Here is a 57,671-nt window from a genome sequence, read left to right as displayed (position 1 = left end):
TTGGCTGATGAAGAGCAGATGACCAGTTATATCAATCAACAAGGCAGCATGATCTTATTGGCTGCGGTGGATGAGAATACGTGGTTACGCGTCGAGGACAATATTTCCTACCAAACCCAATTAAAGCTCACTACGGCTATCGGCGGTTTCTTTTTTTTAGCCATTTCTGTGGCCTTAGTTATGTGGATTTATCCTTTATGGCGAGATCTGAAACGTCTGGTAAAAACGGCGAATGAATTTGGCCAAGGAGTATTATCTCGTAGAGCGACGACATCTCGGCTGTCCGTGGTCTCACAGCTCAGTCATTCTTTTAATAACATGGCGAATAACATCGAAAAGCTGATTGCCAGCCAAAGAACCTTAACCAACGCCGTGGCGCATGATTTACGAACACCGCTCTACCGTTTACGCTTTGCATTTGAAATGCTTGAGGATGAAGACATTGCCTTAAGCCAGAAAGAAAAATACCGCCAAGTGATTCACTCTAGTATTGAAGATCTCGATCATTTGATTAACCAGACACTTGTTTTGTCGCGCTATAACCGCATCACGGATATTCGCCATTTTTCTTATTGCCACTTTGCCGACAATTTGGTTGCAGAAGCGGAGCATTTCCAGCTTGAAAACCCGCAACTCACATTGCGTGTCAGCGTGTTGGATTCGTTGCGACAGCAAACGATATTTGTCGATAATCGAGCTTTATTGCGGGCCGTTAAAAACTTGCTGAGTAATGCCGCGCGATTTGCGCAGCAAGAGATCCATCTCTCGTTGAACGAATCTGATGGGCAACTTTTTTTGGTGGTCGAAGACGATGGCCCCGGTATTGCGCCAGATGATATTGAACGTATTTTTGAGCCCTTTACTCAAGTGAATAATCAAGAGCGTAATAGTGAAAAAGGTCATGGTCTTGGGCTGGCGATTGTTAAACAGATCACTCGTTGGCATCAAGGCAAGGTTAGAGTAAAAGTAAATGGTTCAGCATTAGGGGGCGCATGTTTTGAACTGCAATGGCCGAAACAGATTTCTTTACCTAATGTGACCAAACTGGATACAAATGGTCAATAAACTGCTGACGATTTATTTGTATTGAGAATGCTACCTTGAATGGGTCGGTGAATCAGACCGCTCACAAGGAGTAAGTATGAATACCAAATTATTAGCGCTGTTTTTAAGCGGCGTATTTTTCTCATCTACCAGTGCCACTAAACCGATGGAATGGATCTCAGCCTTCAGCGATGGGGTCCGCTTAAATGACCAGCTCAGCCAAACCAATACGCAATCGAATGTGATGATGGATTACGCGCAACAAGATGCTGCATTGTATTTGGACGGTAGTGAAGTCGCCTTTCTTTCCATCAGTACCAGTTACCTCTTCTAATGCTTAACCACAGGAAAATATTATGTTTAAGTTAAACCAGTTGTTCGTGATCCTGAGTGTGCTCGCACTTATTGTGGGATGTAAAGCCGATGATTTGAAAGATGCGGATAAGCTGACTAAGCCTACGGTTAATGCTGGTGCTGATCAGATGTTAATACTGCCAGTAAATAGTATTACGTTGAGCGGAACGGCGAAATCTGAGTTATCAATATATGAAATTAAAACGAAGTCTTGGCGTCAAGTTTCTGGGCCTCAATCGCTTACCTTAATCAATGCAGATTCTCTGAAAGCAACGGCGTTTTATCCTACGATTGCTGGCACGTATATTTTTGAATTATCAGTCAAAGACAGTGGTGGAAGAAGCAACAGTGACCAAATGCAGGTGATCATTCAGGCGGCCGCGCAAAGCATGCAGCGAGCCTATATGCAGCAGGTTGATGTCGTTGCTTGGCAGTATGCTGATAGGAACCAAGGCATGCTGAGCTTTAGTGATTTAGATTCGGTTTCTTTAACCGAAGTGGGCGCTCAATTAGAGCATGCGCTGGCCTCACTCAATAGCGCTGCTGAGTTTGAGCTGAATTTTGCCGCCAATGCTGGGGGAAATATACAAACGGCTCTGTTGTTATTAAATGCCCTTTCTGCTCAAGGAATTCCGATTTGTTTAAGTGAAAGTTCATCTTCCCACTCTTTGGAACAAGGGTTTTTATTGCAGACTGAACTGCCAGAGAGTATCAATTGCAGTGATGCACAAAGCTGTGTTACCGCTCTACTTCAGTATATTGAGGGTTAACTAGACTACTTAGTGACGTCAGTTTATAGAGCTATGATGTAAAGAAACGAAAAAGCCAGCTCGAAAGCTGGCTTCTTATCGTTCTCAATCGAGAAAATATGGTGGAGGGGGACGGATTCGAACCATCGAAGGCGGAGCCGGCAGATTTACAGTCTGCTCCCTTTGGCCACTCGGGAACCCCTCCGGGTGTTTTCCTATTCTAAAAATAGGCTTGAATGATGTTTTCCCAACGTATCAATCAAGGTTTCTCTTACGAGAGAATATGGTGGAGGGGGACGGATTCGAACCATCGAAGGCGGAGCCGGCAGATTTACAGTCTGCTCCCTTTGGCCACTCGGGAACCCCTCCAGAGGGTTTTCATACAATGTGATTTATAGTGCTTCTAAGGACACTATTGGCTCACAGTATGCTTAAACAACGTTTTCCCAACGCATTGCTCAAGTGCGGAGCGCATGATAGCAAACTCGCTCTCTCTGTAAAGCCTTTTTCTTATGATTTTGAATTGAATGCTGCCTTTTTGGGCAAAGGGGGGAGGAATGGATAGTTTTGCTCTATTTATACCCTTCCCACTTGAAGCTGCAGCGGTGTTGGCTACGTTCGCTCACCCCAATCACATAGTTTATCTATGCTCATGGGGATGAACTTACTTGCCGCCTACCTGTAACTTCAGGTTGTTTGGGTATAGCCTGTGTGTGACGCCTAAAAAGCTGCCGGAGGAGGCTAAGTTATGACGCACGTTACAGATATTTAATAAGATTTACACTCCTTGACGTTCGAGCGTCGTATAAGCAGTTACAATTCAATCAGTCTATTTATTGTTGAATAAAAACTATGAAAAACACGTCTATTCTTTCGTTAATGATGGTTACCTTGCTTACCACACCGTTAAGTGCGTTCGCTGCGCAAGCACCACAAGCCGTTGCGGTGGTCGCAGAGCGTGTGGCAACTCATCAAGTGTCTCAGTCTCTTTCACTGATTGGTAAATTAGAAGCTGAACGAGCAGTGGAGATCTCATCTGAAGTTTCGGGAAAGGTCAGCCATATTGCGATTAAAGCCAATCAAGAGGTCAAGAAAGGTCAGCTCTTAATTCAGCTTAATGATGATAAAGCCAAAGCCGCACTTTCAGAGGCTCAAGCCTATTTGAACGATGAACAGCGTAAGTTGAAAGAGTTTGAACGTTTGGTCAAACGGAATGCCATTACCCAAACGGAAATCGATGCGCAAAAAGCGAGTGTTGATATTGCTCAAGCACGTTTAGATGCAGCAAACGCAAATTTAAACGATCTGCGCATTAGCGCGCCATTTAATGGCACCGTTGGTTTTATTGATTTTAGTTTGGGCAAAATGGTCAGTGCAGGGACGGAATTGCTGACTTTAGATGACCTATCGGTGATGCAACTCGATATCCAAGTGCCAGAGCGTTACCTTTCGTTAATCAGTAAAGGTATGACGGTGACGGCGAAGAGTAATGCTTGGGCAAAAAACGAGTTTACCGGCAAAGTTGTGGGTATTGATTCACGCATTAACCGTGAAACCTTGAATTTGCGTGTCCGTATTCATTTCGATAACCAAGATGGCAAGCTAAAACCCGGAATGTTGCTTTCTACTAAGTTGAATTTCCCAGCGATTGAAGCGCCCATTATCCCTGTTCAAGCACTCGAATATTCAGGCACTAAACGCTATGTCTATGTGATTGATAGCAATAATAAAGTAATACGCACGGAAGTTTGGCTTGGCGCGCGGATCGACAATCAAGTGGTGATTGATAAAGGTTTAGCCATTGGCGATAAGATTGTGGTGCAAGGTATCGTGAATATGAGAAACGGCATTGTCGTTACTGAAGTCAATGTGGATGGCTCACCGATACAAAAGGATGACAAATAATGTGGTTATCCGATGTTTCAGTGAAGCGCCCTGTGGCGGCGGTGGTATTAAGCTTACTGTTGTGCGTTTTTGGTCTAGTGTCATTTTCTAAGCTTTCGGTCCGGGAAATGCCCGATATTGAAAGCCCGGTGGTTTCAATCAGTACTCGCTATGCAGGGGCTTCAGCTACCATCATTGAAAGCCAAATCACTTCTGTATTGGAAGATCAACTGGCAGGCATTAGCGGGATTGATGAAATTGAATCCACCACGCGTAATGGCATGTCACGGATTACCGTTACATTTGAACTGGGTTACGATCTCAATACTGGTGTGAGCGATATCCGCGACGCCGTTGCGAGAGCGCAGCGCTCATTACCGGATGAAGCAGATGATCCAACCGTATTCAAAAATAATGGCTCTGGTGAAGCTTCTTTGTACATTAATCTCAGTTCTTCAGAGATGGATCGAACCCAACTGACCGATTATATCGAACGAGCTTTGATTGACCGCTTTAGTTTAATCTCTGGCGTCAGTTCTGTGGATGTGTCTGGTGGTCTTTATAAGGTGATGTATGTCAAGCTCAAGCCGAATCTGATGGCTGGGCGTGGTGTCACGACTTCTGATATATCAAGTGCATTGCGCAGTGAAAATATTGAAAGCCCGGGCGGGGAAGTGCGTAACGATTCGACAGTAATGTCGGTGCGTACCGACCGAGCGTACAAAACGGCTCAAGATTTTGACTATTTGGTGGTTAAGCGCGCAAGTGACAATTCGCCGATTTACTTAAAAGATGTCGCGGATGTCTTCATCGGCGCTGAGAACGAAAACTCAACCTTCAAAAGCGACGGTGTGGTTAATGTGAGCATGGGCATTGTGCCACAGTCAGATGCTAACCCCTTGGATGTGGCGCAGCGTGTCCATCAAGAAGTCGATAATATTCAGCAGTTTCTACCCAAAGGAACGCGCTTGGCCATTGACTACGACTCGACCGTTTTTATTGATCGCTCAATTTCGGAAGTGTATAGCACACTGTTTATCACGGGTGGTTTAGTGATTTTGGTACTGTACATTTTTATCGGCCAAGTTCGGGCAACGCTAATCCCAGCCGTTACTGTGCCAGTATCATTGATCTCTTCTTTTATTGCCGCTTACTATTTCGGATTCTCCATTAACCTTATCACCTTGATGGCGCTGATTCTTTCCATCGGTTTGGTTGTTGATGACGCGATTGTGGTGGTGGAAAATATATTTCATCACATAGAACAGGGAGAGAAGCCACTGCTGGCGGCTTATAAAGGGACGCGCGAAGTCGGCTTTGCCGTGATTGCCACCACATTGGTATTAGTGATGGTCTTTTTACCGATCTCTTTTATGGACGGTATGGTCGGCCTGTTGTTCACCGAGTTCTCTGTACTTTTGGCCATGTCGGTTCTCTTTTCATCGCTAATAGCGTTAACTTTAACGCCCGTTCTCGGTAGCAAGATTTTAAAGGTCAATGTCAAACCAAACCGTTTTAATCGTTTTGTTGATCGTGTTTTTGGCCGTTTAGAAGCGGGTTACAAATCCTCTTTACGTTTTGCTATCAGTTGGAAATGGGCTGCACCGCTCGTCATCCTTGCATGCGTTGGTGGCAGTTATTTTCTGATGCAGAAAGTGCCTTCTCAGCTCACGCCTTCAGAAGATCGCGGCGTTATTTTTGCCTTTGTGCGCGGAGCGGATGCGACCAGTTATAATCGGATGTCGGCCAATATGGATCTTGTTGAGCAGCGGTTAATGCCCTTGGTTGGCAAAGGTTTTCTCAAGTCGTTTAGTATTCAATCGCCCGCGTTCGGTGGGCAAGCGGGTGATCAGACGGGGTTTGTTATCATGATTTTGGATGACTGGAACGAACGAAGCATCACCGCTCAACAAGCATTAGGGCAGGTCAAAAAAACGCTAACGGGAATTCCCGATGTACGAGTTATGCCCTTTATGCCCGGCTTTCGTGGTGGCTCTAACGAGCCTGTTCAGTTTGTGTTAGGTGGGTCAGACTATCCTGAACTCAAAAAATGGGCTGAATTGTTAAAAACGGAAGCTGAAAATTCCCCCTTTATGGAAGGAGCTGACACCAATTATTCCGAAAAGACACCTGAACTGGTGGTGACGATTGATAGGCAGCGTGCCGCGGAATTGGGGATCAGTGTCGCGGATATTTCAGATACGTTAGAAGTGATGCTCGGCGGGAAGAGTGAAACCAGCTTTGTTGAGCGTGGCGAAGAGTATGATGTTTATCTCCGTGGGGACGAAAATAGCTTCAATAACGCCTCCGATTTAAGCCAGATCTACATGAGAACCGCATCCGGTGAGCTTGTTACACTGGATGCACTTGCGAAAGTGGAAGAAGTGGCATCATCAATCCGCTTGTCTCATTACAATAAGCAAAAGGCGATCACGGTTACTGCAAATTTATCAGCTGGTTACACGTTGGGCGAAGCGCTTGATTTTCTGGATCAGAAAGCCATTGAAACGCTACCTAGTGATATTTCCATTAGTTACTCAGGTGAGTCAAAAGATTTTAAAGAAAACCAATCGAGTGTAGCCATTGTATTTGCGTTAGCGCTGCTTGTCGCTTATTTGGTACTAGCCGCCCAATTTGAAAGTTTTATCAACCCGTTAGTGGTGATGTTGACGGTGCCGATGGGTGTGTTTGGCGGCTTTCTTGGTCTATCAATTATGGGACAAGGTATCAACATCTATAGCCAAATTGGGATGATTATGCTGATCGGTATGGTGACCAAAAATGGCATTTTGATCGTTGAATTTGCCAACCAGCTGCGTGACCGAGGGGTTGAGTTTGAAAAAGCAATTATTGATGCTTCAGCGAGGCGCTTACGGCCAATCATGATGACCGCATTTACTACTTTAGCAGGTTCAATCCCATTAATTATCTCGACAGGAGCAGGCTATGAAAGCCGAGTTGCGGTGGGTACGGTGATTTTCTTCGGTATGGGTTTTGCCACTTTAGTCACTCTGTTTGTTATCCCTGCTATGTATCGTTTGGTCTCGGCATCAACACGCTCTCCAGGTCATGTTGAAGCTGAACTTAATCAAGAACTGCTGCATGATGTTAAAACCAGAAGTGTTCACTGATTAACGTATCAAGAGCCTGCGCCCTGCAGGCTCTTCTTTGTTCACCGTTCACACCTATTCCATTCACCGTTATCTATCCCCATTAGATGAAATCACATGCGGCCGGCTTATCACATCAAGTTATTTGAACATACAAGCGAGATATCAAATGGTTAATGCCATTTTCGATAATCCATCAAAATAGCCAGTTCATTTTTCCTATTTAAATCTTAGGTATTAATTATAGATAGACTCAATTTTGAGACACCCATTGCAATGCGCCTTGCGATACTCTATCCACCTCTTTAATACAGAGACAAAATGAAGTGAATGCATCAGTAATGGCCATGGAAAATAAAAAACTCTCTATCCTCATCGTATGCATGGGAAATATATGCCGTTCACCGCTTTCTGAAGCTGTTTTGAGCCAAAAAGCGCAACAACATGGAATTAATTTATTTGTTGAAAGCGCTGGTACTGTGAATTATCAAGTGGGCCGAAAACCAGATCCCAAAGCAATATCTGTCGCTGAGCAGCGTGGCTATTCAATGTCAAATTTAAGAGCAAGGCAGGTTTGTTCTGAGGATTTCGAAAAATTTGATCTTATTTTTGCCTTAGATAAAGCTAACTTAGCAGATCTGATTGACATTTGCCCTGCTAAACATAAAGAGAAACTTTCACTGTTTCTATCGCATAGTCACATCGGTGTCACGGAAGTCCCTGATCCTTACAAAGGAAATATTCATATGTTTGAACGGGTTTTGGAACTGATAGAGAGCGGGGCCCAAGGGATCATCGAACATATATCTAAACAATATCAATTAAAGGAAAGTGCAATGAAACTTTGTGTGTAACACATAGAAAGTTTTATATGACTTTTTGATTACCCACCCCAAAAAACAAAGCAACAGTTTGGCAATTAATTTCTACTCATAGTTTGTAGGTAGGTGATTAAATGTGGGTGGTTAATAAGTTTTCTCTTATATACATAAAGCAAAAAAATGTGAAGAAAATGCGCATTCTAGAGGCGACATCTAGTGGCGGTAGCGTATTTAACCGTTGCTATTCACCATTTTTATCTACTTTTTGAAGAAATAGCGTTGAACAGTTTGTTCTTAACAGTCGTTTAGTTTAGCCCAAGGAAATAAATAAAGTGAAAAAAATACTCATTGCGTTTGGTACACGACCTGAAGCAATAAAAATGGCGCCTCTAGTTCATCAGCTTAAACAAGATAACCGTTTCGACACAAAAGTATGCGTCACTGGCCAGCACAGGGAAATGCTTGACCAGGTTTTAGAGTTGTTTGAAGTGGTGCCTGATTTTGATCTTAATATCATGGAACCAGGGCAAACACTAACGACAGTAACGACTAAAATCTTGAACGGTATGGAAACGGTTCTAAAAGACTTTCAACCAAACATCGTCTTAGTTCATGGCGATACCGCTACAACGTTTGCGACTTCACTTGCTTGTTATTATCAGCAAATTGCAGTCGGCCATGTTGAGGCTGGATTACGCACCGGCAATATTTATTCCCCTTGGCCTGAAGAAGCGAACCGCAAGCTTACGGGTGCATTGACTCAATACCATTTCGCACCAACGGCAACATCTCAACAAAATTTATTGGATGAAAATTATTGCCTCGAGAACATCCATATTACGGGGAATACCGTCATTGACGCCTTGTTTATGATCCGTAACAAGATTCATAACGAGCAAGATCTCAATGCTACGCTGGCACACCAGTTTCCGATGCTTGATAACAATAAAAAACTCATTCTTGTTACAGGCCACCGTCGTGAAAGTTTTGGTGATGGATTTGAGCGTATTTGTGAAGCCTTATCCATCACAGCAAAGCGCCACCCTGACTGTCAAATTCTTTATCCGGTACATCTTAATCCGAATGTTCAAGAGCCCGTCAATCGTCTTTTAAAAGGCATTGAAAACATTTTCTTAGTGGATCCACAACAGTATTTGCCCTTTGTCTATTTGATGGACAGAGCACACATCATTTTAACCGATTCCGGTGGTATTCAAGAAGAGGCACCGTCGCTAGGGAAGCCTGTATTAGTGATGAGAGACACCACCGAACGACCTGAAGCGGTAAGCGCGGGTACGGTCAAACTAGTTGGGACTAACACACAGCTGATTTGTGAAGAGTTAGACCGGTTGCTTAGTGATGAGCGCGCTTACCAACTCATGAGTCAAGCACACAATCCATACGGTGATGGCAAAGCCTGTCAACGTATCGCCGACATTCTAGCAAGATAAGATTTAAGGAAAATAAGATGTTTAATAAAGTTTCTGTGATTGGTTTAGGGTATATCGGCCTGCCAACGGCTGCCGTTATTGCTTCGCGTGGTATTGAAGTGATTGGCGTAGATGTCAATCAACACGCTGTCGATACAATCAACAAAGGTGAAATTCACATTGTCGAACCGGATTTAGATATCGTAGTTCGAAGTGCAGTGATGACTGGCAAACTAAAAGCAACCGTGACAGCTGAACCAGCTGATGCTTTCTTAGTGGCGGTACCCACACCATTTAAAGGTGATAATCACGAGCCTGATCTTAGCTATATAGAAGCCGCGGCCAAAGCGATTGCACCAGTTCTGGAAAAAGGCAACTTGGTGGTATTGGAAAGTACTTCCCCTGTCGGTGCGACAGAAAAGCTTTCCGCATGGCTAGCAGAGGCTCGTCCTGATTTAACTTTCCCACAGCACAAAGGTGACACGGCTGACATTAAGGTAGCGCATTGCCCAGAGCGAGTTTTACCGGGTTATGTACTACAAGAATTAGTCAGTAATGACCGAGTGATTGGTGGCATGAGTAAATCGTGTAGCGAGAAAGCGATGGCTCTGTATAAAACCTTTGTTAAAGGCGAATGCATCATCAGCAACTCTCGTACGGCGGAGATGGCGAAATTAACAGAAAACTCCTTTCGCGACGTCAATATTGCATTCGCGAACGAACTTTCCCTTATTTGTGAGAAATTAAAAATCAATGTTTGGGAATTAATTAAATTGGCCAACCGCCACCCTCGGGTCAACATATTAAATCCAGGACCAGGTGTTGGCGGGCACTGTATTGCAGTTGATCCTTGGTTTATTGTTAACAGCTGCCCAGAAGAAGCAAAACTGATTGCTGCTGCTCGTCATGTTAATGATGGTAAACCACACTGGGTCGTTGATCAGGTAAAACAAGCCGCAGATCAGTTCAAAAAGCCTGTTATTGCCTGCTTAGGTTTGGCCTTTAAAGCCGATATTGATGATTTACGTGAAAGCCCAGCTTTAGACATCACTTTGCATTTAGCACAAGACAATATTGGACAAATTCTAGCGGTAGAGCCAAATATCCACCAATTACCGGGTAAGTTAACAGAACATGATGTTGAGCTAGTCTCGCTAGAGCGTGCTTTAGAGTTAGCCAATATCGTTGTGGTGCTGGTTGATCACCGAGATTTTAAAGAAGCAGATAAAACGGCGTTTGCCAAGAAAGTAGTGATTGATACTCGTGGTGTTGTATAAAAGGAATTAAGATGAAAGTAACATTTTACGGTATTGGATATGTAGGCTTGGTGCAAGCGGCTGTCCTTGCCGATGCTGGCCATGACATTTGCTGCGTTGATATAGACGAAAGCCGCGTTGAAAATCTTAAAAAGGGCATTATTCCTATTTACGAGCCAGGTTTAACCGCATTGGTTGAGAAAAACTACCAAGAGGGACGCCTTAGCTTTACGACCGATCCCAAAGTTGGCGTGGATTTTGGCGATTTGCAGTTTATTGCGGTTGGCACTCCTCCAGATGAAGATGGCTCTGCGGATTTAAAGTATGTCCTTAAAGTCGCTGAAACGATTGCGACATATATGCAATCACCAAAAATTATTATTGATAAGTCAACCGTGCCAGTAGGCACTGCAGATAAAGTTAGGAATACTATCCAAGCTATACTGGATAATAAAGGGTCTAAATTAACGTTCTCCGTCGTCTCTAATCCAGAGTTTTTAAAAGAAGGTGCGGCGGTTGATGATTGTAAGCGTCCTGACCGAATAGTGATTGGTACAGACTCAAGAGAAGCCGAAGAGTTAATGCGAGAGCTTTATGCTCCTTTTAATAGAAATCATGAAAAAGTTATTGTGATGGATATTAAAAGTGCTGAACTTACTAAATATGCTGCGAATTGTATGCTTGCCACAAAAATTAGTTTCATGAATGAAATGGCAAATATTGCTGAGCGGGTGGGTGCAAACATAGAGCAAGTTCGTCAAGGGATCGGTTCTGATTCCAGAATTGGTTTTCAATTTATTTATCCTGGCTGTGGCTATGGCGGATCGTGTTTTCCTAAAGATGTACAAGCGCTAGTTCGCACTGCCGATGAAATAGGATATGAGTCTCAAATTCTCAAAGCCGTAGAAGCGGTGAATTATGCGCAGAAACATAAACTATTTGAATATATTACAAAAGAGTTTGGCCCTGATCTGTCGGGAAAAACATTCGCCATTTGGGGATTAAGTTTTAAACCAAATACGGATGATATGCGTGAAGCACCGAGTCGAGTATTGATGCAGCAGTTATGGGAGGCAGGAGCAAGAGTACAAGCCTATGACCCAAAATCGATGGAGGAAACTCAGCGCATTTATGGGAGCCGAGAGGATTTAATGCTTATGGGCACAAAAGAAGCTGCACTAACAAACGCCGATGCATTGATTATTTGTACTGAATGGCAAAGCTTTAAAGCTCCAGATTTTGTCAAAATTAAAGAGCAATTAAAACAAGCCGTATTGTTCGATGGCCGAAATCTATTTGATCCGATACGGATGACCAAAAAAGGTTTTGTTTACTATAGTATCGGTAGGAATAAGTTGTCATAAATACAACTTAAAAACCTTCTCGAACAGAGATTTTAGGTCATAGGAATGACAAATAATAAAAAAAAGGTAACGATAGGGATCTGTACCTATCGTCGCCCTGAACAATTAAAGGAATTATTGGTTTCAATATTTGAAGCAAATGATACCAGTGAATTTATCTTAACTATAGCCATAGTTGATAATGATGAAAACCGAAGTGCAAATGAAGTTGCAAGTCTATTTTATAATGAAAATATAAATGTAATTTATCATTGTGAGTTTTCAAGGAATATATCTGATGTGCGTAATAAATGCATTGGAATCGCAAATGATAATGAATCAGACTACATTCTTTTTTTAGATGATGATGAAACTATCTCACCTAATTACTTCATTAGTTTAGCCAAGATGCTTAATCAGTATGATACAGATGTTGTGATTGGTCCTGTGATAACTTGCTATTATCCACAGACATCTCAATGGGTAATTGTTTCTAAACTCTTTGAAAGAGTTAGAAAAAAAACAGGTACTATACTTTCTACTGGTAATACAGGGAATGCTCTTGTATCTATGGCATTAATAGAAAAAGTCGGACTATTCAATAGAGCATTTGGACAGTCTGGAGGAGAGGATTCTGAGTTTTTCTATCGGTGTAAACAACATGGGGCAAAACTGACTTGGTGCGATGAAACTGAAGTCTTCGAATATTTGTCTCTTGATAGAGCTAATTTACAGTATGCTATAAAAAGAGGCAGGAGGGGAGGGCAAACCTTTTCTAAAATAAGAAAAAATCATTATTCTCTAGATAAAAAAGCAATTATAATTACCACTAGATCAATAGTTGGACTATTTGGGGTGTTAGCTTCACTTCCACTTATTGCTTTCACTGGGAAAAGAAAGGGAACTATTTTATTGGTAAATTCCATTGCTAGGCTCGGTCAAATTGAGGGATTGTTTGGCAGAGAGACTAAAATGTATGGTGAGTAAATTAATAAAATTATTTTATCAATTGTGTGGCGTGATTGATGTAGCAACAATAAGTGCGGCTAATTTTTTAATATCTTTTTTTATTATTAGAGAGTTAGGACCTAAAGACTATGCAGTATACATGAATTTTTTTTCAGGATTAATGCTGATCTCTACGCTTCAAAATGCATTTTTCCATACAACCTTATCCGTAAAATATGCAAAAATCTCTGAATATGAAATAAAAATCAGGAAGAGTAATGCACTGTGTGTATTTGCTAATATTATTCATATGGCTCTTATTGTACCTGCATTCTTTTTGGTCAAATATTTTGAATTTGAAAATTCATTGTTTTTTTTGGTGTACTGCTCTTTTTTTCTATATTTAAGTAGAGATTTGTATCGAGTATATAACTATGTATTCGAGCTTCGTGGCACGATAGTGTTGTCTGCTATTGTTTCACTTTTTACTACTATGTTAGGTTTATTGTATTTGTTCTTTAATGAAAGTGATGTGACTCTTAATTATATATATTTAGTGTCTATAATATCGGGTGTTATATCAATAGTAATTATTACTTATAAACTTAAATTTAGGCTACCAACAATAAGTGAAATGAAAGTATCTTATTATGACTTATGGAGTGTAGGCCGTTGGTCTTCTGTTGGTTCGTTAGCGACTTGGGCACAAAATAATAGTTATACCTATTTAGCTACACTCATTATTGGCGTTGAAGCAACAGCGGTTTTAGCTATAGCTCGATTAATTGTTATGCCAATAAATCTAGTAGCTTCTGGTATCTATATGTCTGAAAAGCCTAGATGGGCTAAATTATATAAAAATGACAAAAATACACTTAAAAATGTCAGTGTAAAGATTATATTATCAATGTTTCTATTTATAACTGTTTATTCGATATTGGTATTAAGTAATTTTAACTATATAGAAATGATATTTGAAACTAAAGTTAGATTTGATCTATTATGCTGTTGGCTTTCTGTCTGCATGGTCCAAGTCTTTAAATTTTCAAACAGTAATATATTAAATGTAGCTGAGGAATTTAAATATTTAGCGGTTATGGGTGTTATTGTTTCTACTTTAGGCGTAGCCGCTTCAACAATATTAGGAACATATTATGGAGCCATTGGAATTATTGTTGGATACTTAATAGGTGAGCTTCTTCATTTCTGTTGTTCACAATATAAAATTATAAGTAAAAGGCTATTCTATGCAAATTAGCTATAAGAATTTCATATCTGGTCTGCTATTCGTATTCTTATTAAATTCTGCAGGAGTGTTTTCTCCATCATTGGCTGTTCGTGACAGTGATTTTGTGTCTGAAATTGAAATATCATCTAATATGGTTAATAGACTTATTATGTTGTCTTCATTCATGATTTCTATTGTTTTTTTGTTTAAAAATAATAAGGATTTTTTTAAAATTATTATTATAAAAGCTTGGCCTCTGTGGATATTGGTTCTGTATTCAATTATATCATGCCTTTGGTCTGAAATACCTTTGACTTCATTTACTAGATTATTACAACAAATATTTTTAATCACATTCATTTTGATGGTGATAAGATATTTAGATTTTAATGATATCTTCAATGTGCTAAAGTTTTTTGCTATCGCTATTGTTATTATTGGAGTGTTAAGTATTCCATTCTCTTTTGCTTGGCAAGATATTGGATTTAGAGCGATACATGGACACAAAAATACTGCAGGGTATATTTATGCTCTATCTTTATTGATAGTTATGTATGATATTTTCATTAATAAAAATAAGAATAAATTAAATTTATATTTGTTATTTACTGTTTTTGTTTTGCTTATAATATCAAAATCCAAGACATCGTTAGCGCTAGTGATATCATCTTCAATCTTCATATATATGCTGATTAATTACCAGTGGTTAAAAGCGAAAAATGTCATTTTATCTATATTTTTTACTTCTGGTTTTGTTTTTTTAGCCCTCCTTTTAGTTGATACGAGTATATTGTCTGATTATGGGCTTGATTTTACTGGTAGAGCTATAATATGGGACTTTGTGATATTCGAGATGAATGATTATAAATGGCTAGGTTTTGGTTATCGTTCTTTTTGGGGAGTTGGTGATGCTGGACTTAGCGTGTTATATGGTGGGGATTTTGATTTCTTTATTACAAAGTTAAATCAATCACATAATACTTACTTAGATATTTGGATAATGTTAGGTTATATTGGTGTGCCAATATTTATTGCATTTGTCATTCATTCCATATTTGAAATAACTCGATCTAATTATTTATTCATAGCAATATTGTTTTTTTTGATCATTCATTCTTTTATGGAAACAGATTTCTTTAGAAGTAATAATTTATTATGGGTGCTTTATGTTCTTATCTATCTTTCTTCAATATGCCATAGGAAAATAATTAATGAATAGAAATGTTTTGTTTTTATCAAAAGATGCAAGTTGGCAAAGATATAGAAATGAAGTTCTCACTAAATTGACGCTTAACTATTACTGTAAAATTGATGTAATAACTGACGGTGAAATTAAAGATTATATAAAGCCATGTGCAAACTTAAACTATATATGCAGCACAGATATATTAAAATGGTCTAAACGTATTAATCTATTGCCTTATGCTTATAAATATATAATCCAATATAAACCGGATGTGATTCTAGCTCTTCCTAATAGTTCAAACCTAACCGAGCTAAGCTTATCTCTATTTTGTAAAATAACAAAAACAAAGCTTGTTTATTGGACGCATGGATACGACCATTGCCGCAGACCAGATAGTGGATTAAATGGTTTTTTAAATAAGATTAGAGTCTCTGTGATAAATAAATGTTTAAAGCAAGCAAATGCCATTATCGTGTTTTCTGAACCAGGGAAAGAATACCTTGTCGATAAAGGAATTGATAAGGAAAAGATATTTGTTGCTCCAAATACGCTTAATACAGAAAAGTTAATCAATAGCTATCTTCCTATAAAAGAAGAAGACATTAATAAATTCAAATCGGACAATAACATAGAAAATAAAACTGTATATCTTTTTTCAGGTCGTTTTAGATCTGGCAAACGGTTAGAAAACTTTATTAATGCTTTGGGAAAAGCAAAGAATAAAGATTCAGTAGCACTGGTTGTTGTCGGTGATGGAGAGATGAGAGAAAGCTGGCAAGAATTATGTAAATGTTTTGGTATACATGCATTGTTTTTAGGTGAGGTTTTTGATGAAGATCGGCTTGCAATAATATTTAAAAGTGCTGATTGGTTTGTAATGCCTGGTTATGTAGGATTAGCCATTGTACATGCATTTAGCGCTGGTTTACCACTGCTAAGTGAGGACATTTCGTTCCACAGTCCTGAAATAAATTTTTTGAAGCAAAATGTTAATGGAGTATTATTCAAAGAGAAAGATTTAAGTGCTTGGACTGCGTTTATTGAAGAGAAAGGGAATGATTTTCAGCTTAAAAATAGAATGTCTAAAGAGGCGTTAAATACAGTTCATAATGAAGCTAGTATAAATAATCAGATTCTTGCAATGTCTTTAGCCTTAGGTTTAGATAGAAATGTATAAAAGCTCACTTTATAAAAAGTCACCTATTTTTCTGCAAGAACTGATGATTAACATTAAATCGATTATATTTAAATTATTGAGAGAAAATTGGTTGTTTAAAAAAAGAATAAAAGAATTACATAGTAACCAATATATCTCTAGAGAGAAATTGCTTGAGCAACAAAGAAGCCTATTAAAGATAACATTAGATCAGGCTAAGGAACACGTTTCCTTTTATAAAAATGTAAAATCATCTAATATTGATGATTTTCCGCTCATTGGTAAGGAAGATATTCGTATCGCTCCCTGTGCATTTCTAAATGATTCTAAAAAAATTTCTTATACTTTTAAGTCTCAGACTGGAGGTACGACAGGTAAGCCACTAAACCTCTATTCTGGATTATCCGCGATTATAGAAGATCATGCTCAAAGTCATCGACAATTGACATGGGCTGGTTATCTTCCAGGTGATAAGCGAGTCTGGTTACGAGCTGATCTTATTGTTCCTCTAGAGCAAAATACCTCACCTTATTGGCGTCACAACAGTATTGATAAAATGTTAATGATGTCTGTATATCATCTGAGCGAGGAAACAGTTCGACAATATTTAGAGCAATTACATAATTATAAACCAAAAATAATTCAAGCTTATCCATCTGCAATATTTCTGTTTGCTAATTTAATTGAGTCATTAGGGTTAGCAGTAAACCTAAAAATTAAAGGGATTATCCTTTCATCGGAATCTTGTTCTGATAATCAGAAACTAGTAATCGAACGCGTTTTTAATTGTAAGGTTTTTAGTTGGTATGGATTGAGTGAAAGGGTGGCAACGGCAGGTACGTGTAAATACGGTAAGATGCATTTAATTGAAGACTATGGCTATTATGAGTTTTCTGATGATAAATTAATTGCGACGGGATTCCATAACTCTAAAATGCCATTAATTAGGTATAACACAGAAGACATATTCTCTGGTGTTAGTTCCGAATTCAATCAATGTGAATGTGGTCTTCCATTTTTAACAATTAAAAGTATTCAAGGTAGAGAAGGTGAGTTTCTACTGTCAACTTCAGGGCGTAAGGTGCTTATTTTTAACCATATCCCAAAAAATGTGTGTGGTTTGGTTGAGCTTCAGCTTAAGCAAAAAAGAATAGATGAAATAATAGCTTTAGTTGTTGTTGATCGTCGATATGATCAACAATCAGAAAAAATTCTAGAAAAAAATATTAAAACATATTTTGGAGAAGATATGCGTGTTCTTGTTAAGAAAGTTTCATCCATTCCAAGAACAAAAAATGGAAAATTTAGGCAAGCGATTTTAGAGTTGGAACCTTAAAATGTTTAAAAGACAAATTCTTATAAGTGACGCATCGAATGTTGAAGTTTCTGTCCCCAGTACATTCAGATGTATTGATTTTACTAATTATTCAATTTATTTTGATAGTCATAATAAAGTATACCAGTACATAGGTAGATTTTTCTCCCTATTAATTGTAGGTGAGATAGTACATCCACAGTTTGATTCATTTGACTTAAGGATTATTGTTAATGAACTTGACAATTCAGATATAAGTTTTCCAATCATCAATAAATCTCTATCGAGATGCTGTGGAAGATACTATTTATTTTATAGTGATAGTAAAGTTGATATGTTAAGAGCTGATGCAACATCACTTGCGCAAATTAATTTTTCTAGTAGTTACGGTTTGATAGCGACAGACATTAGTCTCTTGCAATATCAAAGTATTAAGCTTACACATAATGAAGAAGCCTATAAATTTTATAAGGAAGTCTTTCCAAAAAAAGGAAATGGTAATGCTTGGATCGGGCATGAAACTATTTTTAATGAGATAGAAAAAGTACTTCCTAACCATGCTTTAAGTATTAGAGATATGAAAGTTGTTCGTTATTGGCCTCAAGTTGAATTTAAGTACCATGATATTAATCAGGTTGTGACAGAAGTTGCAGAAGAACTTAAAGCCATTTTAAAATCTTTTTCTGAAGTATCACCATTATCAATCGCTGTTACAGCAGGTAATGATTCTAGGGTGATGGCCGCTGCTACAAAAGAAATTAAACATAGATGCTATTACTTTATTGATAAGTTGAAAAATTTAAATGACGATCATCCGGATATTGTCATCGGTAAGAGGATTTGTGATACACTTGGAGTGAAATATACGATCCATACTGATTTTTTAGATGTGGATAAAATACCTGATTCATTTAAAAATGAATATTCCAATTCTGTTTTTTACGCTACTGAAAAACGGCTCCCAGAAGTCTATAACTATTCTCTAATGTTGTCTGATTATATCAATATTTGTGGAGTCGGTGAGTTTGGGCGATCTCCTTTTGGAACACCAAAATCTGATGTGTCTGTTAACTATTTATGCTATAAATATCATTGTATTAATTCATTCTATGGCAATAAGATAAGCAAGGAATGGTTGGATGACTTTGAAAGTTATAAGTATTTAACTAATTATCCAATTAACACTTTGTATTATATAGAGCAACGTATCGGAAATTGGGGAGCTGTCGGTAATGCAGAGTCTGATATATCCTTCGAAGAAGTCAATCCTTTCGCATCGCATTATATTATCGAAAGGATGATATGCTTGCCGAATAAATATACTAACTATAGTAATAATTATTTATTTGAAAATATTATTCACTACCTAGCTCCAGAGATTAGTTGTATACCCGTTAACCCCGTTTATACTATTAAAGATAAATTTTTTAGATATATTAGAGGGAGGTTTTTTTTCTCAATGATAGAACGGTCTAAATATACGATAAAAAATATTTTTGGCAAAAAGGTAGCATAATGAATCTTATCCATTTTTATCGGATCGCTCATTGGGCATACGTGAATCGAATTCCATTAATCACAAATGTTATGAAATTTATTTCTTTTTTACTATTTAATTCCGTTGTCCCAGCTTCTGTGAAAATAGGGAAAAATTCCCGTTTTATGTATGGAGGGATAGGATGTGTCATTCATAAAAAATCGATTATTGGTAATAATGTTTGCTTAGGCCAGGGTATTACAATAGGAAGAAAGCTAAAAGAGTCATGTCCAGAGATAGGAAATGATGTATATATTGGTGCTGGCGCAAGGATTTTGGGTGACATAAAAGTTGGAAATAATATAATAATTGGAGCAAACGCTGTTGTTATTAATAGCATTCCAGATAACTCAATAGTTGCGGGTTCTCCGGCTAAGGTTGTGAAGATGATTGAACATTCTATTTGGCAAGAATTAGGTGACCTACTTTGATTAGTGTGGAATATATCGTCTCTTCTTTATTAAGAGATGCAAAAATTAATGATTATGCTGGAAAGGATCCTTTTGATGGGTTAAATAGTAAATTTTTTATTTTTTTTCCTAGAGCCAAAACGGGCTTACTTGGTTTATTTTGGACTCAACTTCATAAGCGCTCTGCCATTAATTTTAGAACAGTATTCTTTGTTCCTGACAAGCGAAATCCTAAAGGGATTGGGTTATTTATTTTAGGCTTATTAGAAAACTATCAGTCAACAAATGAGCAGAGTTACCTAGATGAAGCGGTAGAGTTGGCTAATTGGTTGTTAACACAGCAGAGTGATAGAACTTTGTGGGGGCACAGCTGCTGGGGTTATCATTTTGATTGGAATGCACGCGCATTCTTTGTGCCAAAAGGTAAACCTAATGTAATCACGACTGTCTATGTTGCACAAGCACTTTGGGCGTTGGGGGAGATTATTAATAGTGATAAATATCGTGAGCCAGCAATTGATTCTGCGAATTTTATAGTTAAACATCTCTACACAGAACTAGATGGTGAATGTTTTTTCTCTTACATCCCAGGAGAGACCGCACTAGTATACAACGCCAGTTTATGGGGTGCCGCTTGGGTCGCAAAAATTGCTAGTATTACAGGTAATAGCCAGTATAAGAAATTGTCCTTAGCTGTTGCAAGACAATCAGTTTTAGCTCAAAGTTATGACGGTTCTTGGGTCTATGGTACAAGACACCACCATCAGTTTATCGACTCTTTCCATACGGGGTACAACTTAGAAGCCCTAACTCTATTGGCTGATTCTTTAAGTACGGATGAGTTTAAATCAAGTATTGAACTTGGCTTTAAATTTTATAAAACCCAATTTTTTGAAGCAGATGGTACTGCTAAGTATTACCATAATAACCGCTATCCTCTTGATATGCATAGTGTATCTCAGGCTGTGCTTACTCTGCTTAAAGTTGGTGGTACGCCTGATGACTTAATTATGGCCGATAGAATAATAAGTAATGCTATTGAAATATTATACTTAAAGAATAAGCGGAGATTTGTTTATCAGAAGAATCAATATTATACAAATAAAATTGATTATATTCGCTGGACAAAAGCATGGGTTTATTATTCGTTCTCATATTATCAACGTTATATTTTTTTGAATAAAAATTGAATTGATAATTTTATTACACATGGCGGTCATTGATTAGATGAAACGTATAGAATTTTTGGGATCTCCTATGGATATTGCTACAATGTCCGAGACAGTATCATTCATTGAGAATAAGATAAGCGAAGGTGTTTTTTTACAACATGTTGTAGTTAATGTGGCTAAGCTAGTAAATATGCAGACCGATCCTACGTTATCTGATTCAGTCAAGGGATGCGACTTAATTAATATTGATGGAATGGGAGTCGTTTTTGGTGCTCGATTTATGGGGCATAATGTTCCTGAGCGAGTAGCTGGTGTTGATCTATTTTACAATTTATTAGAAATGAGTGCTGGACGAGACTTCCCAGTGTTTTTACTTGGAGCAACATCTGACGTGGTCACTCAGACTGCGGATAAGGTTAAAAGACTTTATCCAGAATTGATTATTGCTGGTTACCATGACGGATATTTTTGGGATAATGAAGAGTTTGTTGTAAATAAAGTTAAGGAATCGGGAGCTAAGCTTTTATTCGTAGCAATTACTTCACCAAAAAAGGAAAATTTTATTAATAAATGGAAAGATGAACTAGGTGTTAACTTCGTTATGGGAGTCGGTGGGACATTTGATGTTGTTGCTGGCAAAGTAAATCGAGCCCCAGTTTGGATGCAAAATTCTGGTTTGGAATGGTTATACCGTATCATTCAAGAGCCTAGAAGAATGTGGAAGAGATATCTTGTTACTAATAGCAAATTTTTATTTTTATTATTGAAAGAAAAATTTTTATAGGATGAATTTGTATTTGTTTCTATTTTAACTATGGTTGATTTTTGTAAAGTTTTTTACTAGCGCTTTTCTAGTTGTGACTAATAGAGTGGCATTTCTTAAAATGAAATTTTATAAGAGAAATTTGTCTCATATTTGATTCGTCTCATATTTGAGTCTGTATCTCATCGAAGTGTCGTTGTAATAAGATGCACGTCTACTGATAATTATGTCACCTTATCCATGTTCGCAAGGTATCTGCATTATGCTGGCCTTGCTAACCGTACTTTTAGCCTATCGAACGCAGTTTGGTTGGGAAGGTATGCATATTTAGTAGAGGGAAACTTTTTCATGACAATAAAATATTTGGTTTTCGCTGTAGGAATGATCTCATTGGGTGGCTCAATGGTTCAAGCTGCAGATCAGGAAGGTTGCATTATTAGCCGGAAAACCGGAGATAAGTACTGCCTAAATATAGGGCAGCGTTCAGAATATTCGCTACCATCTTGGATTTATAATCATCAAGTTGATGTTTTAGCACCTAGTGGTGTTTCAGTGATGCTCAGTGACTGGGATAATTTATCTTACAATCGCTTGGCAGTTTTTGACCATTATACTGATAACAGTGAGTTAAAAAATGTTAAAGCATTGAACGGGCAGGCTTTAGATTTTTCTCATCCTCGTTCCATGCGTGTCCTTGCATCGGAACTTTATCCTGAAGCTTGTATCGTGAGCCGTGAAAATGGTGAGCGTTTTTGTCTTAAAGAAGGTGAGCGTTCTGGTTATTCGCTCCCTTCCTATATCTATGGACATGCTGTCGATATAGTCGCTCCAGAAGGTCTTGGAGTGATACTTAGTGATTGGGATAATTTGTCCTATAACCGTTTAGCTGTTTTCGGTGGTAATACATCTAATGCACAACTGAAATCAGTGAAAGCTTACAATGGTGAACTCCTTGATTTTTCACACCCTCGTTCTATGCGAGTTGTGTCATTTGATGTACCTTCTGACACCATTAGCACGCAGTTGAAATGGTCATGGCAAGGCGGTGGCTTTAAGCCATTATCGAATCAAGTGATGGCGACTCCAGTTGTTGCTCAACTGAATGATGATAATGGCGATGGTAATATTGATGAAAAAGACATTGCTGACCTTATCGTTGTGACGTTTGAAGGGAACAAGTATGTTAACGGAGGCCTAGTTCGAGCCTTAAGCGGTGTTGATGGCTCGGAGTTGTGGTCTTATGAGCAAGGTGAAGCCATTGCTGACGCAAGATATTCACCAGCTGTCGCTGATTTAGATGGTGATGGTGTAGTTGAAATCGTTACAACCAATACATCTAGCCCCTATTTAAATATTTTGGATAACAACGGTCATGTAAAGAAACAGATTCTCAAAGCACAAACTGGAGGCCGTTCAGTTGGCTCTATAACCCTCGCAGATCTTGATGGGGACGGTAGTGTCGAGATTCTATCTTCAGATGGCGTTTATAATTACGAGTCAGGTCTTGTATTTAGTCATCCTTGGGCCCCATCTTCTATTAATGTGGATATCGATGGCGATAATTCGCAAGAGGTCTTTTCTGGTGGTGTAATGTACCAAAACAGTGGTGCCGTCAATTGGCAGTATCTAGCCAATGATATGGTGTGGTTTTCATCGCTCGTTAATTTGGATAACGATGAGCGTCCAGAAATTGTGGCTTCGGTCCCTGCAACTTTCGCAACAGGTGAAAATGCACGATTTGCTGTTTTAGAACACGACGGTACCGTAAAGTGGGAAGTGAATAACAGTACAAATCCAGGTGGTGGCGTACAAGCTGTTTCTAATTTCTTAGGTAAAGCCAAAGTTATCGAAAACAATGAATGGTCAAAAGTCTATGGATATCGTTCTCATACTAATCCATCGACGATTACTATCACATCGGATGCTAAATTATCAGTACGCTCTGGTTTAGCGATTGATGCGGTGGGGAGCTCAGCTCAATCACTTATTGGTGGCCGTGGTGGTAACCTTAGCCAACCAGTCAATATCAAAGACGTCAAATCTGTTGATGTTACTTGGGGTAAGTATTATTGGGGTGGTTATCATGTCGTTGCGCTCGATTTCAGAATGAGTAATAGCAGTATTATTAGGATGGGGTCGAAAAAGTACGCGTATTCTAAGCAGACCGAGAGTTTTAATGTGCCAGCCGATAGCCAAATTAAGAGTATCAAAGTGTGGACTGAGGGGTGGCTAGTTGATGGTTTGCAATTTGAATTGGCTTCTCGTAGTGGCTCTAATGATATTGATGTGAAAGGCATTGTTTACGCTGGATATACTGCTGTGGATATGTACAACAGTAAAGGTGATCGCGTCTGGTCTGCTGCTAACGATGATACTGGCAGTGGTAAAATTGGTGTTTCTGCTTACGATTTTGATGGCGATGGTATTGATGAAGTTATTGTTCAGGATCATGCCAGAGTGCGAATTCTTGATGGACGAACGGGCCAGGAAAGAGCCTCTTTCGCGCATTCGACCTCAACCTTGTGGGAGTACCCGATTGTTGTTGATCTTGCGGGGGATAACAACGCAGAGCTGATTGTTGTTGCGAATGATTTTGATAAAAACTATGTCGTTAACCATGGTGTGTTTGTTTATGAATCTGCGGACAGTGCAAAACCTTGGAAGAATGCAACTCGCATCTGGAACCAGCATGCTTTCCATCTGACGAATGTTACTCAAGATGGTGTAGTGCCTACAAATGCGACACCGAGTTGGTTGAGCCATAATACATACCGTTCGAGTACATTACGTGCAACGGTGGGTGGTGAGTCTCCAATTTTTGGTTACTCAAATACTCAGCAATCACAACGTGTAGTGACGGCGGATAACCAGATGTATCTGCGTTCTGGTTTTGCGATCGATGCGATCGGCACGACGGCCAACAACTTGGTGGGCGGCCCGGTACAAGGTACTAACGGTGGTGTGCTAAGAGCACCGATTGCTCTTGATCAATTGCAATCCGTGGAAGTTACCTCTGGTCTTTATAACTGGGGTGGTTACCACATAGTGGCGATTAAGTTCACGATGAAGGATGGCTCTAGCGTGTTATTGGGCTCAACCAACTATGCGAGCAACAAAAAAGTTGAAACGTACACTGTGCCGCAAGGTAAACGCATCAAGCAGATCAATGTTTGGACTGGTGGCTGGTTAGTTGAAGGCTTGCAGTTTGTATTCGATTAATTGATATCGTTTTAATTCAATAATTGAAAATCCCTCGAGGCAATCGAGGGATTTTTTATTAACCAGATATGGAGTAGGAATTGTTTTGGACGTATACCATTCCTGCTTGAAGCTGCGCAGTGTTGGAAACATTCGTTTACTTGCAACTTCAAGTCGTTTTTATATATCAGGAATATTTTGAACGAGTGACCAGACTCGGCATTGAATTTGACCAGTGTCCCATCAATAAACACAGCAAGAAATAAAGTGTTGTTGCGGGAGCTTGAAGTGGGAAATCAACACTCATGTGTATCAACATACCAATAATAGCCATCATGGATGATAATCCGATCCCTTTCATCAATCTATTTCTGCGGTTTTTAAACGCATAAAATGCGCGTTGGGCGGCGACTAAGATCATTACACCTAATATCGAAACCATGACAAGGCCTGATTCTAAGGTGAATTGGATGTAGTCATTATGAGCATGATCGTAAAACAGTTTTACTTTTCCTTGATTGTAGGAAGGAAAAGTGGAGTAGAAAGTACCAGCCCCAAAGCCAGTCAGAGGCCTTTCTTGTATTGCAACTAGGGAATATCTGACAACATCATCTCTTGATTCACTTTCCAAGCTAGTTTCAATAAGACGTTGTTTGACTTTCTCCAATCCAAACCATTGGCTCACGATGAATGTATCAATGATGAATAAACTGATTATAAGCACATAAACACTTTTGGGTTTCGGTTTGTAAAACAATAGTAACAGCACACAACCTACGGTTAGGGCGATAAAGAAAGCCATATTTCCCATTCTTGAGCGTGTTAAGACTAATGCAATCACCATGATCACGAGCCCTAAACGTACAAAGGCTTTATCAGACAGCAACACGGCTAAAAACTGTTTAGTGATATTTCTAAATCCGGTTTTGTGTGAGCTATCGAGTTTTGCAATTAATAAGCCAAATCCAATGCAGAGATTCAGCATCAAGAAGTTTGCCAGATGATTATGATAGACAAAGCTTCCGGAGGCTCTATTTCCTAGTGGCAGCTTGAAAATTATCGAATGATCTAGGTTGAGTAGCAAAATCACGCCAGCGTAAAAGCCTTGGCAAATTCCACTGCTAACCATGACTATTGCGAGAAGTTTTAATTTTTTAGGTGTATCGATGAGGACAAGAGCAATAAGACAAAACTGGAAATAGTGGAGCGATTTGATTGCAGAGACAAAGACTAAACTAGGATCCTGAGTTATACCAAGTTGTGGAATACTTTGGATGAATGACCAGCAAGTGATAAGTGCGATGGGAATGATGACTAATTTTCCCCTTATCAGACAGTTTTTCCAATGCTCAAAAGAGTAGTTGAATAAACAGGCAATAAGCAGCAATGCAATCCAGATTTCATTGAATGACCATGCTAATGGGCGATTACTACCTAAAGGTATGGGCAGCCAAAATACAAAAATGAGAAATATTGGGAAAATGGATTTTTCTATTAGACGCATACTATTAATATCAATTAAGAAGGGCAGGAATATACCTGCCCTAAACTGGATGAAAGCATCGAATTAAACGATCAGTTTGGTGAAGCGGTACCACCACCACTGCCATTGCCAGTTCCAAGTGTTGTGGTGTTACCTGGCACCGTTGCGACTGGAGGTAAGCCACCAGGTAAAGCCGATGGAGTACCTGCCGCTGTCGGTTCAGTAATGGTCGCTGGGTCAGCGCCACCGGAGATTGCAGCAACAATCACATCAGTTGAGTCCATTAAATCCATTGCAATAACAGCATCAACGATAGCTTGAGCTGACTCTGGTGATTTAGTGACAGCAAGCTGAATGACTTCAGAACGCATCTCTTGAGGTGCATTTTTAACGAGTATTGCAGTCAAAGCTGCGACTTGGTCACTCGATATATGGTCAAATACTGTATTGAAGATATCGAGTGCTAGTTGTGGGTGTAGAGTAGACGCTAGGTCCGCCATTTCCAGAGCCATGCTTGGGCATAGTTTCATTAAAGCTTGCAGAGAAATAATGGCATCGTCTGCTTGTTCTAGGCTGGCTCTTATTGTGTCTGTGGCCACTTTATGGTTTTTATAAAGTGAACAAGTAATTTCTGTTTCGGCATATAACCTTGAACTAGCCAGCAAAGCTGAAATAGCAATCCAAAATATCCATAGTGATTTTTTCATTGGTAAGTCCTAAAAGCCTACGATTTACTGTTGCGATGATTATAAGTGAAGTAGTACATCCAGTGATATCGTACTTCTGTTAATAAGGGTTCGATTCTCATTCTTAAGGCGTTTTTATGCGCGAGGTTGTCTTAGTTTGGAGCATAAGTTTGAAGATTGAAGTCTGCTAGTAACGTAATAGATTATTGAGGCCATTGTTATACCAAGTAAGCTTGCCCCTAAATCGAGCAAAGAGAATGATCGTGAACGCGATAACATTTGTAAACTTTCATCAATTACGCAACAGGTCGAGACGATAACTATGGCGAGAAAGATGCTCTGTATAGGGGAAAGAGTGGCGGAAATTACTCGGATAAAAACCAAGGTAATGAATAGCGCAAGTGTAAAGTGGAGATAAATATCACCGCCGAGTGACTTTTCCAAAAATATCGGTATCTCAGCATGAATATTCAGTGTTTTTGCCAGTGATAGCGAAGCCGTACCAAGAGAAAGCAAGGCTAACATGAACAAGGCGATAGGCCGGTTTATTGAATAATGTTTTATCATCGAGATCACTCTAGCGCTCTCTTGCAGAGATTATTTTTCTCAGTATAACGTTGAGGGTTATAAATAATAGCTGCACAGGTAAATTTTAAGAGACCGTTTGATTTTAGATACTGGTAGGCTTCTCCTCGGCTTTGAGGATGAGCTAATGCTCTTGCGGCGTGATCAATAATGATAGTTCGCTGCGGCGCTGAAAAAATAGACCAATGGTTAAGGCCAATCTGGGAAAGTGTGTTGTTCACTTTGGGTGTAAAAGGCCCATATCTGTCGGCTTGCGCAAAATAGAGATCAATATTTTCCCCTTTCAACTGAGTTTCAATCACCAATAAATCAGCCCATGTATCTGACCAAGTGGGTCTCAATAATGCACTTTCCAAGTAGGCCTTTTTTGCATTGAGCAAGCGGCTCTCTTTATCTACATCATCGCCCAAATAGGCTTCCCACTCATAGACCTTACCCAGTAAATTGTGGTAATGAGGATGGTCTCTGTGGTGTTGTAGGGCCTTTAGTATCATGAGTTTTGTCTCATTCACTTGCTCTAAAGTTACACCATCACTGTGCTTTGTCCAATAGTCGATATTTCTTTCTGTTGCTAGCGCGTAAATGGACGCCGTCAAAAAATGAAATGCAAAATAGAGAGTAACGAGTGCAGTTAGCCCAATGCTCAAACGCAAAGCATGGGCTAAAAAAGGGTGATTCACGACCTTCATGGTTATTTTTCTGGGCCGTAATAGGATTGATATTGATGATAACCGCTATAATTAGAGGCTTTTTTGGTGTTCAGTTTGTTCAATATGACACCATCAATTCTCGCTCCTTGCTGCGTTAAGCGTCCAACCACATCTCTAGCTACTTTAGTGCGTGTGTGTGGAGCATTGATCACGAGTATGGTCGAGTCCACGTACTGCGACAGCATAAATGCATCACTCACGGCTAAACATGGAGGTGTATCAATCACAATTCTGCTATAGCGTGTCTTTAGCTCTTCGAGTAGTGAGGCAAACTTAGGCGAGGAGATAAGTTCAAGAGGATTGTCTGTCACGACTCCTGCAGCCAAAACATCAAGCCCTGATTCTTCATCGGTATAGAGACACTCTTCTATGGTATGCGTACCTATGAGCAAGTTGCTCATTCCTGGCTGTGAACCAGAGATGCCAAAACGGTGTGCAACCGATGGTTTTCTCAAATCGCAGTCAATCAGTAGTGTTTTTTCCATTTGTGCCAGTGAAAAAGCCAAATTGATACTCGAGGTTGTTTTTCCTTCCTCAGGTAGTGAAGAAGTAACCATTACAACATGATGATCTTTGTTGGTGTTGGCAAGTAAATAACCAGTCCGAACGGTTCTAATCGCTTCTGTTAGCTCTCGGTGTTTCGAATCAAAATAGGTTTTGAGCGTCAGGGGACCTCGAGTTTTAATTGCCGGTATAATACCGAGCAAGCTTAGTGATAACTGTTTTTCGACCTGTTTTACATCGAGGAATGTATCATTTACCGCATCAGCAATGAAAGCAACAACGCACGCCAAACCAAACGAAGCGACAAACGCTAACAATACAATCAGTTTACGATTCGGTTTACTTGGGGCGAGGGGCGGATTGGCAAAATCGGTAAAACGAGCAATCGTAGCATTAAAGTCGCTCGATGCACTGGTCTCTTTTTGACGACTTAAAAAGAGATCAAACAGCTCTCGGTTTGTTTGGACTTCGCGCTTTAGCTCTGAATATCGTGCATTTTTTACGGAGAGGCTTTGAAACTCTGATTTGCGTTTCTCAAGTTCCCGGTGTAAAGAACTCTCTGCTTGCTTAGCAGCCTGTAACTCATTGTTGATCCCGTTTAATAGCTGTTTTAGTTCGGAATTTAAATTGCGTTTAACAGAGGCTAGTTCGGCTTGAGCTGATTTTAGCTTTGGGTGTTTGTCACCATAACGTTTTGATAGTTCCGAGACTTTCTTTTCAGCTTGCACTTCAGCCAATTTGACATCTCGTATCGTCGGGTGGTTAGAGATCTCTGGGATAGATGCAAGGGCAGAGAGGTCACCATCTTGACGGCTGTACGTTTGAGCGACCAAATAAAGAGTTTCAGCTGCAACGCGTCTGTCTCTCGTTTTATTCAATTGAGAGGTCAGTTCTTCAAGTTCTTGAGATGCTAGGCTTTCAACGCCTTGGATATCAACTAGTCCTTCAGATTTTAAAAATGCTTGTAGTTGAGCTTCTGACTTTTTTAGTTGTTCGCGCAAATCACCCATGCGGTTGTTGAGCCAGCTATTCGCCTTCAGTTCAACTTGAAGTTTGTCTTCGATATGACTATCCATAAAGACGTTACCAATCTCATTGGCAATTTGAGCCGATAATTTAGGGTCTTTACTGGTGTAGAAAATATTCACTAGTTGAGTTTTTCTTATTGGGCTAACTTCTAGCCCACGCTTAAACTTAGCCAGAACCAATCGGCTAGTCCGATAGTTTTGGTCTTCCTGTGATATTTCCGCTGGCTCTTTCTTGAACGATTTTAGAACAGGAAACCATTCCAATACATCGAATTTAAACTCAGTTTTTTGATTATTTTCTACAGTAGGGTCAAATTCTGGGTGGCTGGCAAGGTTAAGGCGTTTAATGACTTCCTCTGCGACTCGGTCTGATTTCAAGATCTCTATTTGAGTCAAATAGTATTCTTGGCTTTTGGTATCTAAACCATAGATGTCTTCAATCGAAACAGCTTTTGCTTGTTTTGATTCGATGATCAGTGAGGCGCGAGCGGTATATTGCGAAGGAATCGATAATGCAATCAATACGGCAATGGCGGTGACCATTGTAGAAAAAAGTAGAATACGCCATTTATAGTTGAGAAGAACATGAAAATACTGACGAATATCAATAACTTCATCTGAGTTCAAGTGATTTTTAATTAAAGAGTTTTCCATACAACTAAGTTACCTAAAAAAAGCTTTCTTCTACGGTGAGAATGTCACCAGGCTGAATTTTATGAAGCAATGTTACTTTTACTGGCTTGGCCTCAGGAGCATCACTTGATGATATATAGATCTTAGTTTTAGACGCTCGCTCAGTGAATCCACCCGCAATCGTAATGGCTTTGTTTACGGTTAACCCCGGATGATACGGGTAACTCCCGGATATTTTCACTTGTCCGTTGATAAAATAGGGACGATATTCGACTATGCTGACAAAAACATTGGGGTTAACCAGATACCCATCGATTAAACCATTGTGGATAACAGTTTTTACTTCCTCAATCGTTTTTCCTTTCAGTTTAATTCGTCCCAAAAAAGGGTAATCAATGTTACCACTGTCACCCACACGCGTTTCAATAGATAACTCTGGTTCATCATAAACTTGAATCCGAATTTGATCCCCAACGCCTAACTTATAAAAACTCTCATTGGCCAATGTTGACCAGGAAAGACAACTCAATAGAATGACTAAGAAGTACTTCATCGTAAGTTACATCACACCTTCAATAGCAAAGTAATAAACATTTTGATCGTAGCTTAACGAATTGATGCTGGAATCTCTCGATTCAAGTTGGTAGCCGACTTTGAATGTTAGCCAACGACGAAAATCGTAGCTTAATGAAAGTGTTACCTTATTGGTGTCATCGTCGCGAGCAGTGCTGGTGTAATTCTCGCTTAATAGAGAATAATCGACGTTAGAAGAGATGATGTCACTCCAATTGTGTGTCCAATTTGCGTTATACACTTTGGTATCGATTGAATCACCTGTACCGTCAGTATCGGTTGATTTACGATTTGTTTTCAACTGCACTGCAGAGTATGTGCGGATGAGATAAGTGACATCAATATCCCATGAAAAAGAGTCGAAATCTTCCCTAGAAGAGGATTCAAAATCTTTATGTTGCATACCGACCTTGGCATTTCCCTGCAGTTTCCCTGTTGCGTCCCACGAGGTACCAACATATCCCATATAATGGGTGCTGTCTTTGAGAGTTGAGCCTGGGGCTATATCACTATAATGCCTATCATTAACGATAATTTGGAAAACCAACGATGTTTTTGGCAGCGCTTTATAGTATAGAGAGCTGTTGAATCGTAATTCATCCCAATTTTGGTATTGAGTAATATTTTGGTTGTTTTTATAGTCCAAATTGCCCCAACCAAGGTTGGTTTCTATTCGACCTTTGGCGTCTTCACCACCAAAACCGTAACCGAGGTTGACGTTATTGGTGTTGTATTCGTTGTACGACAAATTGAGTGTCGTATCGTTATCACCACGCTGTTCATGAGTTAATGCAAGAGCATAGCTGAAGTCAAATCGATGCTTGGAATTGAGCTCCCAGTCACTGGCTAAATCAAAGAAATGGTCAGTGTAGTTATCTTTGCTAGAGCTGAAAAAATCGCCTCTTTGTAGTCGATAACCTACGCGATGTTTCTGGCCACTTGTCGGCTCTATTGCTAAACCGATACCTGGTTCGAACACTGAATATTGGGAATGTTCGAGATCTTGTGACGCTTTTGCTAAGTTGTCGTTATAACCCGTTGATAAGTTTAAAAACGGTACAATAGCAATCCCTGACTCAGTCATAATTGGGTTGGGTTGCGGTTTTGCTTGTACGGCTGATAACGCAAAAAAAGCCAAACCAAAGGACGCGATTCTATTTAAATTAGTTGTTTTCATATGAGTATGCTTTATCCATTCTAGTAAGCATTCTTGCCTACAAATCCTTTAAATACGGTGAGAAATACGATTTTGATGTCGAACCACAACGACCATCTGTGTATATAGTCCAAATCAAATTGGACACGTTTTTCCATTTTATCTAGCGTATCGGTTTCACCACGCCAGCCATTAATTTGTGCCCAGCCAGTAATTCCTGGTTTTACTTTATGTCTCAGCATGTAGCGGTTAACGATCGTTCGATACTCTTCGTTGTGCGCTACGGCATGAGGGCGAGGGCCGACAATAGACATTCGACCTTGTAGCACATTAATAAACTGTGGTAGCTCATCTAATGATGTCTTCCGAATAAACGCACCAAAAGGAGTCACTCGGGGATCATTTTTTGTTGCTTGTGTCACTTTGTTCCCATTGTCCATGGCACGCATGCTTCTGAATTTCCATACTTTGATAGACTTTCCATCCAGCCCATAACGCATCTGTTTGAAAATAATGGGACCTGGTGAGCTGAGTTTCACGCCTACTGCAACTGCAATAAGGACAGGACTGATTAAAATCAAGATAAGACTACTTAAGACTAAATCTTCAAAACGTTTTAGCCACGTACCTAACCCATTGAACGGTGTATCAAAAATACTAAAAGCATTAACATCGCCGATGGTATACCAACGCGAATGCAGTAAATTGAAGGTGAAAAAATCCGGCACAATATAGGTATTCACTGTGCTATCCGAAAAGGCCTCTAGAATCTTGCTGATTCGATGCTGGGCTTGCATTGGTAGTGCTATGTACACACTTTTTACTTGACCGTTTTTGGCAAGTGTTAATGCATCATTAACTTTACCGAGCACTGGAATATGGCTTGCGATACGTTCATCACCCCTATCATCGTAAAAGCCAGTCAGTTTAATACCTAACTCAGGGTTATTGATGAGATTTTTCGATAGTTCCAGGCCCTGCGGTGTCATGCCGATAATGACAGCTTTAGTGGTGTGATAACCTTTTTTATGTAGATAGTAAATGACTGTAAATGCGACGAAGCGCCAAAGCAGTAATAAAATAAATGATCCGACAAACCAAAAACCTAAAATTAAACGTGAGAAATCGCTTCCAGTTTTTGTGAAATAACCAACTAAAGTTAAGCAGCCAACAGTTGAAGCCCAACAAAAAGCAGTATGTAGAGTTAAAACTCTAAGTTTTGTGGTTCGCCAACCGCTGTATATATCAAGGCTTTCAGCAATAAATGAATAAAAAATAACCCCTAAAAGTCCCACAGATATATAAGACATCGTAACGATATGTGAGTGAAACTTTAGTGTAATATACATTGTGATCAGTATTACTAAGCAATCTATCAGGCGGTAGAAAAATTTACCTTGATAGTTAGAAATACGGATCCTTCCTCTTTCACCCATTGTAGAAGCTCCTAACCGCTCAATTATTAAGGTAACGAATAATAATTATTTTTTAGCAGTGCATTCTCATATTAAGCTCCGACGACTTCAACTGATCAGGTGCATCAAAAATAAGACGCGATGTGTGATATATGGAATGGGTGACTGTATTTTGGGTTTTTCAATTTGAGATAGAGTACGGAGAGTCGGATAAGGTGATGTAATCACTTGCTATTACTGCATTAACTTAATGCGGTCACCTTGTTAGACGACCGTTATATAAGAGCTAGCTAATGTTTAAATAAAAATAATGGGGGGCATTTACGGTGTAAGAATTAAGGCTAAATTTGGTTGTATTTTTATCTCTTCTTAATCTTATGGGTATTGCGACAGCTTAAGGGTAAGTCACGCTATATCGTGTGGGTTTATGATTCATTGCTAACACAAGGTTAAGTGAGACAGCCCCGAGCACAGACAGTGTGGCAATGGAAAACGAAACAAAAAAGGCAGAAGCAGCTAAAATTGAGCAATCTATAACCAACTGACTTTTGCCAACAGGGATCCCAAATTTATCTTGAATAAACAAACACAAGACATTAAAGCCACCCAAGCTGGAACGGTGACGAAAGAGAATTAACATGCCAAGACCCATTAATAATCCCCCGGCAATGGCGCAGTAAATTTCATTGACCATTTCCAAAGAAATTACCAAATAAAGATGGTCCGCAAAAATAGAGACTAGTGCGCCGGATAGCGCGCTGTTGATGGCAAAGCGATGACCAAATCGTTTCCAAGCCAAAATGTAAAAAGGGGTGTTAGCCAAAAAATAAATGCTACCAAATGAGGCTGGGACTAACTGGCTGATCAGCAGTGCTAAACCAGCGGTTCCACCTGTCAGTAAATGAGCGGACTGGAGAAAGAAGACGCCTTGTGCGACCAAAAAGGTTCCCGTTAAAATGGCAACCCAATCTTCTTTACGTGTGTGTGTTCGCATCGATAAATAATTTTAATAGCTAAGAATGGCGAGCATAGTAAAGAAAAAGTAATATTTTCGGTAGATAGAGAGTGAAAATTGAGGTAAACCTATGTAATTGCAGCTTTACAAGGTGTAAAGCAGAATGGTTGACATACTAACTCATCATTATCCAACTTACTGTTTAGCATGAGTTACCTCACTATCCATTATGAAAAAACTGCATGATAATTTCTGTAATTTGTTCTTTATGACCCAGATCAAATTATGTAGAATGTGCGCCATATTACGGTGACGAAAACGTTTGCTTTTGGTCGTTGTGTGGTTTTTTTGAAACTTTCAGTAAAATCTGAGTCAGGAGATACAGATGCTTAAGCGTGATATGAACATCGCAGATTACGATGCGGACCTGTTCGCAGCTATTCAAGAAGAGACTCTTCGTCAGGAAGAACACATTGAACTTATCGCTTCGGAAAACTACACAAGTCCACGTGTAATGGAAGCGCAAGGTTCACAGCTCACCAATAAATACGCTGAAGGTTACCCAGGTAAACGCTATTACGGTGGTTGTGAGTTTGTCGATAAAGTAGAAACACTGGCGATTGAACGTGCGTGTGAACTGTTTGGCGCAGACTATGCGAACGTGCAGCCGCATTCTGGCTCACAAGCAAACAACGCGGTTTATATGGCGTTGCTTAACGCAGGTGATACCGTATTAGGAATGAGCTTGGCACACGGTGGTCATTTGACTCACGGTTCTCCTGTCAACTTTTCCGGTAAGCTGTACAACATCATTCCTTATGGCATTGATGCAAAAGGTCAAATTAACTACGAAGAGATGGAAGCATTAGCGGTTGAGCATCAGCCAAAAATGATCATCGGTGGCTTCTCTGCTTATTCACAAGTTTGCGACTGGAAAAGAATGCGTGAAATTGCTGATAAAGTGGGCGCTTACTTGTTCGTTGATATGGCGCATGTAGCTGGTTTGATTGCGGCGGGTGTTTACCCTAACCCTGTTCCTCATGCCCACGTAGTGACGACCACTACCCACAAAACATTGGCAGGTCCTCGTGGTGGCCTTATTCTTTCGAATGCAGGTGAAGACTTATATAAGAAGCTTAACTCAGCCGTATTCCCTGGTGGTCAAGGTGGTCCTTTAATGCACGTTATCGCAGGTAAAGCGGTTGCGTTCAAAGAAGCTCTAGAACCAGAGTTCAAAGAGTATCAAAAACGGGTAGTCGCCAATGCGAAAGCGATGGTGGCCGAGTTTTTGGCTCGTGGTTACAACATTGTTTCAGGTTCCACAGAAAATCACCTGTTCCTTGTCGATTTGATCGATAAAAATATTACAGGTAAAGATGCTGATGCGGCATTGGGTGCGGCTAACATTACAGTGAACAAAAACTCTGTACCGAATGATCCGCGTAGCCCATTTGTGACTTCTGGCATCCGTGTGGGTTCTCCATCAATTACTCGCCGTGGTTTTACTGAAGCTGATGCGAAAGCACTAGCTGGATGGATGTGTGATATTTTGGACAACATGGGTGATGAATCTGTTATTCAAGCAACGAAGGCAAAAGTGTTAGAAATTTGTAAGCGTTTGCCTGTATACGCGTAGTTTTACGCACAATAAAATAAAGCTCCTAATATTCAGGAGCTTTTTTATTTGATCATTATTTATTTTATTGAGCACCAATAAGAAGTGTGGTCTCTTGCTGTTGAATGTGTTCTGCAGAACTATTTTGCAATGCTGAGCAATGTGCCTGACTTACATTGAAAAGAGTAATATTTAGTGCTCTCGTTAAATTTGCCTAAACCTTCACCATCACAATACTCAATATTAATATTGCGCATAGTATCAAGTGTCTTTTCGCTATTTAAGGCAAACTTAGAGCCGTCAGCGCAGACAATACGAACGCGGCCATCATCACTCACAGAGTAAATGTTGACTTCAGTATTACAAAGCTCAAAGGAGGCTTCACGATAGTTATCTTGCTGAGTATTAGACGCGCAACCGGCCATTAAAGTGGCTGTAACAAGTGCTAATGTACTGATCGTTTTCATATTAATAAATCCCTAGCTTTGTTATCTATTTTCTATGCCGTTAGCCTATAGAACATAGAATCAATATTCAAGCTTCAATCATTAACCGAGCAGAGTCTCAAAAACCGATGAGTGAACATCGGCTTGATTGAACTTGTGCTGTGTGGTTATTTCACTTCTAGCCCTTTGGCTTGCATATCCGCATGATAGGAGGAACGTACGAACGGGCCACAGGCGGCGTGAGTAAATCCAAGCTCTAGTGCGATCTCTTTAAGTTCGTCAAATTCAGACGGTGGAACGTAGCGTTCAACTGGCAGGTGATGGCGACTCGGTGCTAAATATTGACCAAGAGTCAGCATTGTGACGTCGTGAGCTCGAAGATCTTTCAATACTTCCACGATCTCTTCTTTTGTTTCACCAAGCCCCATCATGATGCCTGATTTGGTAGGGATACTTGGATGTTGTTGCTTGAATTTCTTCAACAGTTCCAGTGACCATTTATAGTTTGCCCCAGGACGCGCCTTACGATATAGACGTGGTGCGGTTTCTAAGTTGTGGTTAAACACATCCGGTGGGTTATCTTTGAGTAGTTCAAGGGCGATATCCATTCGGCCACGAAAATCCGGTACTAACGTTTCGATACGGATCTCTGGGTTTAATGCTCGAATTTCACGGTTACAGTCGGCAAAATGTTGGGCACCACCATCACGTAGGTCATCACGGTCAACTGAGGTGATAACCACGTATTTCAACTTCATATCCTTAATGGTTTGCGCCAGTTTTTGTGGTTCGTTTGTCTCTGGGGCATTTGGCCGTCCGTGAGCAACGTCACAAAATGGGCACCGTCTTGTGCAGATGGCGCCTAAAATCATAAAGGTGGCGGTTCCGTGGTTAAAGCATTCTGCTAGGTTAGGGCAAGACGCTTCTTCACACACCGAATGGAGATTATTTTTACGCATTGCCGATTTGATCTCTTGGATGCGTTGGCTATCACTCGGCAGCTTAATTTTCATCCACTCGGGCTTACGCAAAACTTCTTTTTGTTCGGCGGCTGGCATATTTTTTACAGGAATTAATGCCATTTTATCAGCGTCGCGGTATTTAACGCCTTTTTCCATTTGGATCGGTTTGCTCATGCTTTTTACCTTTGAAGAGGTGCTTCTGTGCTGAATTCTACTTGCTCGTAAGCCAATATGTTAACGAGTTCTATTATAAGTTGTTTTTCTACGGTTTGTAGTTCTGTCGGGCCGCCCAGTTCACTGACTTGGGCCATTTCTAAACCCTGATAGCCACAAGGGTTAATGCGTAGGAAAGGGGAGAGATCCATGTTGACGTTTAGCGCTAAACCATGAAACGAACAACCTTTACGGATCCGTAACCCAAGAGAGCAGATTTTTTTCCCTTTGACATAGACACCAGGGGCATCTGGTCTTGCGGCTGAGTCAATACGGTATGCTTGCAAGGTATTGATCACGATCTGTTCAATTTTGGTCACTAACTCTCTTACACCTAATTTTTTGCGGCGTAAATCGATCAAGAAATAAGCCACCAGTTGGCCTGGACCATGGTAGGTAACTTGGCCGCCTCGGTCACTTTGTACCACTGGAATATCGCCAGTATTGAGAAGATGCTCAGCTTTACCTGCTTGGCCTTGGGTAAAAACTGGTTGATGCTCGACAAGCCAAACCTGATCCTGTGTGCTTTCGATTCTTGTATCGGTAAATTCATGCATAGCTTCCCATACAGGAAGGTATTCTTGGCGACCCAGACGTTTTACAACAAGCGAATTTAACATCAGCGTGACTCATCTACCGTATAAATAAAGTTTTTGGATTATAAACTTCTTCCAGCGAATGGACTACTAATGAGGACGATAAATTTGTCCTTAGTGTGATGGGGCATATGCTATCTATATGATTTATATTAAAAAAGCAGCCTAAGCTGCTTTCAAAAAAATTGAATAAATCAAAAAATGAGAGGCTAGGCATCTCAATCACGGTTTTTGGGCTACAGAACCATACGTACGATATCGATCTCACCTAGCTCTTTGTACAGTATTTCAACTTGTTCGATAGAGGTGGCGGTAATGTTAATCGATAAGGAGTGGTAAGTCCCTTTTGCACTGGGTTTAACTCGTGGGCTGTAATCACCTGGAGCGTGACGTTGGATAACTTCAAGAACCTTCTCTGGAAGTTCGGGCTTTGCGTGGCCCATCACCTTGTAGGTAAATGAACAAGGAAACTCGAGTAAGTCTTTGAGTTTTGCATCAGAGTTGATAGTCAGCATAATGGAAACTCCCGTTGATAATTCGATTAGCGGTGGCGAATACTACAGCGAATGTTGATGGAACTCAATAATCACAAAGCCGCGGTAAGGCGGCTTTGTTTTATCTTCTACAAGGGATATCAGAATAACCCTTTGAAAAGCAATATAATGTAGTCCCAAAGACGGCTAAATATGCTGCCTTCATCAACATTTTCTAATGCCAAAAGAGGGTATTCAGCCACGTCTTTGCCATCAAGCTGGTAGTAAAGCTTACCGACCACATCACCTTGGCTTATTGGTGCTCTGAGTTCTTTTTCAAGAACAAAGCTTGCGCTGAGATCTTTCGCTTGACCGCGAGGGAGTGTAACGTAAGTATCTTCATTGACACCAAGCGCCACTTTATCTTTGTCACCCATCCAGATTTTTTCTTCGACGAATGTTTCACCTGCTTTGTGTGGCGCAACGGTTTCGAAGAATCTAAAGCCATAGCTCAGAAGTTTTTTGCTTTCTGATTTACGAGCATTTTCATCTTTGGTACCCATAACCACAGCAACGAGGCGCATTTTCCCTTCCGTTGCAGAGCTAACTAAACTGTACCCAGCATTACTCGTATGACCGGTTTTAATACCATCTACGTTCATACTTTTATCCCACAGCAAACCATTTCGGTTGTACTGGGTAATCCCGTTATAGGTATATTTCTGCTCTGAATAAATACGGTACTCGTTTGGTACATCACGAATCAACGCTTGACCTAGTAGCGCCATGTCATATGGAGTTGAATAGAGATTTGGGTTATCCAGACCGTGTACGTTAGCAAAGTGCGTATTGCTCATTTTTAGTGAACTTGCCCACGCATTCATTAGGTCAACAAAAGCGTCTTCTGAGCCAGCAATGTGTTCAGCCATCGCCACGCAAGCGTCATTACCAGACTGAATGATGATACCTTTGTTCAGTTCTTCTACGGTAACTGTAGTGCCGACTTCAATAAACATTTTAGAAGAGTCAGGGAAGTTTTTAGCCCACGCATTTTTACTGACCACCACTTTATCTTGTGGAGAGATATTGCCACGTTTAAGTTCTTGGCCAATCACGTAGCTAGTCATCATTTTCGTCAAACTTGCAGGTGAAAGTTTGGTGTTCATCTCTTTTTCTGCCAGCACTTTACCTGAATGGTAGTCCATCAACACATAGCCTTTAGCGGCAATCTGAGGAGCATCAGGTATCACGATAGGCGCAGAAAATACTGAGCTAGTAAAGGTTGCAGAAAGCGCAATAGAAGACGCTAGAATCGGTTTTAAGAATGTGTGTTTTTTCATGAGGAATGCAAATTATCTTATTAACTGTCCATATCTTAACAGAAACGACCTATCAAACCAGAGCTTGAATCAAGATCACTGGATTTGATAAGTCACTGAGTGACGGGTTGCGCTTTGATGAAGGCGGTCTCGTAACCGAGTAATTTAACTTTTTCTAGCGTTTGTTGAGTCAGGGCATCGTCATTAAATGGCCCTAAAAATACGCGATGACTGCCATTCACACTGTCTACAAAGCTTTCAACCGTCAATGTTTGACTCAATTGTTCGGATAAAGTTCGTATTCTTTGCTCTGATTTTGCAGAGGCAACTCGGATGAGATATTGAACCTTCTTTTTCTGTGGTGACGTCGTGATGGGTTTATCGATGGTGATGACTTCGATAGCCACATTCGCAGTCCCGGTTTGAACTACACCCAATTTGTAAGCGGCAGCGTAACTTAAATCAATAATTCGTCCCTCATGAAAGGGACCGCGATCGTTTACCCGAACGATCGCAGTTTTTTTGTTATCTAAATTCGTTACTTTAACGTAGCTGGGTAACGGCAACGTTTTATGGGCGGCCGTCATCGAATACATGTCGTAGATTTCACCGTTGGATGTCAGATGTCCATGAAACTTTTTTCCATACCACGAGGCTTGGCCTTTCTCTGTAAATCCTTTGGCCTCTTTGACAATGGTGTAGTTTATGCCTCTCAAAGTGTAATTCTTGTTGCCGCCCAAACTATAGGGTTCGTATTGCGGATGTGCATCTTCAATATGCTCAACCGAGAGTGGCGTGTTAGGGGCCACGTCGTCTGTTATTGAATAGCGGCTTGAAGAGCTACAACCGATGAGAAATAGACTCGTTAATATAAAGATAAATAGGGAGTTTCTCATGCTTAGGTTGCCTTAGAAAATGCTTTTCGGTGAGTGTGGATAGACATCAGTATGCCAAAGCCAGCCATGAGAGTGACCATGGATGTGCCACCATAGCTGATGAGAGCCAAGGGAACACCAACCACGGGTAAAATACCACTGACCATACCTATATTTACAAAAACGTAAACAAAGAAGCTGAGTACAATACTTCCAGCCATCATTCGGCCGAAAGCCGTTTGTGCGTTGCTCGCGAGGTATAGACCACGTCCGATGATAAAGAGATAAATAGCGAGTAAACACAAGATGCCAATCATGCCCCACTCTTCAGCAATGACGGCAAAAATGAAGTCGGTGTGCCGCTCAGGTAAGAATTCAAGTTGCGACTGTGTGCCGTGTAGCCATCCTTTTCCTGACAACCCACCAGACCCAATGGCTATTTTACTCTGAATGATATGATAACCTGCACCGAGTGGATCGGATTCCGGATTGAAAAGTGTTCTGACTCGGGTTTTTTGATATTCACGCATCAGAAAGAACCAAAGCACAGGTATGAAGCCACCCAAAGCCACGGCGGCAGAAAAAATGATTCGCCAGCTTATTCCAGATAAGAAAATGACAAAAATGCCGGAGGCTGCAATCAATATTGAAGTGCCAAGATCGGGCTGCTTCGCGATTAGCACGGTAGGGATAAACACCATTAACAGCGAAACGACTAGGGTTTTAAAGGTGGGTGGAAGAGAACGTTTCCCTATGTAGCGAGCGACCATGAGAGGCACTGCGAGTTTAAGCAATTCTGAGGGCTGAAAACGAACAAAGCCTAAATTTAACCAGCGCTGAGCTCCCTTGGACGATTCGCCAAAAAACAGCACGCCGAGCAACAGCAGTACGCCACAGAAAAACATAAAGGGTGCAAGAGACTCATAAGTTCTTGGGGAAATTTGAGCAAGAAAGATCATCACACCAAGAGCCAGTACCATGCGCATGGCTTGGCGATCCATCATAGTTAAGCTCTGACCGCTGGCGCTGTACATCACGACCAGCCCAAACCCCATCAATAACAAAATACCCAGCAGTAATGGCAAGTCGATGTGCAAGCGCTCAAAAAGCGCTCGATTTTGTCCTGTTGAAGGATCCAGTTCCATTATTTTTCAGCCTCTTTACCTAGAATGGCGCGGTCAAATATTTTCCTAACAACGGGTCCACCATTGCCAGAACCTCCCCCTGCGTTTTCGAGTACCAGAGTGACAATAAGCTGCGGGTCATCTACAGGCGCAAAGCCTGTGAATAGGGCATGGTCACGAAGGTGTTCGGCTAATTCATCGGCCTTATACACTTGGTTTTCTGCCAAGCCAAACACTTGCGCAGTTCCAGATTTTCCAGCGCTGACATATTTCATATTGGTAAATGAACGCCGTGCGGTTCCTTTTTTGCCGTGGTTTACAAGACGCATGCCATTGATTGCGATGTCCCAGTAGCGTTTCGGCACCCCTTCGATCGGTGGCGAAGTTTCTAATTCTGAAAGCTCTTGCCTGCTAAACTCTTCACCATTTTTGAGCGTCGAACGCAATAAATGCGGCGCAATCACTTTGCCGTGATTAACCAGCACGGAAGTCGCTTTGGCAATTTGCATCGGTGTTGATGTCCAATACCCTTGGCCAATGCCGACCGGAATCGTATCACCTTGATACCAAGGGGTTCGGTGACGTGCCATTTTCCACTCACGCGTTGGCATGTTCGCTTTGCCTTCTTCGTAAATGTCTAAACCTGTATAGTCACCAAAGCCAAATTTCATCATCCAACTAGAGAGACGATCAATACCCAAGTCGTAGGCGATTTGGTAAAAGAAGGTATCGACAGACTCTTCGAGTGCCTTATTAATGTCCACTCGACCATGTCCCCAGCGCAACCAGTCTCGGAAGGGCCGCGTTTTGGAGTTTGGTATTACCCAATAGCCAGGATCATTACGTGTTGTTGTTGGGGTTATAACCCCTTCTTGAAGTGCAGCGACGGCAATAAAAGGTTTAATCGTTGAGCCGGGAGGGTAAATACCAAGTGTCGCTCGATTGACTAACGGGCGGTCTGGGTCATTGAGAAGTTCGTTGTAGGCGGCGCTAGAAATACCATGTACGAATGGGTTTGGATCGTAGCTTGGACTTGATGCCATGGTAAGGACACCGTTATCTTTTGGATCGAGCACTACAATTGAACCTCGACGGCCATCCAACAACTTGTGCACATAAAGCTGCAGATCAATGTCCAAGCTTAATACAATGTCTTTCCCTGCCACGGGAGGGACGTATTTTAAGGTGCGAATGATGCGTCCTCGGCTATTGACCTCAACTTCTTGGTAGCCAGCCGTGCCGTGCAGCACATCCTCATAAAAGCGTTCAATCCCCAGTTTGCCAATATCACGAGTGGCTTGGTAATTGGCTGAGCGCTCTTCGCGTTCTAGACGTTCCATATCTCGGTCATTGATTCTGGATACATAACCGATGACATGAGTGAGAACTTCACCATAGGGGTAGTAGCGCTTTAAGCTTGCGCTTACTGATACACCGGGAAACTTGTGCTGATTGACCGAAAAAATGGCCACTTCTTCTGGTGTTAACTGTGTCAAAAGCGGGACTGAATTAAACCGGCGTGTCTGACGACGCTCTTTTTCAAAGGTGGCAATTTTTTCTGGTGAGATGGTTAGGTATTGCTGTAAGCGCGTGATCGTATCATCCATATCGCGCACTTGCTCAGGTGTGATCTCTAAGTTGAATACTGGGCGGTTTTCCGCTAGTAGCACACCATTGCGGTCATAAATTAACCCTCGATTAGGCGCAATCGGGACGATTTTGATTCGGTTATCATTGGATCGCGTTTTGTAATCTTGATATTGGTTAATTTGAATATGGTACAAATTGGTAAGCAGAACGCCCACCAGCATGATGATCGCAATAAAAGAGACAATTGCTCGGTTGCGAAACAGCCGAGCTTCTGATTGGTAGTCACGAATTTGGCTACGCTTACGTAACATGAATAGTTATTCTCGGTGATAAGGGTGATTAGCCGTAATACTCCAAGCGCGGTACAAACTCTCTGCCATGACCACTCGAACCAAAGGGTGAGGAAGTGTCAACGGCGAAAGCGACCAGCTCTGCTCTGCGACGGCTTTGCATGCAGGAGAAAGCCCTTCAGGGCCACCAATTAAAATCGATACATCACGGGCATCGAGCTTCCAACTTTCAAGTTGTTCCGCCAGTTGTTCGGTATCCCAACGTTTACCTGGAATATCGAGAGTAACAATTCGATTGCTTTTTGGCACGGCCGCGAGCATAGCTTCGCCTTCTTTTTGCAAAATTCTTGCAATATCCGCATTTTTGCCACGTTTGCCCGCTTGTATCTCCACTAATTCAAGCGGCATATCGTGTGGAAAACGTCGGCGGTACTCTTGAAAGCCTTCTTCTACCCATTTCGGCATTTTGGTACCAACGGCAATCAACTGAATTTTCAAAACTTAACTCCAAAGTTTTTCAAGCTGGTACAGATCACGGTGCTCTTCTTGCATAACATGCAACATGCTGCTGCCCATGTCTAGCACGACCCATTCGCCTTCACTTTCGCCATCCATACCCAGTGGTTCCATGCCCACTTTTTTGACTTCAGTGGCGACATGTTCGGCAATCGAGGCTACATGTCGTTTTGATGTGCCTGTGCAAATGATCATGTAATCGGTGATGCTAGATTTTCCCTTAACATCTAAGGTTTTGATATCAATGGCTTTCATATCGTCGGCTTTATCGGCAAGAAAGTCTTTCAATTCGTGGTGTTGCAAGCGTCATCTCCTTTAAAAATTGGTCTGGTTACTGACAAAATGGCGCGGAGTATAACATGCCTTCAAGCCAACTTTGATACAACGGACTGTGGCAAGCAAAATTCAACACTGATTTGCTGCAATATTGGCCAAGTTGAGGTTTCATACTGAGTTTTAGTTACTCTTTCGGCTTGGGTGAGTAATGCAATCAGCTGTTTGAGTTTATCTCTCGATAGTCTTTTTAAGCTTGCCGCGTACCAAGGTCGCTTGGATTGCCAAATTCGGTACTTATCAAAGATTGAGCCAATCGGCATCTGGGTTAAATCTTGATGCATTTGCAGCAGCAGTAGCAGCTCTTTTTGTAGGCTACGTATCAGAATCACAGGCTCAGTGCCTTCGGTAATGAGCTGGCGTAAAATACGTTGTGACCGATTCGCTTGCCCTTCGAGCAGCGCATCGACCCAGTGAAAGACGGTGAAGTGGTTATGTCGGCTTAATGACTCTTCTAAGCGGATCAGCGTCAGTAAGCCATCTGGATAGAGTAGCGCGAGTTTTTCTAAGCTTTGAGATAGTGCGAACAGATTGCCTTCATGCCATTGCGCCAGCATCTGCACTGCTTCTTGATCAGGTTTTAGCCCCAATGCGCGGCAGCGCATCATGACAAATTGTGGCAGTTTGCTGATATCCGGGGTTAAGCAACTCACCCAACATCCTAGGCTTGAGAGTGTCTTAAACCATTTAGTGCTTTCTTGTGCTTTGGTCAATTTCTCACCGATGATCACAAGTAGTACGTCAGGATGAAGCGATTGACCTAGGGCGACGAGCTCTTTCGCTGTTGCCGCATTTGCACCCGTTTCAGGTAATTCAATTTCAATGATTTTTTTGCTGGAAAATAAACTTAAAGCTTGGCAGCAGTCATAGACTTGATCCCAGTTTAAATGGGCATCGGCACTGAAACGATGGCGTTCTTCAAATCCTTGTTCTAATGCTTTTTTCTCTATCGCCACGCGTGATTCTTGCAGCAATAGCGGTTCGTTGCCAAACAGTAAGTAAAGCCCCATCAAGGGCTTGTTTAAGTGATCGGCCAGCTTGTCAGCAAATATTCTCATTACTCGCCTTTAGTTTGTCGCAGGAGCCGTGAATTGTGACGGTTCACTTTCCACGGTGTTTATCTCATAGGCCTGCTGGTCTGTTCGCTGCTGTTCATTTTCTTGTTGTTCAAGTTGATGTTCATTCGCTGCAATATCGGCTTTTAGACGTGCCATTTGGCGTAAAATTTGAGTTGCGGCTAGTTTGCGCATCTCATCTTCAATCATGTCTCGCTCTACCGATTTAGCGAGAGCGGTTAATGGGTTATCAAGATAGCTACGAGTTACACTGGTTGAAAACGTTTTCATGCCCAACTCAGGTAGTGTGACACGATACGATGCTTTAAAAGTGAGTTCTTTTTCTGCCGCACGAGTATTTTGATAGAGCGAGAGTGTCCGTTCACCAACACTCTCGCCTATAAGATGGATGTTCGGCACCGTTTCTGAGGGGGAAACAATCTCAATGTCACTCATTCGTAATTGATTTTTTACCATACGAGTGAAGGTACTGTATTGGTCGTAGCTGGTGACAGAGACTCGATTGAGTTCTTCGGGAACGGAGTAATCACCACGCAGATGAAAGCCGCAAGCGGAGAGTAGGCTGCTCATAATAACAATTAACGATAATTTCAGAGAGTAAGACGAAATTTGGCGCATTAGGGTTAAGTTCTCATATATTTAGGTGACTTATCTTAGCGCTCTATAGCTCTGTGGGTAAGAACGCTAAGATAAATCAACAGGGCAGCGAGCTACCCTGTTGATAAACCAGTTATTACGACATTAGGCTGCGATATTAGTTCGCAACGATGTTCAGTAACTTACCTGGTACATAGATAACTTTACGAACGGTTAAGCCATCCGTAAATTTCATGACGTTCTCGTCTGCTAAACCGAGTGCTTCAACCTGATCTTTACTTGCATCAGCGGCTACGGTCAGCTTACCACGAAGTTTTCCGTTAACTTGTAGGACGATCAGTTTTTCATCTTCCACTAGGGCGGATTCGTCGTAGGTCGGCCACACGGTATTATCTACATCACTCTCACCCAGTGCATTCCACAGTTCAAAGCTGATATGAGGAGTGATTGGGTAAAGCATGCTGACAACCGCTTTTAAAGCCTCGTCGAGAATGGCCCGATCTTGCATGGATTCTTGTGACGCTTTAGTGAGTTTATTCATCAACTCCATAATCGCAGCAATGGCGGTATTGAACGTCTGGCGGCGTGCAATATCGTCAGTCACTTTGGCGATGGTTTTATGCACATCACGACGCAGCGCTTTTTGTTCACCAGTAAGAGAGGCGCTATCTACCGCTTCAGCCACACCTTTAGCGCTATGTTCTGCAACCAGTTTCCAGACGCGTTTTAGGAAGCGGTTAGCACCTTCTACACCAGACTCTTGCCATTCAAGCGTCATGTCAGCCGGAGAGGCAAACATCATGAATAGACGAACCGTATCGGCGCCATACTTATCAACCATCTCTTGCGGGTCGATACCGTTGTTTTTCGACTTAGACATTTTGATCATGCCTGAGTGCTCAACGTTGCGGCCTTGGTTGTCTACGGCTTGAGTGATGCGGCCTTTACCGTCGCGTTCCACTTTTACGTCAGTTGGCGCTACCCACTCTTTGGTGCCTTTCTCGTTCGTGTGGTAGAACGCATCTGCCAATACCATGCCTTGGCAAAGTAGTTGCTTGAAAGGTTCATCTGAAGTGACATAGCCTGCATCACGCAATAGCTTATGGAAGAAGCGTGAGTAGAGCAGGTGCATACAAGCATGTTCAATACCACCGATGTATTGGTCTACTGGTAACCAGTAGTTTGCCTTCGCTGGGTCTAAAATATCGTCCGCTTGTGGTGAACAGTAACGAGCGTAATACCAAGATGACTCCATAAACGTATCGAAGGTATCGGTTTCACGTAGTGCAGGCTCGCCATTAAAGGTGGTTTTGGCCCATTCTTTGTCGGCTTTGATTGGGCTAGTTACACCATCCATCACAACATCTTCTGGTAGAATGACGGGCAGTTGATCAATTGGCACTGGGTGAACTTGGCCATCTTCAGTGGTCACCATAGGAATCGGCGCGCCCCAGTAACGTTGGCGAGAAACCCCCCAGTCACGTAGACGGAAATTAACAGTTTTCTTGCCTTTACCTTCAGCCTCCAGCTTGGCTGCAATAGCATCAAATGCTGCTTGGAAGGCTAAACCATCAAATTCGCCAGAACCAAACAGGACTCCTTTTTCAGTGTACGCAGCGCTAGAGACATCGACTTCAGAGCCATCTTCTGGTTTGATGACTGGAATGATGTCTAGGCCATATTTGGTGGCGAACTCAAAATCACGTTGGTCATGAGCAGGTACGGCCATCACCGCGCCTGTACCGTAATCCATCAGCACAAAGTTGGCGATATAAATAGGCACTTCACGACCATTTAAAGGATGAATGGCCGTTAAGCCTGTATCCATGCCTTTCTTTTCCATGGTCGCCAGTTCAGCTTCTGCAACTTTAGTGTTCTTACATTCGTCAATAAAAGAAGCTAAAGCAGGGTTATTTTGCGCTGCAATGGTCGCTAATGGATGACCAGCCGCAATGCCCACATAAGTGACACCCATCAAGGTATCAGGGCGAGTGGTATAGACGTCGAGATCTGAATGACCGTTGACACCAAACTTGAGCTCTACGCCTTCTGAGCGACCAATCCAGTTACGCTGCATGGTTTTGACCATTTCAGGCCAACCCTCTAAGTTCTCTAAATCGTCCAACAGTTCTTGTGCGTACGCGGTGATCTTAATAAACCATTGTGGGATCTCTTTTTGTTCTACTGGTGTATCACAACGCCAGCAGCAGCCATCTTCAACTTGCTCGTTAGCGAGAACGGTTTGGTCGTTTGGACACCAGTTAACGGAAGAGGTTTTCTTGTAGACTAAGCCTTTTTGATACAGCTTAGTGAAGAACTCTTGTTCCCAGCGGTAATATTCTGGCGTGCAAGTGGCGAATTCACGGCTCCAATCGTAGCCAAAACCCAGCAGTTTTAACTGGTTTTTCATGTACTGAATGTTTTCGTAGGTCCAAGGCGCTGGTGCCGTTTTGTTTTTTACAGCCGCATTTTCAGCGGGTAGGCCAAATGCGTCCCAACCAATGGGCTGCATAACGTTTTTGCCTTGCAGACGTTGAAAACGAGAGACTACATCACCGATAGTATAGTTACGCACGTGACCCATGTGCAGTCGGCCACTTGGGTATGGGAACATAGAAAGACAGTAGAATTTTTCTTTATTTGGGTCTTCACTTACAACAAAGGTCTTGTTGTCATCCCAGTGCTGTTGAACTTTTTGTTCAATATCTTGCGGGTTATATTGCTCTTGCATCGATGATATCCGGTTATCTTGGAATTTGTGAGTTCGGTTAGAACAGAGTCTAATAGATCGACATAGAATACCTAAAGCAGGGGTACACAACAATAGCCAATCTGGTTTGATGGAGGTGGGTGATGCCAAAACGTAAAACAAGTTACGAAGAGATTGTGGATGACGTGATTGAAACGCTCAAACATAGTCCTGATGAAATGTCCCAAGTTTTGCAGACATCAGGTAAGGTTGTTGATGCTGCCAATAATCTCACCAAAGATGAATTGGCGCTTATTTCTGCCTATGTAAAAGCGGATCTCAAAGAATTCGCGGATAGCTTTGAAGAGAGCAGAAGCAGCCCATTTTCATTGATGATTACCAATTCAATTTGGCAGGGGCTTTTTGAAATCACCGATAAAACAAAAGTGGAATGGGTGGAATTGTTTCAAGATTTAGAACGACAAGGTTTGTATCAAGCGGGGGAGATGATAGGCCTTGGGATGTTAGTGTGTGACCATTGTGGGCATAAAACCCAGTATAATCATCCAACTGAAATTATGCCTTGTATTCAATGTGGGCAAACGGCTTTTACTCGTCAGCCATTAAAACCTTAAGTGTTGCTGATAGAAAACCTCAAAAAGGCGCTGAAATGCGCCTTTTTGAGGTCAAGAATGAGGTGAGTGACGTCTTGTCCATCCGACGATCAAACTGAGTAACACCCAGACGTAGAGCGGCCAAGTGCCGACAGCGTGATACGGCGTCTCTCCTTTGGTCGACGTGATGGTTGCTTTCAATACGGCCGTTTCAAATTGTGGGATCTGCTGCGTTATTTTACCTTTGTGATCGGTCACGGCGGTGACACCATTGTTGGTTGAACGAATGAGCGGTTTACCCAGCTCTAAAGCTCTCATCCGAGCAATCTCCATATGTTGCAATGGGCCATTTGAATGCCCAAACCACGCATCGTTAGAGAGGGTTAAGATAAAATCTGTTTCATCAGTGACATTTGCTCTGACTTGTTCATTGAAGATGATTTCATAGCACAGTGCCGCGGCTAGGTGTCTACCCTTGGCAATCAGATTCGGTTGAATATAGTCACCACGGCTAAATGAAGACATCGGCAAGTTGAAAAAGGGTGCGATGGGCCTGAGCCAATCTTCAAATGGCACAAACTCACCAAATGGCAATAAATGATGCTTATGGTAGCGAGCGTCAGAGTCATAACGGTAGTCGCCATAAGGGTTGGTGCCAAGTACCAGAATGCTGTTGTAAAAAGATCGCTCTGGGCTTTGGTTGAGCACGCCTGTGACAATCGCACTGTCGTTCATTTTTGCCGCAGAATCTAAGTTACTCAAATAGGAAGGGATCTCGAATTCAAATGCGGGAATCGCCGCTTCTGGCAATACAATAATATCCGCGTCCCAGTTTTCTCGACTGAGATCGGTGTAGGCCATAATGGTTGGCCAGCGCTGATTGGGAAGCCATTTTTCCGCTTGCTTAATATTACCTTGAATCAGTGCGACGCGAGTTTGTGTGCTGGGATCGGGAGTGACCCAATCGAAATTGCGTAGTCCAAACCCCGTCGCCAATATGGTCAGAGGAATGAGCACGAGTATCCAAGAGCGCTTAAGCCACGTCATGGCTAGAGCGCTAGAACAGAGGAGCGTGAAGAAGGTGACCAGCTCAACGCCTCCCAGTGGTGCGAAACTGGCAAGCGGGCTATCAATTTGACTATAACCAAGCCATAACCAAGGAAAGCCGGTCATGACCCAGCCTCGAAGCCAATCGGTAATTAGCCAAAGCGCAGGGGTGGCTAATAAAAAATGGCTAATAGTGTTACGGCGGAAAAAACGGTTGAGTAAGCCAGCGAAAAGCCCAGAATAAAGGGCTAAATAACCGACCAGTAATGACATCAGGAACAGGCTGGCAATTTTGGGCATACCACCAAAGGTATCAATACTGACGTGCACCCAACTGATGCCAAAAGCAAAAAAACCTAAGCCCCAGCAGTAACCGATCCACGCTGCTTTTTTAGCTGGTTGCTGATTAATGAGCAACGATAGCAACATGGGGGTGAGTATGGCCAGCGGCCAAAACTGATAAGGAGCAAAAGCGAGTGGGGTTAATGCGCCAACAAAAGCGGCCGCAAGCGGCCGCATTAGGCGATGAAAAAGTGTTTTAATCATCTATCTCATTCTGCTGATGTGAATGGGGTTATGTCACTCTTCTGCTATCACTGGAAGTGATTCAAGATCAGGAATAGTGACTTGCAGTTGAACCACTCGGCGGTTATCTGCTGCGGTGACTTTAAAGCTGTATTTGTCGATCTCTACAACTTCGCCACGGCTTGGCAGGTGGCCAAAGGCCGTCATCACCAATCCCCCTACAGTATCCACTTCTTCATCGCTGAACTTAGTACCAAAGGTTTCGTTAAACTCTTCGATGGTGGTCAGCGCTTTAACTGCAAAAGTATGTTTGCTGAGCTTACGGATATCCAATTGTTCTTCATCATCGAACTCGTCTTCAATGTCGCCAACGATCTCTTCCAAAATATCTTCAATGGTCACTAAGCCAGACACGCCGCCGAATTCATCCACGACGATCGCCATGTGGTAACGCTCCTCTCGGAACTCCTTCAATAAGCGATCAACCCGTTTACTTTCTGGTACCACGACTGCCGGGCGGATCACTTCTAAAATGTTAAAAGGTGCACTGTCTGAACCTAAATATTTGAGTAAGTCCTTCGCTAGTAGAATGCCTTCAACATGGTCTTTATCTTCACTGATCACTGGATAACGTGAGTGCTGAGCATCGGTGATCAGCGCAATTAAGGTATCCAAGTCATCGTTTTTATCGATAGTGACCATCTGTGAGCGTGGGATCATAATATCACGCACGCGCATCTCAGAAATCTCCATCACACCTTCAAGCATATCTCTTGTGTCATGGTCGATAAGGTCATTGATTTCAGAGTCGCGGATCACATCTACAAGCTCTTGGCGATCTCTCGGATCACCTTGAAATAATTGGCCTAGGCGTTCAAAGAAGGACTTTCTACTCGGACCTTCAGAATTCTGGGGGTTATCTTCGTTCATTGTTTCTCTAATTTTCCTCGCTATCAGATGTGTGATAGCACACGTATCGTACCGACTTTAGCGGTACTAGCTTCATTGTCTGGAGCTATTCCTTCTCAGCAATATACGGGTCTTCAAAGCCCATTTTTTGCAGAATTTCAGTTTCAAGAGATTCCATCTCTTCGGCTTCATCATCATCGATATGATCATAACCTAGCAGATGTAGACTGCCGTGTACAACCATATGAGCCCAGTGTGCCATCAACGGTTTTTGTTGCTCATCGGCTTCTTGTTCCACCACTTGGCGGCAAATGACAAGGTCACCGAGCAAATCCAACTCTATGCCCGGAGGCATCTCAAAAGGGAAGGATAGCACGTTGGTCGGCTTATCTTTTCCTCGATAATCGCGATTGAGCTGTTGACTCTCTTCGGAATCAACAATTCGCACAGTGACTTCCGCTTGTTCCTGAAATGGGGTCACCGCGTGAGTTAACCAATGGCTGAACTCATCAAAAGTAGGTAACCCTTGCTCATTTTTGACCGCTAATTGTAAATCTAGTTCGATACTCATTATTCACCAACGTTTTTTGTTGCGGTTACTGCATTCACTTCAGTAGAAACATCCACAGACTTTATTTCTCGCTCTTCACGACGACGTTGCTCTTGAGCTTTACGCTCTTTTTGGTCCTGAGCTTCCCATTTTTCGTAAGCGTTGACGATACGAGCAACCACTGGATGACGTACGACATCATCAGACAAAAAGAAGTTGAAGCTGATTTCGTCAACTTCATTGAGCACTTCAATGGCATGGCGAAGACCTGAACGAGCGCCACGCGGCAAATCGATTTGTGTCACATCACCCGTAATTACGGCTCTTGAATTAAACCCAATCCGTGTCAGGAACATTTTCATTTGTTCAACGGTAGTGTTTTGGCTTTCATCTAAAATAATAAAAGCATCGTTGAGCGTACGTCCGCGCATGTAAGCGAGTGGCGCAACTTCAATCACATTGCGTTCAATGAGCTTTTCTACTCGCTCAAAGCCAAGCATTTCAAACAACGCGTCATAAAGCGGTCGTAGGTACGGGTCGACTTTTTGGCTTAAATCACCGGGTAGGAAGCCCAATTTTTCACCTGCTTCAACCGCCGGGCGTGTTAACAAAATTCGACGAACTTCTTGGCGCTCTAGCGCATCAACTGCAGCGGCAACGGCTAAGTAGGTTTTACCTGTCCCTGCAGGGCCAATACCAAAGCTGATGTCGTGCGTCACCATGTTAACGAGATACTGAGCTTGGTTAGGCGTACGCGGTTTGATCAGCCCTTTTTTGGTCTTAATGAAGACTTCTTTGCCATGTTGAATACTTGATTCAGACGGCTGCTCAAGGATCCCTGAATCTTTGATGGCTAGATGAATTTGCTCTGGTTCGATATCGGGAATTTGACCACGTATGGGTGAGGTATTAACGTACAAAGATTTGATAATATCCAACGCAGCAGCGGCAGTGTGTGGTTTACCGACTATGGTGAAAAACTGGCTGCGGTGATTAATTTCAACACCAAGACGGCGTTCTAATTGTTTGATGTTGTCATCGAATGGACCGCACAGGCTAGCAAGACGGCGGTTGTCTGAAGGTTCTAGATCTATCTCTAGCGTAACAATTTTATTGCTCAATGTTGCCTCTCAGTTTGCCATGGTACAGTGCCCGATTATGATCGAGCACTGTATGACATTATGCTTAAACCTAAGGTGTAAAAGTGGCTACCCCTAGCTCATTTTCTCGACGTGTTTTCGCCATCATTTGCGTTGGTGAAATCACGGTGCGAAGATCCATCGCTTGTTCAGTGCGAACCAGTTCACCACGCAGTGAGTTGGCAAACACATCGACAATTTTTACATCGACAAATTGGCCAATCAGATCGGCGGAGCCTTCAAAGTTAACGACACGGTTATTTTCGGTACGGGCGCGAAGCTCCATTAGATTTTTCTTAGATGGGCCTTCGACTAATACGCGTTGTTCTGTCCCTAACATCAAACGTGAGTAACGCATCGCTTGTGCGTTGATTGTTTGCTGCAGTTCATATAAACGCTCTTTTTTGGCGTCTTCTGATAAATCACATGGGTAATCAGCGGCTGGCGTACCCGGGCGAGGGGAGAAGATAAAGCTGAAGCTCATATCAAAATCAACGTCTTTAATCAGCTTCATTGTATCTTGAAAGTCTTTATCTGTTTCACCGGGGAAACCGACAATAAAGTCAGAACTAATTTGGATCTCTGGGCGCGCCTTACGCAGTTTGCGAATAATGGATTTGTACTCAATCGCGGTGTGTGGGCGCTTCATCATGGTTAAGATTCGGTCTGAACCACTTTGTACTGGAAGATGCAGGAAACTCACCAGTTCAGGTGTGTCTTCATAAACGGCAATAATATCGTCGGTAAATTCGAGTGGGTGGCTGGTGGTGAATCGAATGCGATCAATACCATCAATGGAGGCGACTAAACGTAGCAGATTAGCAAATGAACAGATTTCACCATCGTGCATAGGGCCACGGTATGCGTTAACGTTTTGTCCTAAAAGATTGACTTCGCGTACACCTTGCGCCGCGAGTTGCGCGATTTCATACAACACATCATCCATCGGGCGACTGACTTCTTCACCGCGAGTGTAAGGTACTACGCAGTAAGTGCAGTATTTTGAACACCCTTCCATAATAGAGACGAATGCGGTTGCGCCGTCTGCTTTTGGTTCTGGTAAACGGTCGAATTTTTCAATCTCTGGGAACGAAATGTCCATGACTGGCGCATCGTTGGTTTGCGATTGTTTTATCATTTCTGGCAAGCGGTGTAGGGTTTGCGGGCCAAAAATAACATCAACAAAGGGAGCGCGTTCACGAATGTGATCACCTTCTTGGGTTGCAACACAGCCGCCAACGCCAATTACGACGCCTGGTTTTTTATCTTTCAATGTTTTCCAGCGACCTAGCTGATGAAAGACTTTCTCTTGTGCTTTTTCACGGATCGAACAGGTGTTAAGTAATAATACATCTGCTTCCTCTGGCTCTTCCGTTAGCTCGTAGCCGTTTGCAGCGTTAAGCAGGTCGGCCATTTTTGATGAATCGTATTCGTTCATCTGGCAGCCCCAGGTTTTAATTAGCAGTTTCTTACTCATCTCACTTTCGCTCGTCTTATTAGTCTAAATTGGTTGAACTAATGCTCAAATTGTAGCCGCCATCTCGGCGGTAAGCCGCGTATTGTACTGCTTTAAAAAGTCACTGACTAGTCATCCAATAAAATCTCTCACATGTTCCGTCATCTCTAGATTTTTACCATAGAAAGTGCAGGGTTTTTGTGTAAAAAAATTCGCAAAAAAGAGCTGAAAACGTACAATGAAAATCGACTCAAAACTCAGACGATTAAGTATAAACAATGAACAATTTTGACGTGGTGGTGATTGGCGGTGGCATGGTTGGGGCAGCAGTGGCTATAGGCTTTGCTAAGCAAGGTCGCACGGTTGCTCTGGTTGAGGGTATAGAGCCTGAAGCGTTTACAATAGACCAAGCAATGGATCTGCGCGTATCAGCCATTTCGCAAACTTCGGTTCAGTTACTTACTGACTTAGGTGCATGGAATGAAATTGCACAAATGCGTGTTTGCCCTTATCGCCGCCTAGAAACCTGGGAGCACCCAGAGTGCCGTACTCGCTTTCATAGCGATGCACTCGGCCTCCCTCAGCTGGGGTATATGGTCGAAAATCGTCTTATTCAGATCGGATTGTGGGGGCAATTTACGCACTATCCGAATTTGCAGGTTTTTTGTCCTGATAAGCTCAAACACATTGTGTTTGGCCAACAAAATAGCGTGCTTTTAGAGTCAGGCGCAACTCTTACTGCAACTTGGGTGATTGGTGCGGATGGTGCAAATTCTCTTGTGCGGCAGCTGGCGGGAATTGGTATTACCGCGTGGGATTATCGACATCATTGCATGTTGATCAATGTCGAAACTCATCAACCTCAGCAAGATATTACGTGGCAGCAATTTTTTCCATCCGGCCCGCGCTCGTTTCTTCCTTTGCCGGGTAATCAAGCTTCTTTGGTATGGTATGACTCACCAAAACGAATTCGCCAATTGTGTGCGATGAACAAGCAGCACTTAAGGGAGCAAGTGTTGGCCTCTTTTCCTGAGGAACTAGGCGATATTAACGTGTTGCAGTGTGGGGCATTTCCCCTCACTCGTCGTCATGCTCAGACGTATGCGAAACGGCAATGTGTTTTGGTTGGCGATTCAGCACACACGATTAACCCTCTGGCTGGGCAAGGGGTGAATTTAGGGTTTAAAGATGTAAAAGCGTTATTAGCTGTGACACAAAATCAAGAAGCTTTAACACAAGCGCAATTACGGAATTATGAAACATGCAGAAGGCCGGATAACTTAGTGATGCAATCAGGAATGGATCTGTTTTATAAAACGTTCAGCAACGAGGTTTTGCCAGCAAAGTTGGTGCGCAACGCGGTATTGAAGTTGGCCGAACATTCAGGCCCAGTGAAGGAAAAACTGTTGAAATACGCGTTAGGTTTGTAGTGCGATTTGAGCTGTTTTTGTAGAAACAAAAAACGCTGCAAATCAGCAGCGTTTTTTACGTAATAAAAATTTTAACGAATTACTTAGTTACACGTAGAACCGGTGTTTCACCAACAACGACGGTGCCAGAAAGCTTGTTCAGCTCTTTGATTTCGTCCATGTTAGAGATAACAACAGGTGTTAGTGTTGATTTTGCTTTCTCTTCAAGAAGCGCTAGGTCGAATTCGATAACAGTATCGCCTGCTTTAACCGCTTGGCCTTCTTGAGCGATACGAGTAAAACCTTCACCTTTTAGCTCAACTGTGTCGATACCAAAGTGAACGAATAACTCAACACCGTCATCAGACTCGATTGAAAACGCATGGTTAGTTTCGAAAATCTTACCGATAGTGCCGTTAACTGGAGCTACCATTTTGTTGCCTGATGGTTTAATCGCAATACCATCACCAACAATTTTCTCAGCGAAAACAACATCTGGCACATCTTCGATATTGACGATTTCACCAGAAAGAGGGGCAATAATTTCAATCGCACCTGCATCTGAGCTGTCGTCAGATACTAGCTTCTTAAGTTTATCAAACAGACCCATTGTGTCATGCTCCTAACGTTTAATTTTATTCTGTCGAATTATAGTATACCAATCGCCAACAATAGA

49 protein-coding genes and 2 tRNA genes (1 of these 51 cut by a window edge) are annotated in these 57,671 nt (G+C 41.7%); 22 read left to right on the top strand and 29 right to left on the bottom strand.

From position 1 onward, the window contains the following. The 3 genes from AACV12_RS08680 to AACV12_RS08670 form a co-directional block, all read left to right on the top strand. Positions 1-1,065: the 3' portion of an ATP-binding protein gene (locus AACV12_RS08680; RefSeq protein WP_017047987.1), read on the top strand. Its footprint begins 570 nt before the window's first position; only the last 1,065 of its 1,635 coding nucleotides appear in the window; its start codon lies beyond the left edge, outside the window; the stop codon is at positions 1,063-1,065. A gap of 76 nt (positions 1,066-1,141) precedes the next feature. Further along, on the top strand, positions 1,142-1,378 hold the full coding sequence (locus tag AACV12_RS08675; RefSeq protein WP_017047988.1) for a hypothetical protein: 237 nt from the start codon (positions 1,142-1,144) through the stop codon (positions 1,376-1,378). A gap of 22 nt (positions 1,379-1,400) precedes the next feature. Continuing rightward, the gene (locus tag AACV12_RS08670) at positions 1,401-2,168 is read left to right on the top strand and encodes a PKD domain-containing protein (protein ID WP_170900182.1); all 768 of its coding nucleotides are present in this window, start codon (positions 1,401-1,403) and stop codon (positions 2,166-2,168) included. A gap of 99 nt (positions 2,169-2,267) precedes the next feature. Here AACV12_RS08670 and AACV12_RS08665 read toward each other — a convergent pair. Next, positions 2,268-2,352 (bottom strand) — tRNA-Tyr (locus AACV12_RS08665). Between the two features lie 79 nt (positions 2,353-2,431). Then, positions 2,432-2,516, bottom strand: a tRNA-Tyr gene (locus AACV12_RS08660). A 483-nt stretch (positions 2,517-2,999) separates the two neighbouring features. On the opposite strand from AACV12_RS08660, the gene AACV12_RS08655 reads away from it, so the two are divergent. The 16 genes from AACV12_RS08655 to AACV12_RS08580 all read left to right on the top strand — a co-directional run bounded on the left by AACV12_RS08655 (position 3,000) and on the right by AACV12_RS08580 (position 24,925). Then, positions 3,000-4,052, top strand: coding sequence for an efflux RND transporter periplasmic adaptor subunit (locus AACV12_RS08655; protein WP_094127336.1), 1,053 nt, complete (start codon positions 3,000-3,002; stop codon positions 4,050-4,052). Further along, a complete protein-coding gene (gene vexH, locus AACV12_RS08650) occupies positions 4,052-7,162 on the top strand; it encodes a vibriobactin export RND transporter permease subunit VexH (protein WP_017047991.1) in 3,111 nt (1,036 codons plus the stop codon). The genes AACV12_RS08655 and vexH overlap by 1 nt, the downstream gene beginning before the upstream one ends. Before the next feature lie 305 nt (positions 7,163-7,467). Further along, positions 7,468-7,995, top strand: a complete 528-nt coding sequence (locus AACV12_RS08645) for a low molecular weight protein-tyrosine-phosphatase (protein ID WP_013857370.1) — start codon at positions 7,468-7,470, stop codon at positions 7,993-7,995. 299 nt (positions 7,996-8,294) lie between these two features. Then, positions 8,295-9,413: a non-hydrolyzing UDP-N-acetylglucosamine 2-epimerase gene (wecB, locus tag AACV12_RS08640; RefSeq protein WP_170900181.1), complete on the top strand. Its 1,119-nt coding sequence runs from the start codon at positions 8,295-8,297 to the stop codon at positions 9,411-9,413. 17 nt (positions 9,414-9,430) lie between these two features. Then, entirely contained in the window at positions 9,431-10,669 is a 1,239-nt protein-coding gene (gene vpsB / locus AACV12_RS08635) for a UDP-N-acetyl-D-mannosamine dehydrogenase VpsB (protein ID WP_064624711.1), read from the top strand. An 11-nt stretch (positions 10,670-10,680) separates the two neighbouring features. Further along, positions 10,681-12,012 (top strand): UDP-glucose dehydrogenase family protein, encoded by a 1,332-nt coding sequence (locus tag AACV12_RS08630; RefSeq protein WP_013857366.1) that lies wholly within the window; start codon positions 10,681-10,683, stop codon positions 12,010-12,012. Between the two features lie 45 nt (positions 12,013-12,057). Further along, on the top strand, positions 12,058-12,978 hold the full coding sequence (locus AACV12_RS08625) for a glycosyltransferase family 2 protein (RefSeq protein ID WP_013857365.1): 921 nt from the start codon (positions 12,058-12,060) through the stop codon (positions 12,976-12,978). Next, positions 12,968-14,197, top strand: a complete 1,230-nt coding sequence (locus AACV12_RS08620; protein ID WP_088728706.1) for a lipopolysaccharide biosynthesis protein — start codon at positions 12,968-12,970, stop codon at positions 14,195-14,197. Before AACV12_RS08625 ends, AACV12_RS08620 begins: the two co-directional genes overlap by 11 nt. Then, positions 14,187-15,386 (top strand): O-antigen ligase family protein, encoded by a 1,200-nt coding sequence (locus AACV12_RS08615; RefSeq protein ID WP_019280860.1) that lies wholly within the window; start codon positions 14,187-14,189, stop codon positions 15,384-15,386. Before AACV12_RS08620 ends, AACV12_RS08615 begins: the two co-directional genes overlap by 11 nt. Then, positions 15,379-16,530 carry a glycosyltransferase family 4 protein gene (locus tag AACV12_RS08610; RefSeq protein WP_064624716.1) on the top strand — a complete coding sequence of 384 codons (1,152 nt, stop codon included), beginning with the start codon at positions 15,379-15,381 and terminating at the stop codon, positions 16,528-16,530. Before AACV12_RS08615 ends, AACV12_RS08610 begins: the two co-directional genes overlap by 8 nt. Then, positions 16,523-17,845, top strand: a complete 1,323-nt coding sequence (locus tag AACV12_RS08605; RefSeq protein ID WP_170900180.1) for a phenylacetate--CoA ligase family protein — start codon at positions 16,523-16,525, stop codon at positions 17,843-17,845. The genes AACV12_RS08610 and AACV12_RS08605 overlap by 8 nt, the downstream gene beginning before the upstream one ends. Position 17,846: 1 nt before the next feature. After that, complete coding sequence (locus AACV12_RS08600; protein ID WP_170900179.1) at positions 17,847-19,340, top strand: hypothetical protein; 1,494 nt, start codon at positions 17,847-17,849, stop codon at positions 19,338-19,340. Beyond that, positions 19,340-19,792, top strand: coding sequence for a serine O-acetyltransferase (locus tag AACV12_RS08595; protein WP_170900178.1), 453 nt, complete (start codon positions 19,340-19,342; stop codon positions 19,790-19,792). Before AACV12_RS08600 ends, AACV12_RS08595 begins: the two co-directional genes overlap by 1 nt. Beyond that, entirely contained in the window at positions 19,789-20,961 is a 1,173-nt protein-coding gene (locus AACV12_RS08590) for an aspartate-semialdehyde dehydrogenase (protein ID WP_170900177.1), read from the top strand. The genes AACV12_RS08595 and AACV12_RS08590 overlap by 4 nt, the downstream gene beginning before the upstream one ends. 37 nt (positions 20,962-20,998) lie before the next feature. Further along, entirely contained in the window at positions 20,999-21,727 is a 729-nt protein-coding gene (locus AACV12_RS08585) for a WecB/TagA/CpsF family glycosyltransferase (RefSeq protein WP_013857356.1), read from the top strand. A 327-nt stretch (positions 21,728-22,054) separates the two neighbouring features. Then, positions 22,055-24,925 carry a beta-prism lectin domain-containing protein gene (locus AACV12_RS08580; RefSeq protein WP_170900176.1) on the top strand — a complete coding sequence of 957 codons (2,871 nt, stop codon included), beginning with the start codon at positions 22,055-22,057 and terminating at the stop codon, positions 24,923-24,925. 166 nt (positions 24,926-25,091) lie between these two features. Here the strand turns inward: AACV12_RS08580 and AACV12_RS08575 are convergent, their stop codons facing one another. The 8 genes from AACV12_RS08575 to AACV12_RS08540 form a co-directional block, all read right to left on the bottom strand. Next, entirely contained in the window at positions 25,092-26,408 is a 1,317-nt protein-coding gene (locus AACV12_RS08575) for an O-antigen ligase family protein (protein WP_170900175.1), read from the bottom strand. A 71-nt stretch (positions 26,409-26,479) separates the two neighbouring features. Further along, positions 26,480-27,094 carry a hypothetical protein gene (locus tag AACV12_RS08570; protein ID WP_013857353.1) on the bottom strand — a complete coding sequence of 205 codons (615 nt, stop codon included), beginning with the start codon at positions 27,092-27,094 and terminating at the stop codon, positions 26,480-26,482. A 551-nt stretch (positions 27,095-27,645) separates the two neighbouring features. Beyond that, complete coding sequence (locus tag AACV12_RS08565; protein WP_088728713.1) at positions 27,646-28,347, bottom strand: VpsP family polysaccharide biosynthesis protein; 702 nt, start codon at positions 28,345-28,347, stop codon at positions 27,646-27,648. A 2-nt stretch (positions 28,348-28,349) separates the two neighbouring features. After that, positions 28,350-30,554, bottom strand: coding sequence for an exopolysaccharide regulatory tyrosine autokinase VpsO (gene vpsO / locus AACV12_RS08560; RefSeq protein WP_170900174.1), 2,205 nt, complete (start codon positions 30,552-30,554; stop codon positions 28,350-28,352). Between the two features lie 13 nt (positions 30,555-30,567). Continuing rightward, a complete protein-coding gene (gene vpsN, locus AACV12_RS08555; RefSeq protein ID WP_088732057.1) occupies positions 30,568-31,086 on the bottom strand; it encodes an exopolysaccharide export protein VpsN in 519 nt (172 codons plus the stop codon). 6 nt (positions 31,087-31,092) lie between these two features. Continuing rightward, entirely contained in the window at positions 31,093-32,283 is a 1,191-nt protein-coding gene (locus AACV12_RS08550; protein WP_170900173.1) for an outer membrane beta-barrel protein, read from the bottom strand. 20 nt (positions 32,284-32,303) lie between these two features. Further along, positions 32,304-33,698 (bottom strand): exopolysaccharide biosynthesis glycosyltransferase VpsL, encoded by a 1,395-nt coding sequence (gene vpsL / locus AACV12_RS08545; RefSeq protein ID WP_013857348.1) that lies wholly within the window; start codon positions 33,696-33,698, stop codon positions 32,304-32,306. A 373-nt stretch (positions 33,699-34,071) separates the two neighbouring features. Further along, positions 34,072-34,671: a YitT family protein gene (locus tag AACV12_RS08540; protein WP_013857347.1), complete on the bottom strand. Its 600-nt coding sequence runs from the start codon at positions 34,669-34,671 to the stop codon at positions 34,072-34,074. A gap of 346 nt (positions 34,672-35,017) precedes the next feature. On the opposite strand from AACV12_RS08540, the gene glyA reads away from it, so the two are divergent. Further along, on the top strand, positions 35,018-36,268 hold the full coding sequence (gene glyA / locus AACV12_RS08535) for a serine hydroxymethyltransferase (RefSeq protein ID WP_013857345.1): 1,251 nt from the start codon (positions 35,018-35,020) through the stop codon (positions 36,266-36,268). Positions 36,269-36,387: 119 nt separating this feature from the next. Here glyA and AACV12_RS08530 read toward each other — a convergent pair whose 3' ends face one another. The 13 genes from AACV12_RS08530 to leuS all read right to left on the bottom strand — a co-directional run bounded on the left by AACV12_RS08530 (position 36,388) and on the right by leuS (position 49,388). Then, a complete protein-coding gene (locus tag AACV12_RS08530) occupies positions 36,388-36,714 on the bottom strand; it encodes a hypothetical protein (RefSeq protein WP_013857344.1) in 327 nt (108 codons plus the stop codon). Between the two features lie 146 nt (positions 36,715-36,860). After that, entirely contained in the window at positions 36,861-37,829 is a 969-nt protein-coding gene (gene lipA / locus AACV12_RS08525) for a lipoyl synthase (RefSeq protein WP_013857343.1), read from the bottom strand. 5 nt (positions 37,830-37,834) lie between these two features. Next, entirely contained in the window at positions 37,835-38,488 is a 654-nt protein-coding gene (gene lipB, locus AACV12_RS08520) for a lipoyl(octanoyl) transferase LipB (protein WP_170900172.1), read from the bottom strand. 212 nt (positions 38,489-38,700) lie between these two features. Further along, positions 38,701-38,979 (bottom strand): DUF493 family protein YbeD, encoded by a 279-nt coding sequence (ybeD, locus tag AACV12_RS08515; protein WP_010317329.1) that lies wholly within the window; start codon positions 38,977-38,979, stop codon positions 38,701-38,703. Positions 38,980-39,098: 119 nt separating this feature from the next. After that, positions 39,099-40,277, bottom strand: a complete 1,179-nt coding sequence (locus tag AACV12_RS08510; RefSeq protein WP_017045828.1) for a serine hydrolase — start codon at positions 40,275-40,277, stop codon at positions 39,099-39,101. A 92-nt stretch (positions 40,278-40,369) separates the two neighbouring features. After that, positions 40,370-41,152 (bottom strand): septal ring lytic transglycosylase RlpA family protein, encoded by a 783-nt coding sequence (locus AACV12_RS08505; protein ID WP_170900171.1) that lies wholly within the window; start codon positions 41,150-41,152, stop codon positions 40,370-40,372. A 2-nt stretch (positions 41,153-41,154) separates the two neighbouring features. Further along, the gene (gene rodA, locus AACV12_RS08500; RefSeq protein ID WP_013857338.1) at positions 41,155-42,276 is read right to left on the bottom strand and encodes a rod shape-determining protein RodA; all 1,122 of its coding nucleotides are present in this window, start codon (positions 42,274-42,276) and stop codon (positions 41,155-41,157) included. Then, positions 42,276-44,156 (bottom strand): penicillin-binding protein 2, encoded by a 1,881-nt coding sequence (gene mrdA / locus AACV12_RS08495; RefSeq protein ID WP_013857337.1) that lies wholly within the window; start codon positions 44,154-44,156, stop codon positions 42,276-42,278. Before mrdA ends, rodA begins: the two co-directional genes overlap by 1 nt. A gap of 6 nt (positions 44,157-44,162) precedes the next feature. Continuing rightward, positions 44,163-44,633 (bottom strand): 23S rRNA (pseudouridine(1915)-N(3))-methyltransferase RlmH, encoded by a 471-nt coding sequence (gene rlmH, locus AACV12_RS08490; protein ID WP_170900170.1) that lies wholly within the window; start codon positions 44,631-44,633, stop codon positions 44,163-44,165. A 3-nt stretch (positions 44,634-44,636) separates the two neighbouring features. Continuing rightward, the gene (gene rsfS / locus AACV12_RS08485) at positions 44,637-44,954 is read right to left on the bottom strand and encodes a ribosome silencing factor (protein WP_013857335.1); all 318 of its coding nucleotides are present in this window, start codon (positions 44,952-44,954) and stop codon (positions 44,637-44,639) included. Between the two features lie 62 nt (positions 44,955-45,016). Next, positions 45,017-46,042, bottom strand: coding sequence for a DNA polymerase III subunit delta (gene holA, locus AACV12_RS08480; protein ID WP_013857334.1), 1,026 nt, complete (start codon positions 46,040-46,042; stop codon positions 45,017-45,019). 9 nt (positions 46,043-46,051) lie between these two features. Next, positions 46,052-46,678, bottom strand: a complete 627-nt coding sequence (locus AACV12_RS08475; protein WP_013857333.1) for an LPS-assembly lipoprotein LptE — start codon at positions 46,676-46,678, stop codon at positions 46,052-46,054. Positions 46,679-46,814: 136 nt separating this feature from the next. Further along, on the bottom strand, positions 46,815-49,388 hold the full coding sequence (gene leuS / locus AACV12_RS08470) for a leucine--tRNA ligase (RefSeq protein ID WP_094132785.1): 2,574 nt from the start codon (positions 49,386-49,388) through the stop codon (positions 46,815-46,817). A 122-nt stretch (positions 49,389-49,510) separates the two neighbouring features. Between leuS and AACV12_RS08465 the strand changes: the two genes are divergently transcribed. Then, on the top strand, positions 49,511-49,981 hold the full coding sequence (locus tag AACV12_RS08465) for a zinc ribbon-containing protein (RefSeq protein ID WP_029388304.1): 471 nt from the start codon (positions 49,511-49,513) through the stop codon (positions 49,979-49,981). Between the two features lie 51 nt (positions 49,982-50,032). Here AACV12_RS08465 and lnt read toward each other — a convergent pair whose 3' ends face one another. The 5 genes from lnt to miaB all read right to left on the bottom strand — a co-directional run bounded on the left by lnt (position 50,033) and on the right by miaB (position 55,607). Continuing rightward, positions 50,033-51,553 carry an apolipoprotein N-acyltransferase gene (gene lnt, locus AACV12_RS08460; RefSeq protein WP_170900169.1) on the bottom strand — a complete coding sequence of 507 codons (1,521 nt, stop codon included), beginning with the start codon at positions 51,551-51,553 and terminating at the stop codon, positions 50,033-50,035. Positions 51,554-51,586: 33 nt separating this feature from the next. Continuing rightward, complete coding sequence (gene corC / locus AACV12_RS08455; protein ID WP_010317353.1) at positions 51,587-52,462, bottom strand: CNNM family magnesium/cobalt transport protein CorC; 876 nt, start codon at positions 52,460-52,462, stop codon at positions 51,587-51,589. An 85-nt stretch (positions 52,463-52,547) separates the two neighbouring features. Then, on the bottom strand, positions 52,548-53,012 hold the full coding sequence (ybeY, locus tag AACV12_RS08450; protein WP_017043445.1) for an rRNA maturation RNase YbeY: 465 nt from the start codon (positions 53,010-53,012) through the stop codon (positions 52,548-52,550). After that, a complete protein-coding gene (locus AACV12_RS08445) occupies positions 53,012-54,112 on the bottom strand; it encodes a PhoH family protein (RefSeq protein ID WP_013857328.1) in 1,101 nt (366 codons plus the stop codon). The genes ybeY and AACV12_RS08445 overlap by 1 nt, the downstream gene beginning before the upstream one ends. A 70-nt stretch (positions 54,113-54,182) precedes the next feature. Further along, the gene (miaB, locus tag AACV12_RS08440) at positions 54,183-55,607 is read right to left on the bottom strand and encodes a tRNA (N6-isopentenyl adenosine(37)-C2)-methylthiotransferase MiaB (protein WP_017048014.1); all 1,425 of its coding nucleotides are present in this window, start codon (positions 55,605-55,607) and stop codon (positions 54,183-54,185) included. A 257-nt stretch (positions 55,608-55,864) separates the two neighbouring features. Between miaB and AACV12_RS08435 the strand changes: the two genes are divergently transcribed. After that, the gene (locus AACV12_RS08435; RefSeq protein WP_170900168.1) at positions 55,865-57,016 is read left to right on the top strand and encodes a 2-octaprenyl-3-methyl-6-methoxy-1,4-benzoquinol hydroxylase; all 1,152 of its coding nucleotides are present in this window, start codon (positions 55,865-55,867) and stop codon (positions 57,014-57,016) included. A 79-nt stretch (positions 57,017-57,095) separates the two neighbouring features. Here AACV12_RS08435 and crr read toward each other — a convergent pair whose 3' ends face one another. Further along, positions 57,096-57,605, bottom strand: coding sequence for a PTS glucose transporter subunit IIA (gene crr / locus AACV12_RS08430; protein ID WP_010317358.1), 510 nt, complete (start codon positions 57,603-57,605; stop codon positions 57,096-57,098). Positions 57,606-57,671: the final 66 nt, after the last annotated feature.

Source organism: Vibrio sp. 2-2(8) (genome assembly GCF_963888495.1).
Classification (GTDB): domain Bacteria; phylum Pseudomonadota; class Gammaproteobacteria; order Enterobacterales; family Vibrionaceae; genus Vibrio; species Vibrio anguillarum.
The sequence above is the reverse complement of the archived record's forward strand: the minus strand, read 5'-3'. Positions and strand labels throughout refer to the sequence as shown.

Bases quoted from the DNA above. Each gene is read 5' to 3' on its own strand.
- lnt (WP_170900169.1), bottom strand. From the start codon at position 51,553: ATGATTAAAACACTTTTTCATCGCCTAATGCGGCCGCTTGCGGCCGCT.
- ybeY (WP_017043445.1), bottom strand. From the start codon at position 53,012: ATGAGTATCGAACTAGATTTACAATTAGCGGTCAAAAATGAGCAAGGG.
- AACV12_RS08655 (WP_094127336.1), top strand. From the start codon at position 3,000: ATGAAAAACACGTCTATTCTTTCGTTAATGATGGTTACCTTGCTTACC.
- AACV12_RS08565 (WP_088728713.1), bottom strand. From the start codon at position 28,347: ATGAAGGTCGTGAATCACCCTTTTTTAGCCCATGCTTTGCGTTTGAGC.
- ybeD (WP_010317329.1), bottom strand. From the start codon at position 38,979: ATGCTGACTATCAACTCTGATGCAAAACTCAAAGACTTACTCGAGTTT.
- AACV12_RS08625 (WP_013857365.1), top strand. From the start codon at position 12,058: ATGACAAATAATAAAAAAAAGGTAACGATAGGGATCTGTACCTATCGT.
- vpsO (WP_170900174.1), bottom strand. From the start codon at position 30,554: ATGGAAAACTCTTTAATTAAAAATCACTTGAACTCAGATGAAGTTATT.
- AACV12_RS08605 (WP_170900180.1), top strand. From the start codon at position 16,523: ATGTATAAAAGCTCACTTTATAAAAAGTCACCTATTTTTCTGCAAGAA.
- AACV12_RS08595 (WP_170900178.1), top strand. From the start codon at position 19,340: ATGAATCTTATCCATTTTTATCGGATCGCTCATTGGGCATACGTGAAT.
- lipA (WP_013857343.1), bottom strand. From the start codon at position 37,829: ATGAGCAAACCGATCCAAATGGAAAAAGGCGTTAAATACCGCGACGCT.
- holA (WP_013857334.1), bottom strand. From the start codon at position 46,042: ATGAGAATATTTGCTGACAAGCTGGCCGATCACTTAAACAAGCCCTTG.
- lipB (WP_170900172.1), bottom strand. From the start codon at position 38,488: ATGTTAAATTCGCTTGTTGTAAAACGTCTGGGTCGCCAAGAATACCTT.
- AACV12_RS08615 (WP_019280860.1), top strand. From the start codon at position 14,187: ATGCAAATTAGCTATAAGAATTTCATATCTGGTCTGCTATTCGTATTC.
- AACV12_RS08550 (WP_170900173.1), bottom strand. From the start codon at position 32,283: ATGAAAACAACTAATTTAAATAGAATCGCGTCCTTTGGTTTGGCTTTT.
- AACV12_RS08465 (WP_029388304.1), top strand. From the start codon at position 49,511: ATGCCAAAACGTAAAACAAGTTACGAAGAGATTGTGGATGACGTGATT.
- rodA (WP_013857338.1), bottom strand. From the start codon at position 42,276: ATGGAACTGGATCCTTCAACAGGACAAAATCGAGCGCTTTTTGAGCGC.
- AACV12_RS08610 (WP_064624716.1), top strand. From the start codon at position 15,379: ATGAATAGAAATGTTTTGTTTTTATCAAAAGATGCAAGTTGGCAAAGA.
- corC (WP_010317353.1), bottom strand. From the start codon at position 52,462: ATGAACGAAGATAACCCCCAGAATTCTGAAGGTCCGAGTAGAAAGTCC.
- AACV12_RS08620 (WP_088728706.1), top strand. From the start codon at position 12,968: ATGGTGAGTAAATTAATAAAATTATTTTATCAATTGTGTGGCGTGATT.
- AACV12_RS08575 (WP_170900175.1), bottom strand. From the start codon at position 26,408: ATGCGTCTAATAGAAAAATCCATTTTCCCAATATTTCTCATTTTTGTA.
- vpsB (WP_064624711.1), top strand. From the start codon at position 9,431: ATGTTTAATAAAGTTTCTGTGATTGGTTTAGGGTATATCGGCCTGCCA.
- AACV12_RS08540 (WP_013857347.1), bottom strand. From the start codon at position 34,671: ATGCGAACACACACACGTAAAGAAGATTGGGTTGCCATTTTAACGGGA.
- mrdA (WP_013857337.1), bottom strand. From the start codon at position 44,156: ATGTTACGTAAGCGTAGCCAAATTCGTGACTACCAATCAGAAGCTCGG.
- glyA (WP_013857345.1), top strand. From the start codon at position 35,018: ATGCTTAAGCGTGATATGAACATCGCAGATTACGATGCGGACCTGTTC.
- AACV12_RS08675 (WP_017047988.1), top strand. From the start codon at position 1,142: ATGAATACCAAATTATTAGCGCTGTTTTTAAGCGGCGTATTTTTCTCA.
- vexH (WP_017047991.1), top strand. From the start codon at position 4,052: ATGTGGTTATCCGATGTTTCAGTGAAGCGCCCTGTGGCGGCGGTGGTA.
- AACV12_RS08570 (WP_013857353.1), bottom strand. From the start codon at position 27,094: ATGAAAAAATCACTATGGATATTTTGGATTGCTATTTCAGCTTTGCTG.
- AACV12_RS08530 (WP_013857344.1), bottom strand. From the start codon at position 36,714: ATGAAAACGATCAGTACATTAGCACTTGTTACAGCCACTTTAATGGCC.
- AACV12_RS08505 (WP_170900171.1), bottom strand. From the start codon at position 41,152: ATGAGAAACTCCCTATTTATCTTTATATTAACGAGTCTATTTCTCATC.
- AACV12_RS08435 (WP_170900168.1), top strand. From the start codon at position 55,865: ATGAACAATTTTGACGTGGTGGTGATTGGCGGTGGCATGGTTGGGGCA.
- crr (WP_010317358.1), bottom strand. From the start codon at position 57,605: ATGGGTCTGTTTGATAAACTTAAGAAGCTAGTATCTGACGACAGCTCA.
- AACV12_RS08510 (WP_017045828.1), bottom strand. From the start codon at position 40,277: ATGAAAAAACACACATTCTTAAAACCGATTCTAGCGTCTTCTATTGCG.
- AACV12_RS08580 (WP_170900176.1), top strand. From the start codon at position 22,055: ATGACAATAAAATATTTGGTTTTCGCTGTAGGAATGATCTCATTGGGT.
- vpsN (WP_088732057.1), bottom strand. From the start codon at position 31,086: ATGAAGTACTTCTTAGTCATTCTATTGAGTTGTCTTTCCTGGTCAACA.
- leuS (WP_094132785.1), bottom strand. From the start codon at position 49,388: ATGCAAGAGCAATATAACCCGCAAGATATTGAACAAAAAGTTCAACAG.
- AACV12_RS08475 (WP_013857333.1), bottom strand. From the start codon at position 46,678: ATGCGCCAAATTTCGTCTTACTCTCTGAAATTATCGTTAATTGTTATT.
- AACV12_RS08585 (WP_013857356.1), top strand. From the start codon at position 20,999: ATGAAACGTATAGAATTTTTGGGATCTCCTATGGATATTGCTACAATG.
- AACV12_RS08600 (WP_170900179.1), top strand. From the start codon at position 17,847: ATGTTTAAAAGACAAATTCTTATAAGTGACGCATCGAATGTTGAAGTT.
- vpsL (WP_013857348.1), bottom strand. From the start codon at position 33,698: ATGGGTGAAAGAGGAAGGATCCGTATTTCTAACTATCAAGGTAAATTT.
- AACV12_RS08630 (WP_013857366.1), top strand. From the start codon at position 10,681: ATGAAAGTAACATTTTACGGTATTGGATATGTAGGCTTGGTGCAAGCG.
- miaB (WP_017048014.1), bottom strand. From the start codon at position 55,607: ATGAGTAAGAAACTGCTAATTAAAACCTGGGGCTGCCAGATGAACGAA.
- AACV12_RS08670 (WP_170900182.1), top strand. From the start codon at position 1,401: ATGTTTAAGTTAAACCAGTTGTTCGTGATCCTGAGTGTGCTCGCACTT.